Raw genomic sequence first — 57,671 nt, 5'->3', positions numbered from 1 at the left:
GTACCTTCTGATACTTATTATTAGTCTTTCCGTAAGTCAAAAAGCATATGCTACACACTCGCGGGCAGGTGAAATTACTGCGAAACGAGTCCCCGGCAATCCACTTGCCTATGATGTAACCTATACAGGATATTTTGATATCGCAACCGGTAAACCGGCAGCCGACCAACAGACTTTTGTTTTAATGTATTTTTATAATGGCCCAACGGATGGAGCTGCCGCCACACCTGTTCGTGTGGATAGAATATTAACCCGAGATATTGGAAACAGCACCACACAAAACGTCTACACTACCCGGCATGTTTTTCCATCGGCTGGCAACTGGAATATTTCTGTCACGATTGATAACAGGAATGACGGGATCCTAAATTTAACCCCGCTGCCTACTAATTCCCTGAATTTTTATGTCAATACTTCCATTGTGATCAATTCTTTTGTTGGCCTAAATCAAACGCCTGTTCTTCTAAATGCACCGATTGATCTTGCAGCAGTCGGACAACGATACATTCACAATCCCGGAGCTTTCGACGCAGACGGAGACAGTATTGCCTATCGCCTTTACCGGCCGCAACAAAGCACACGCAGAGGAGGATTAGGAGTTAATTTGGGATACACACAACCTAATCTTGCATTTCCTCCCGGTGCCACAGAGGCAGGTCAATCGCCCGCTACTTTTAGTATGAACCCTATAACCGGGGATTTGATCTGGGATGCACCCACTACAAAAGGATACTACAATGTTGCTTTTATAGTAGAAGAATGGAGAGATGGTGTAAAAATCGGCGAGATTGTCCGTGATATGCAAATCATTGTTGAGGATGCGAGAAATGACAGACCTGTTCTTGAACCGTTGCCTGACATTTGTGTTGAAGCAGGTACACTCATCAATCAAACGGTACGGGCAACTGACAAAAATGGAGACAGGTTAACGCTGACAAGTACAAGCGGCCTATATCAAAATGCTGCACTGATATCACCCGCTTATGCGACTTTCAATGTCCCGCAGCAGGGTGCGCAAAATACGGTCACCGGCCAGCTTACCTGGCAAACAGGTTGTAATCATATACGACTCGAACCTTACGACGTACTTTTTAAAGTCGAAGACGGCCCGGCGCCGGGAGCTCCGAATCCTACTCTGTTCAGGAAACTCGTCGATATGACAACGTTGAAGATCAGAGTTTACGGACCGCAGCCGGACAATCTCCGGGCTGTTCCGGTGACGGATGCTGCCGGAAAAGCTTTCAGAGTGACGTGGGATTCTTACAAATGTCAGATACCTGGTGCAAGAGTTGTGATTTATAGAAGAGAAGGATGTAGAGCTATCCCGACCGACGTTTGTATAACCGGTATCCCAGCGAGTTCGGGTTATGAAGAAATTGCCCGGGTGGGTATCGGAGAAACCTTTTATGTAGATAATAATAACAATACCGGACTTGAAGCTGGTGTCTCATACAGTTACAGAATTGTAGTTGAATTTCCAAGACCAGGTTCTGATATCAATGAACCTGGCTATTTGATTGGCGGTGGAGAAAGTATGGCTTCTGAACAGGTTTGTATCGAGGAACCTTTAATTATGCCTGTAATCACGAATGTGACAGTTGATTCAACAAGTGAAACAACGGGAGTGATTACAGTGAAATGGATGAAACCTACACTGCCTGCCGGCGCTTCAAATCCGGTTCAATACAGACTTTTCCGTGCAAGCGGGCTGAGTGGAACAGATTTTTCAAATATTGCTACAATTGATGGTACGATTAACCCTGGTTCAGATGAACTGGTAAGTTACATCGACAGAAACCTAAATACAGTTGCCAATGCCTATCGATATAAAATTGAATATTATTATACCCAAAATGGCAGTCTCGTAAAACTGGACGAAACTGAAATCGCAAGTAGTGTGAGATTATCCCAAGGACAGGCTGATCCGACAAGTATCCGCTTAAACTGGACGGCAAATGTGCCTTGGAGCAATGATAATCAGGTGCACAGAGTCTACAGGGAAGATAAATCCAGACCTGGTACTTTTAACCGGATTGCGGATGTTACGGTACAAGGTCCACAGAGTTATACCTTCACAGATGACGGAACGGACAAATATGCTGCGGATGGAACAGTGAATGTATCGATCGCGAGGGATTCTGTTTATTGTTATAAAGTTGAGACGGTTGGATCATACAACGATTCTCAAATTAAGGTTGACCCGCTCTACAATTTCTCGCAGATCATTTGCATATCGGCTTCCGATACGACAAAGCCTTGCGTTCCTGTGTTATCCATCGATGAGCTGAATTGTGCGGAAGTTAATCGAGATACGTATTGCGGACAGACTTCATTTACCAATAATCTGTCCTGGACTTATCCGCAAAATGATGAATGTGACCAGAATATTATTGCTTACCGTTTGTACTATACACGGTATGAAGGCGACACGCCTACTTTGCTGAAAGAAATTGCCGCGCCGGCTTCCACTTCTTTTGCACATGAAGGAATGACTTCTTTTGCGGGCTGTTACTACGTAACCGCTGTGAATAAATACGGAACAGAAAGTGCGCCAAGCAATACGGTTTGCAAGGACAACTGTCCGATCATTGAACTGCCAAACGTTATCACACCAAACGGTGACGGAAAAAACGATACTTTCAAACCGTTGGATTGTCCAAGTTTTGTTCAGGCAGTTGAATTTAAAATCTTTAATCGCTGGGGAGCAAAAGTATTTGAGACTAATGATGTAAACATCAATTGGGATGGAAAAAATAATTCCGGAAACGAGCTTGCTGCCGGACAATATTATTACGAACTGACTGTCTATTTCGAATCCGTTCAACGCGAAGGAAAACCAGCGCAATTTAAAGGATGGGTGCAGGTCTTACGATAATACCAGCGAACTGCGTTTTTTTTCTTTCATATTGAAGTCGTTAATTTGCAGCCCGATTCGCAAGAGTCGGGCTCAAATTTTGTTAAGACAATTTTAAAAAATCCAATAATCATGAAAGCAGCCTACGTATTTCCAGGCCAGGGTTCTCAGTTCAAAGGAATGGGTCTGGATCTTTACCAGAATTCCGACTCAGCAAAGGTAATGTTTGATCAGGCAAACGAAATTTTGGGCTTCGATATCACGAAGATCATGTTTGAGGGTACTGACGAAGAGCTTAAACAAACCAACGTTACGCAACCAGCCATTTTTATCCACTCGGTTATTCTTGCAAAAGTGAGTCCTGATTTTGCACCGGAAATGGTAGCAGGACATTCTCTAGGAGAATTTTCCGCCTTAGTTGCTGTCGGAGCTTTATCTTTCGAAGACGGGTTACGCCTTGTGGCAAAACGTGCTGATGCCATGCAAAAAGCTTGTCTGATACGCCCATCAACGATGGCAGCCATTCTTGGCCTAAACGATAAAACGATAGAAGATATCTGCGCAGGCATTACTGACGAAATCGTGGTTCCGGCAAACTATAACTGCCCTGGACAAGTTGTAATTTCAGGATCCATTGAAGGTGTGGAAAAGGCCTGCGAATTATTGAAGGCGGCTGGTGCAAAACGTGCACTGATACTTCCGGTTGGTGGCGCCTTCCACTCTCCCCTTATGGAACCTGCTCGCGAAGAATTGGCAGCTGCCATTAACAGTGCAGAATTCGAAGCTCCGATTTGCCCTGTTTATCAGAACGTCAATGCAAAACCAGCTACCGAAGTTTCTGTTATCAAAGAAAATCTGATTGCGCAACTTACCGCTCCGGTGAGATGGACGCAGTCTGTTGAACAAATGGTGGCTGATGGTGCTGGAATATTTATCGAATCCGGTCCCGGAAAAGTACTTCAGGGATTGATTAAAAAGATCTCAAACGGCGTTGAGTTGAAAAGCATCTGAAAAATATTTTAAAAATTTTTCCCAAAAAACTTGACAACTTAAAAATCTCATATTACTTTTGCACCCACTAACACGGTATTGGCCGATGGTGTAATGGTAACACTGGACATTTTGGTTGTCTCATTCAGGGTTCGAGTCCTTGTCGGCCAACAACTTTTTAGCAAAGAGCTCATTTTAAAATGAGCTCTTTTTTCTTTTTGCCCCAAATCCTGCACGTCGATTTAAAAAACTTCTACAAATTCAGGTCCGCCAAAATTTCAATTCGTGAGATTTATTTTCCGGTGAATAATTATTAGGCAACCAAAGAAGAAAAAAGGTTACATAACTTCTTGAAATATGATAAATATTTTCGGACGAAATGTTACATTTACTATGTATAACCTAAATGCCCCGTAAATGAAAATCGACACAAAAGTTAAAAAAAGAGACAGAGAACGAACCAAGGGAAAAATTCTCAAAGCCGTTGGCGAAGTTATTGAGCAGCATGGCACGGAAAAAGTTGGTGTAAACCTGATTGCTCGCACAGCCGGCGTAAACAAAGTACTGATTTACAGATACTTTGAAAGCGTAGACGGATTGATGGAACAATATGTTAAATCCGGAGAGTATACATCCACGATGGCCGATGAATATATCGACAACATGAACGTCGTTCCGCCCGAAGAACGCAGCCAGGTACTTTCAGATCTCATGCAGACATTCCTGACAGATTTACGCGAGCGTAAGGCGACAAGAGATTTGTTGCGCTGGGAAATCGGTACAGGTAAATCGATGCTCTCCGACGCGAGAAATCAAATTGCTACAAGGATTGTAGAAAAAGTTGGAGAACTGCCAAATTTTAAAGACACAAGTGCGCTGATGGCTTTTCTTACCGCTGGTATCTACTACATGACGATCGCAACGGATTATCGTGAGAAAATGATCGATGTGGACTTGCATTCGGACGAAGGATGGAAACGAATTGAAAACGTTATTCATAGGATCATCGCAACGATCGCGTAAAAATAAATCGATTCTTCTGAGTCCTTCCCAGATACGGGAAGGACTCTTTTTATTTTTGATACGAGTAAAAAGCAGTCACTTCGCGTATATTTGCAGGACGGAGATACAATCAAAATCATGCCAAATCTTAGATCTTCGTTGACAGGTCAGTAAATATGAGCAGCTTAAAGAAACTTGCCGGGGATACGGTAATGTACGGAGTGAGTACCATGTTGGGGAGAATGCTCAATTACCTGCTTGTCATTTTACATACAAAATTATTTTTACCGGAGCAGCTCGCCTCGCAGGTTCAGTTATATAGCTACGCAGGTCTTTCCCTTGTAATCTATACTTTCGGAATGGAAAGTGCTTATTTCTGGTTTGCGAGGAAAGAAGGTGACCGCCAGCAATATTTTAACCTGGTGCTGAGCGCCGTAATTCTGGTCAGTGTTTTCTTCTCGGGAAGCATTTTTCTGTTCGCAGAACAGGTTGCCAGTATAATTCACTACCCCGAAGAAGTCATGTTGGTTCGCTGGATGGCAGTCATTATGGCTATTGACGGAATTGTTTCCATTCCGTTTGCGAGATTAAGACTTGAAAAGAAGGCAAAAAAATTCGTCTCTGCCCGCGTTTTTAATATCCTGATGAATATTGCACTAAACTTCTTCTTTCTGATCGTCTGCAGGGATATTTACAATGAAAAATATCTTGGTGTCTTAAAGCCTGCTATCGATCTTTTCTATAATCCAAATGTCGCAGCAGGTTATATCGTTTTGGCAAACCTGGTCGCGAACCTTATGTTTTTTGCGTTTTTGTATCGTGAGTTTGCCGATTTCAGGTTTGTGTTTAATCCGACATTATTCAAACCAATGTGGGTTTATGCCTTTCCACTTTTCATCATGAATCTTGCAGGCGTAACAAATTTGCTTTTTGACAGGACATTTTTACAGTATCTTCTTCAGCCAAACTTCTATCCGAACCGGACAACCAAAGACGCAATCGGAATTTATGGGCAATGTTTCAAATTATCCATTTTCATGAACCTCGCCATTCAGGCTTTCAAATACGCGGCAGAGCCATTTTTTTATTCCAAAGCAGAAGACAAAAATGCGCCGTCTCTATTTGCAGAGGTAATGAAATGGTTCATTGTGATTTGTGCAACCATGTGGGTTGGGATTTGTCTGAACCTGCACTTACTGGCAGAATTATTTTTAAGAAAGAAAATTTATCACGAAGGTTTATCCGTTGTTCCGTGGCTTCTACTCGGTTTTCTGTTTCTGGGGATTTATTATAACCTGGCCACCTGGTTCAAACTTTCCAATAAAACGCAGTACGGCACTTATATCACGTTAACCGGCACAGGAATTACGATCCTGCTGAACTTAATTTTAGTACCTAAAATTGGGTATCTGGGCTGTGGATTTGCTTTTGCCTCCTCCGGACTAGTCATGATGATCCTTTGTTATTATTACGGACAAAAATATTATCCGATCCCTTATCATCTCAATTCGGCACTCGGCTACATTATCGGCGGTGGGGCTTTTATTTTACTTGATGCATACCTGATTCCATCAGGTTCCACAGTGAGCCTGGCTTATCACATGTTATTTTTCGTTGTATTCTGTGGAATCGTATTTTTTGTGGAGCGAAAAGCTTTGCCGGTAAGGTTTCAGCGGAAACTTGGTTTTAAATAATCATTTATTTTCGTTTTCCTTTGCTGCATCCCGTAAAAGTTTGTTCGCAAAAATAAACTCATTCAGCTCGGGCACTGTCGTTTTGGTAATATCCGTATTGATACCTTCCCAGAGTTTATCACCCTGATATAAAAACATCACGTTCTGACCAATTTCCATTACCGAATTCATATCGTGGGTGATGATAATGGTCGTGATTTTATATTCCTCAGTTATCTCTTTGATCAGTTCATCGATTTTAACTGATGTAAGCGGGTCCAGTCCGGAGTTAGGCTCATCACAAAAAAGATATTTCGGATTCATTACGATTGCTCTGGCAATACCTACACGTTTTTTCATACCACCACTGATCTCCGATGGCATTCTTTTTCCGGCAGCCTCGAGTCCGACGCGCTGGAGACAAAAATCAACACGTTCTTTCTTTTCGCTTGCTGAAAATTCTGTTAGCATGTCTAATGGAAAACGTACATTTTCCTCAACCGTCTGCGAGTCAAAAAGTGCGCCTCCCTGAAACAAAACGCCCATTTCTCTTCTGATCGCTTGCCGTGTTTCTTTATCCGAATTATAAAAATCTCGATCGTTATACAAAACACTTCCCTGATCGGGTTTGATCAAACCGATCATACATTTTAACAAAACGCTTTTTCCTGTTCCGCTACCACCAATAATAAGATTTATTTCACCCTCTTTAAATGTGCTCGATATACCTTTCAGTACGGTCTTACCATTAAATGCTTTGTTAATATCTTTTATTTCAATCATTTCAGGTTTGTAATTTATCTGAGATCAAAACAATCGTTGAGAAAGGATGATCAGAAATTCTAATTATAACAATAGCTGCGCTAACAAATAATCGGCTACCAGGATAGAAATACAGCTGTTTGTAACAGCCTGCGTACTGGATTTACCAACTTCCAGAGCTCCGCCCTGCGTGAAAAATCCCTGGTAAGAGGATATAGTAGCAATTAAAAAACCGAATACAAACGGTTTTACACACATAAAAAAGAGGTTGTAAGGCACGAATGAATCGCGAATACCGTACAGATAATCTCTTTCAGTAATAACACCTGTTAAAGTTCCGGCGAGATATCCACCAAAAATTCCCAGAAATGCGGCCATAACAACCAACATCGGAAAGGTAAACATCGCAGCCAGTACTTTCGGCAGAACCAGGTACGAGGAAGAATTAATCCCCATCACTTCCAGCGCATCAATTTGCTCAGTAATGCGCATCGTGCCCAGTTCGCTGGCAATATTTGACCCAACTTTTCCTGCTAAAACAATACATGTAATTGTCGGAGCAAGTTCCAGAATCTGCATATCACGCACGATAAGTGCAACAGTGGACACGGGTATAATAGGGCTGACGAGATTGTAAGCGGTTTGGATACAGGAAACTGCTCCAATAAAAGTAGAAACGATCGCTACGATAAAGATAGAGCTAACACCAATTCCGACACTCTCCTCCATAAAACGCCGCCAGTAGACCGACAATTTCTCACCTTTGCCAAAGAGGGAGCCTAAAAAAATAAAGTATTTTCCGATTACAGACATCATATCTTAATTGTATTCAATATTTTCGGGAAAATTAGACAAAAAAAGAGCCAAATAGAAAAATGAATCCATTAGTAGTAATAACCGGCGGGACAAAAGGTATTGGAAAAGCTTTGATTGAACGGTTTTTGGCTGCAAGTTTCGATGTTATTACCTGCGCAAGAAACGAAAACGATCTTTTTGAACTGAAAAAAGAGATGAAGGGGAAGTTTTTAAATGCAGAAGTTTTTTTCCAAAGAGCAGATCTTTCAATTCGGCCTGAATTGAATTCATTTATCGGTTTCATTAAATCACTTGAACGTCCTGTGGATGTTCTGATTAATAATACCGGTGTTTTTATTCCCGGGCAAGTCCATAACGAGGAAGAAGGAACGCTTGAAAAAACTATTGAAACAAATCTTTATAGCGCCTATCATCTAACAAGAGGCGTTGTTGATAAAATGATGACTGAAAAAAAAGGACATATTTTTACAATTTGTTCTACGGCCAGCATCACGGCATATCCAAACGGAGGTTCCTATTGTATTTCAAAGTTTGCTTTATACGGTATGACCAAAGTTTTACGAGAAGAAATGAAACCGCACGGCGTGAAAGTAACAGCAGTTTTACCAGGTGCGACACTCACAGACAGCTGGAAAGGCACCGATCTTCCTACTGAAAGATTTATAGATCCGAACGATGTTGCCGAAGCGATCTGGTCGGCCTACTCGCTCTCTTCCAGAGCAGTGCTCGAAGAAATTTTAATCAGACCACAGCTCGGAGATCTAGATTGATTAGTAAAGAATAAAGCATTTTTGCTAAATTGCCGCATTTTTAAAATTATTTATAAAACCCTTATTTCATTTCATGGAACAATACCTTGGTATAGACGTGGGCGGTACTAACGTAAAAATGGGGATCGTTGACGCTACAGACGGGAGAATTTCTAATTTTTATAGCCACGATACCGCTAGCTGGCGCAATTCAGGACATTTTATCGAAAGACTCGGCGACGCCATCGCTTTGCAGCTGGTTGAACATACAGAAGTTAAAAGAGTAGGAATAGGCGTTCCCGGCCTGATCTCACGTGATCGTACCACGTTACTGGAAATCACTGCGATTCCTGAAATTGACGGAATTGCGATTGTTCCCGATTTAAAAGCCCGTTTTCCTCAACATGATTTTTTTCTGGAAAATGATGCAAATGCAGCTGCGCTTGGAGAGTATTATTTCGGTGAAGACAAACTTCCTGAAGATTATATTTTCGTAACACTTGGAACCGGTATCGGCGGTGCTGCGATTATTGATAAAAAAGTTTTCAAAGGCGGAGGCGGAAATGCAATGGAGCCAGGACACGTTCCTTCAAAAGGTGGAAAAGTGCTTGAACGCAACATTGGAAAGAAGGAACTTTTGGATCTGGCGCATTCTATGAGAGCGTCTTACACCGGAAAAACGCAATTGCCCGACAATGGTACCATTTCTACAACTGGTTTGGTTGCAGCTGCCGGGGCCGGCGACGAATTGGCGAAGCAGATTTTCCAGGAAATGGGTTATCTTTTGGGAGAAGGACTGGTTTCCATGATCAGAATTCTGGATATCACTACGATTTTGATCGGCGGAGGTATTTCAGCATCCTTTGAATATATTTTGCCGGCGATTAATGAGAGGTTTAGTTACTGGCTCACTCCATACTATATGAAGACAATCAGCATCAAAAGAGCCACGCTTGCAAACGACGCTGGGTTATTGGGTGCTGCATCATTGTGTTTTGAATAACAAATTCTGTCTATCCGGCCTTTGATAATATTTTTTGTTTACCAATAAACCCCGCATGAAGTTATCCATAATTGTACCTGCTTACAACGAAGAAAAGACGATTTGGAATGTGTTGGACAAGTTAAAATCCATCGAGCTCATCGGAGGATTTCAACGCGAGATAGTGGTTGTAAATGACTGTTCTTCTGATAATACAGAAGGAATGGTGAAAAAATTTATTGCGGAGAATCCATTTGTTGAAATAAGTTACTTTCGTCACGAGTACAATCAGGGAAAGGGGGCGGCGCTGCATACCGGAATACATAAAGCGAGCGGGGATTATATTATTGTGCAGGATGCCGATCTGGAATACGACCCGCGGGAGTTTAATATTTTATTAAAACCTATAATAAACGGATTCGCAGACGTGGTATATGGCTCACGTTTCATGGGCGGAAAGCCGCACAGGATCCTGTTTTTCTGGCACACAATCGGAAATAAATTTCTGACGGCTTTAAGTAATATGTTTTCAAATCTGAATTTGACGGATATGGAAACCTGTTACAAGTTGTTCAGAGCAGATATTCTTAAAAACCTGACACTGGTAGAAAAACGATTCGGGTTTGAACCGGAGGTTACGGCAAAAATTGCCAAAGTTCCTAACATCCGCATCTATGAAGTCGGTGTTTCTTATTACGGCCGCACCTACGAAGAGGGCAAAAAAATAAACTGGAAGGATGGTTTTAGAGCAATCTATTGTATTCTTCGCTACGGACTGGGAAACTAGTCCGGCTATAAGCAACAAAAATAGTAAGTCCGGCTAGCCAGGCTTATTATTTTTTGTTACTTATTCACTAATTTATATTTCTGATCAGTTGATGCAAGGCTTCGCACTGCAATCATTTTCCTGAATAAATTTTTTTATGATGAATTTATTTCATCCCTGATAATACCAACTTCTTCGCGAACGAAGCAATATTCGATTGCTTCAATAATAGAATTTACCCGGAGAGATTCATAAACTCATCCATCCCTTCTGTAATATTTGTTTAAAAGAGTTAATTTCAACGCTTTAAAGAAATCGCACTAAAATCATCCGATCGCTCAGCGAATTAATACAGACGAGCCGCTATACATCTATGAAAAAAAATCTACTATTATCCTTTCTTTTTTTGCTCGCAATCGGTCTTTACCGGACTGATGCACAAACAATTGGCGTGGCCGCTTTTGATAAGCTTCCGGCAAACAAACAACTTTTCGCGAGAGACAAAAACAAGGAAGCAGATATCACGATTTCCGGTAAAATTCAATCCTCCGGCTATGCATATGTTTCTGTCGTTAAATACAGAAACAAAACGAAAATCGGATACCAGAAAGGCGCATTGGCGTATTCAGGATCAACCGCCCCGTTCAGCCTGACATCCAAAATTAAGGCAGAGCTGGCAGAATATGCTTTTGAAGTTTACGCATGTAAGTCATCTACGGATTCCGCCCTTATTGTTCGCCGGGATGATGTTGTAGCGGGAGATTTTTACATTATTTATGGTCAATCCAATGCTGTTGCCTGGGAAGTTGATTACATGTATCGCAACGAATTTTGCCGCACTTTTGGATCGCTGGGAAATGGAAATGGCTGGGACTTATCAAATGAGATCACACCACGCGTAGGAATTTTTGGCATTGAATTTCAACGTAGGGTCGCCGAAAAATACAAAATTCCTACCTGTGTTATCAACGGAGCTTTAGCAGGTGCTTCGATCCTCGACCTTACAAACCGAAACCCAAATAATCATGCAGATGCTTCTACGGGATATGGTATTCTACTGAATTACGCTCAGCAAACAGGTCTTTTACCAAACCTGAAAGGCATATTTTATTGGCAGGGAGAAGCCGAAGCGGCTTCTGACGATCCAAGCGTTTGGGCTCCGCGTTTTGACAAGCTCATGGCAAACTTGCAGGAAGACTATCCCATGATTGAAAAAATGTATGTTTTCCAATTGCCATTGTTTGGAGGAGGAGCTTACGACGACAGAATCGGCGCTTTCAGGGAACAGCAGAGACTCTTAAATAAAAAATATCCGATCATTCAGCCCTACGCCGCACTAGGTGCTCCTGACTGGAATGGCTTTCACTACGGCTTGAATGGTTATCTGCAGGTTGGCCGGGATCTTGCAGAAATGGCTGGATTCTATCATTATGGCGAAAAAGAAAAAGCAACGTCTCCTAGTTTTCAAAAAGCCTTTTACTCCACTCCTAATCGGGATGAGATCACGATGGTGTTTGAAGATTATCAGCAGATGGTTTATCCGAATGATACGCTTAATGCAAATATTGAAGGTAGTCAGGAACCATTTTCCACTTATTCTGTCAAGGATTTTTTCTACTTAAATAAAGAGTGGCAGAAATTAAAGGCGGGAAGGGCCGAAGCGAACCGTATTATTGTCTCACTTAAAACCGTCGGAAACGATACGTTAATAAAATACTTACCTTCAAAATATCATTACTCTGGTCTTGTCACAGCGCCCTGGGTATATATTGGTCCTTTTTTAAAGAACACGAGAGGTTTCCGGGCCTTTGCTTTCCATCATAACACGATCAATCCTTATTTTGACCTTGGAACGTTAACCCTTACCGGCTCTGAACCGAAAAATAACATTGTGCTGAATTGGAACAAACTCCCCAATGTTACGGGATATATTTTGGAAAGGCTGCACGGGAAAGATTCTCTGCAGACTCACGAAATTGTTTACTTATCGAAAGATCAGACTGAGTACACTGACCCTTCGGCAAAAAAAGGAGAAGAATACAGATATCAGATCAGAGGGTATACTGATAAATCGGAATCTCCAATTGCCTATTTAAAACTCATCAAAGGATCGGACGACGTAGTGGATGAAGCAATCGCTAAAATTAATGTGTATCCGAACCCAACGATTGATGTGATCAATATCGTTTCAGCCTCCGACAAGATTGATCAGGTTGATATTTTTTCTTCATCCGGAGTTAGAATGGAAACAAGAATCTATCCTGGAAATGAATGGGTGACGCTTCATACGAATAAACTAAGCACGGGTACTTACATCGTAAAAGTGCATTCCGGCGAAAAATCAACCACGCACCGGGTTTTGGTTGTGAAGTAATTTTTCGCTTTGATTATCACTGACCGAAAAAGGCCAGTGATAGTCAAACATGGCCAGAAACCATAATACCATTATCATCGGCAGAGAATATTTGTCCCACGACAATTGAGCCTTTCCTAAAAGCAGAATATTGATAACCACTACACAACCTGCAAGATTGAACCCAGGAGAAATAAAACGCATCAAAGTGATCAGCATCAGTAAGCCAAAAACAACCTGTTTGATAAAGCCTGTGATCCCGATCGTCATTAACAACTGATCAACGTAACCAAGATACGGCCAGGTAAAATAAGGATTATAAGCTTGTTTGGCGGGAAAAAGCGTTATCAACGCCGCAATCAGGACAAGAAACGTAATGAAAAATCCGGGATGGGTTTTAGGGTATTCAATAAAATACCGCAACTTCTTCGTGATTAAAATTTCCGGAATAACGTAATAAATCGCCAGGCAGGCAGATGAGTAAATCACATAACCGAAGTTATACTGAATAAGCTTATCAGAATCGTAATATTGGTCAGCCATTACCGCCGCCGGTGCCGGTCCTTTCCAAAGTAAAACCCAGGGAAGAATACTTAATACAGCCAGTGCGTAAGGAAGCCATGTCAGATCCTTGAACAAACCAGATATAAATTTCGGGATACTGAAATCTTTTTTCAGTAGTTCAAGAAATTCATAAGCAACAATTGCGGCAGGAAAAGCCAGCATGTATTGCCTGCTGCTGACCGCGGCAATGAAGAAAAGCATCCCCCACCAATGCGTCTTTCGCAAATAAGCGACCGTGCCAGCCAGGACTCCAAGCATGGCAAAAATATCTGTGTAGTAATAAACACTGCACAAATAATAATTCGGGAAAATCATCAATCCCGCGAGACACAGAAAAAAACGCTTCGAATTATCAGGACTTGACCATACAAAGGTCATTAGCAAAACAAAACTTACAGCATAAGTCAATAGACGCAGGCATTGAATATTTTCTCCAAAAACACTTACGGTCCAGCCACCAAGAATAAACGGAACCGGAGTGTTAAGCTCGTTATAACTTTTCAAAAGATCCAGTGACGGAACTGGTTCCTTACTAAAAAAAACAGCTGTCGGCAGATAATGATTTTCATCCTGATACAGTTCTCCCAAAAAATTCTGTTTCAGAAAAAATATTGTGACGAACAGGATAAGAATAACGATGGATGTGTAGAGCTTTCTGCTACTCATGATATTTATTTTAGATAAAATTCACCTCGGCGATCAAAGAAATACCAAATTTCTCTTCAACGGATTTTTGAATTTTTTGTGACAACAATTTAATTTCTTCTCCACTGCCGCCACCATAATTAACCAGGACAAGCGCTTGCCGGGTATGAACACCTATTGAACCATCGCGAAAGCCCTTCCATCCAGCCTGCTCGATCAGCCAGCCTGCCGGAACCTTAATGAATCCAGGACTCACCGGATAACCTGGTAATGCCGGATAATCTGTTTTAAGTTTATTAAATTGTTCTTCCGGGATTTCAGGATTTTTAAAAAAACTTCCTGCATTTCCGATTTCGGCCGGGTCCGGCAATTTGCTTTTCCGGATCTTGATCACCGCATCGCTGACAGCTTTTATAGAAAGTGATTCTATACCTGCTTCCTGCAATGTTTTTTGAATATCACCGTACTCGACATGATAGACAGGCTTTTTATTAAGACGAAAGGTAACGCCGGTAATAATGCATTTTCCTTTTAACTCATGTTTGAAAACACTTTCCCGGTATCCGAAATTACATTCTTCTTTTGAGAAAACTCTCGTTTCTGCCGAATCATAAAAAATTGCTTCCACGGTTTCAACTACATCTTTTATTTCAACACCATAGGCTCCGATATTCTGCATCGGCGCTGCACCGATCGTCCCCGGAATTAAAGATAAATTTTCAATACCCGCATATCCGTGCTCCACACAATACATTACGAAATCATGCCATTTTTCACCAGCGCCCGCATGAAGCCAAATGTGCTCATCATCTTCTTTAACTTTTTCAATACCGCCAATTGATATTTTTATTACCAAAGCATCGACATCCCGGGTAAGCAAAATATTGCTTCCACCCCCCAGAATGAACTTCGGTGTATTTTTCAGATCCGGATTTTTAAGGATTTCGGTAAGCTCTTCCACCGACTTTACCTCCTCAAAAGATTGCGCCTGTGATTCCAGACCGAAGGTATTCAGATTGCGCAGGGAAACATGGTGTTGCATTTGTATGGATTGTATTCAATTACCAAAGCAAAGTTAGGTATTAGATTCAAAATAGCACACCGGGATGGATTATCTCTCTAATTTTGGTTAAGTTTGTGAGTTCATCACGAATTGATTTATCCATGTCGCTGAAAAAAAAAATATTTTTGTTCGTTCTTCCTCTTGGCTTCCTCGCAATTTCCGGGTGTAGTAAAAAGAGTACAATGAGCGCTTCATCAGCAGATTATCGCGAAGACCTTTCTTCGGTAAGGCCACGTTTTGAATACGTAGAACCCAGTTTCGGAAAAAAGGCAGAATCAAAACCTACCGCAGTTGAAAATAATACCAAAGTTGCGAACGGAAAAACTTTAAATGTCAATAAAAGACTTCAGACAGTGTTGGACACCCTGTCTCAGCAGAATAAAGCGATCAAATTTATAAGCGGATTCAGAATACAGTTGTATGTGGGAAATGTGCGTCAGGAAGCTGATAATGCGAAAGCCTACATTTACCAGTTATTTCCTGATCTAAGTCCTTATGTAAGCTACTCCCAGCCCACCTACCGTGTGAAAGCAGGAGATTTTATGTACCGGAGTGATGCAGAACATTATCTTGAACAAATCCGCGGGCAATATTCCTCCGCAGTGATCCTGGCAGACCGCGTTGATATCAAGCGTAGTATGATGGTCCGCGCATCCGCAGAATAGGCGGAATTTCAAAGTTGACTAATAATTTTATCTTTGTATTTTATATACATACTAATTTACGATGAAGAAGGCATTAATTACAGGGATTACCGGGCAGGATGGTGCCTATTTGGCGGAATTGCTATTGAGCAAAGGTTATGAAGTGCACGGTATCAAACGCCGCAGCTCTTTGTTCAATACCCAAAGGATTGATCACATTTATGAAGATCCGCATGAAAAAAATGTTCGTTTCCACTTGCATTATGGTGATTTGAGTGATTCTACGAACATCATCAGAATAATTCAGGAAGTTCAGCCGGACGAGATATACAATCTTGGTGCGATGTCTCACGTTCAGGTGAGTTTTGAAGAACCAGAATATACTGCAAATGTTGACGGAATTGGAACACTTCGTATCCTTGAAGCTGTTCGTCTGCTTGGACTTACAAAAAAAACTAAGATTTATCAGGCTTCGACTTCGGAGTTATACGGTTTGGTGCAACAGGTTCCTCAATCTGAAACCACACCATTTTACCCTCGTTCTCCGTATGCTGTTGCAAAATTATACGGTTACTGGATTACGGTAAACTATCGCGAAGCATATGATATGTATGCGGTAAATGGTATACTTTTCAACCATGAATCTCCACTGCGCGGAGAAACTTTCGTTACACGTAAAATTACAAGAGCTGTTGCGAGAATTGCATTGGGCTTACAGGATAAAGTTTTCCTTGGAAATCTGGATGCACAGCGTGACTGGGGGCATGCCAAAGATTTCGTCGAAGCGATGTGGCTGATTTTGCAGCAGGAAGTTGCCGAAGATTTTGTTATTGCAACAGGTATTACAACGCGTATCCGTGATTTCGTTCGTATGGCTTTTGCTGAGGTTGGCGTAGAACTTGAATTTTCAGGCGAAGGTGCGGCAGAAACAGCAAAGGTAGTTAAATGTAACGATCCAAAATATCAAATCGAAATTGGCAAGGAAGTTGTCGCGGTTGATCCAAGATATTTCCGTCCGACAGAAGTTGAATTATTGATTGGTGATCCAACCAAATCAATGACGAAGCTTGGCTGGAAACCAAAATATGATTTGAAAGCACTTGTCAATGATATGGTTACCGCAGATTTAACGCTGTTCAAGAAAGATCAGTTGCTGGAAAACAGCGGTCACCGTGTGATGAACTATTACGAATAGAATTTTATAAGTCATTTATTGTCAGGTTTTATCATTTGTAGTCAGGAAATGCCTGAGCAATGATAAAGCCTGACATTTTTTATTTTAAACAAAAACAGGTATGGCCAACAAATGACCATACCTGACTCTCATTTCAACAAACCCTGAATTTTTCAGAACTTCCTGACAATAATTAAATTGCAGGAATAGCCTTACCGATACTAAGCAAAGTTTCAGGATTTTGATAGCCAATAACCTGTTTAACGATTTTTCCATCCGGATCGATGAAGAATAATGTCGGATAACCTTCCAAAGGATATTTTTTAGCAAGTTTCGGACCTTCACCACTTTCCATATCTACTTTCACGTTGATAAATTTCTGATTGAATAATGCTCCTACCTCTGGTTTTGTAAAAACATTTTTTTGCAAAAGCTTACAGGGCCCGCACCAGGTTGTATACGCATCAAGAAAAACAATTTTCTTTTCCGCTTTTGCTTTCTTTAAAATTGCAGCCCAATTTCCTTCCGAGAACTTAATTCCAACTGCTTTGGCGTCTTTCTTGTCGCCGTCATTAGCATATACCGTTGAAAAGGTAAGTGCTGCCACTAGCAACAGTGAAATCATTTTTTGAAAACCTTTCATTGCTTGGTTATATTATAGTTTGAACAAATAACGAAAATACCTGTACGGTTTATTTTATTACACCAATTCTATCCCAATAGGTTCAATTTCATTTTGTAAAATATGAAGCGAACTTACTTAATTTTCAGAACAAAAAAGCGCCCTTGCAATTACTATCTGCAAGGGCGCGAACTTGATTGGTCTTATTAAACTTCTAATGGCGCGAGAAGTCTTCCTTTTTCTATTTATTGATAACGACTTTGAAACTGTCCGTAGCTCCGTTTGTACGTGTTACGCTCACAGCGTACAATCCGGACGGCAGGTTTTTAACATCAATTCCATCAACAGGAGCCTTTGCTGAATTGAAAATAGCCTTTCCGTTAAGGTCAAATAGTTGGACCTTATTTATTTTTGTCCAGTCTGTAATTTTTAAATAAAGACGGTCAGCAACAGGATTAGGATAAACAACCACTCCTTCGCCAAGCTCGATGCTGACACTCCGGATTCCGCTATATGCAAAGGTTCCGTCAGCATCGATCATTTTCAACCTGTAAAGGTTCTCCCCGTCTGCGGGATTTGTGTCAATAAATGAGTATTTAATTTCTGCCGAGCTTTCTCCGGAAGCCAGAACATTTCCAACTTTCTGCCAGTTCTTTCCTGTCAAACTGTGTTCTACATCAAAACTTTCGCTGTTTGTCTCCATGGAAGTTGACCATTTCAACTGGGCCGATTCATTTTCTTTGCTTGCTGTAAAACTGATCAGAGTAACCGGAAGCGGCGTTGAACCTTCATAAATTCCGGCATCGTATGTCATATTATCACGTTTGGGGTTTCCTGCCGGATATGTTGTATCAATGGTAATCTCATCACTCGAGTTATTATCATCAGTATTTGCATCACTGTCTTTCTCCGCATCCACGCCTGATCTTTTGAATGATGTGAAGAAAGCTTTCCCACCGGTTGGCAATGTAAACTGAACTTTATATTTACCGGATGTTAATTCATCAAAAAGATATTTCCCGAATTTATCAGTGACAGCACTTACTTCTGACGTCCACACGCCCGAAACGAGTTTATACAACTGAACTTTCAAGCCTGTTGCAGGAAGTTCAGTATCATCCTGCTTGCCATCCTGATTTTTATCATACCATACATAATCTCCAATCGAGCCGAAAGCCTCTTCCTTAACACACGTTCTTTTCTCAACTTTATATACAGTAGTCGTTGTTGGATTATTATTTCTTTTTTCATCAAAATCATGTCCCGTAGTATTTTCGTCCCAGAAAAACATATTCGTTCCATTATATCCGCCATCGCTATTGATCACGCTTCTTCCATTTACTACGATGATCGACCCGTTATAACCTGATATTTTTTTGTCAATAGTAAGGTCTCCATTTGTAATCGTAATCGTTCCGTTGTTAAAAGCGGCACCACGAATATTCACATTTCCTGTGATATTCATACATCCATTATTTTCAAATTCTTTTCCTGCACCCTTATCACCGATTATAAACTCACAACCCGATGAGCCGAATTTCCCACAAAGCGTGTTGATTTCACCATCATTTAGAATTGATCCGTGGTTATAGAAATACCGGCTGATATTGATTACACCTGACGCTTCATTTTTGAAACGTTTTGCATCTGCATTTTCAAGACTTCCGAAATCCATCGTTCCGGCGTTGCAGATTGTAGTATTTGTGCCAAATTTTACCAAACCCGGCGCCGTTGCGATTAATTTAGCGTTAGGTCCCAAATTATAAAAAGAGAAAGAGTCGCGGAATTCAACAGTTCCCGTAGTAGTAAAAGTCGTAGTTCCCTGATTATTGATTAATAAGTTGCTGCCAATACCAGTTGTATTTGTGTTTAATGTTCCGCCTTCCTGTACATTCAGATACGAGGGAACATTTCCATTGAAATTATCGCTGCTGTTATAGTTGAAAGTCCCGTAAACATTAATACTTACAGAACCATTAAAATTCGTTTGTTTATTCTGTTCCCACGTTACGCCCGGAGCAACACAAATGATATTATCCCTGTTGCTGATTTCCAGCGTAAGATTTGTGACGTTGGAAGAAATGAGTAATGTTTTGTTTCCGTCAAGTTTGTAAGTTCCACCGGTTACTGCTGTAAAGTCTCCGGAAGGGCATTGTTGTGCGTAGATAGTATTTGTTAAAAACAATGTCAGCCCCAGAAGAAGCCATTTGTAAATAATCCCTTTCATAATAATTAATAATAGAGTTGAGTTAATAATGCTTGTTAGTGTAAATCCATATAAATCCCCGGCACCTTTTCAGAGCCAGCGATGTCAGTTATTTCTATCCTGATAATCCGCTATTCCTGTTTCGAAATATGGATTGGCATTTTGAACGTATTGTTCGACTTGTCTTTTTCCTTATAGATACCCGTCGGGTCGACTTCGATTTCAAGAATGTAATCGCCTGATTTTAATCCTTTTGGCAATGAAACTGATTGCCCTTCATACATCATTCCGTACGTATCGTAACCTCCGACACTGATGCCTTGTTTGAGAGATTTGCAATCCACATAATTACCCAGTCCGTAATTGGTCAGGTTTTGATCGCCATAAGTTTTTCCGTTCAGGACACAAAGGCTATCGTTATTGTTGCATATTCCGGAATCAAACAGACAGTAACTTACCTTGCTTCCTTTCGAAACCAGCTCCCTTTTAGTTACTTTGCCGCTCTTATTCTTGATTTCTTTTATCACTCTGAATTCAACCCAATCATCAACGTGATAGTGATTATGTCCGGGTTTATCATCGAAATAATTGGTTCCGGCAACACGGTCCTGCCATTCCATTTTATTTCCGTTTTTCTTATAAATACGCTGGTTTATCTGCTGTCTAGGATGTGTTTTATCCTTACAAATCACCGTCGAATCTTTAACTTCCTCGCTTCCGCAATACCACTTATTATTTCCGAAGGCTTCCATCGGACCATCCCCAATATTTGCAATAGAAGCTGCCAGCCTTAGTTGACCAGGGTAATACGGGTCGTTCCAGGGATATTCTTTAACCTGATCGAGTGTAAGTCTCGAAAGAATAACCAGATCCGGAAGCAGTTCACAATCGGCACTTCCATCGGCACATTTGCAGGCAGTTCCGTCTTCCAGTGAACAAGGGCTTACGTCCGTGTTTGGCGTAGGATTTTTACCAAATTCCAGTGTAACAAAGTTTAAAGCTCCTTTTTCTCCAGTTCGTAAATCTTGGACCATCAAATACCAGGTACCATTTGGATTCTGGCCATTGTTCAAAAAGGTCATCCTTCCATCCGGAATATATTCTCCGGTAAACGGAGCCTCTGCCTGATGTACATAACCGGAAAAGCCGTTAGAACGGAAGCATGTATTTGTGTAATGCCTGCCCTCATCCCTACCATTACGATTTGTTAGCCAGATACTTGTACCATCCGGACTAATCAATTCAATCTTCAGGTCCGATACTCTTGGATGGAGAATTGTAAAGCAAATCTTCGATAGTCCGAAATTCTCATCAATTTTCGAATCAAGCCCTTCAACTTTTATTGGAAACGAATCTATTTTAAAACCACCTCTAAAGTCGTGAATTGCTCCTCCGCCGGCGTAGAAACTTTGTGCTTCAGAAGCAAAGGCCATACCCGAAAGGAGCACGACCAAGGTAAAAAATTTAAAAAACTTAAAACAAGATAAAATTTGGGTTTTGCAATCACTCATTGTACTCTAATTCTGATAGAAAGGGCTTGTAGAGCTACTGAGTCACTAAAAATATCTCATATGTCTCACTTTTTCTACAAGCCCCGGGGTTTACGCGTGTCAATCTATTTATGGGTGCTGGGAATATCTTTTTCCTGACGAATAACCTGATACAAAGCTAATTGGCTCAATTAACTATATTGTAAGAAAGAATTGGAAATGTGCACGTATTTTTTACTTTCATTCGTAGAACTAATTTTAAAATATTGTCAGACATACTTTTCGAAAAAATGTAAAACCACTGTCCATATACGTAGACAGAAATAGTTGGAATTTATTAAAATTTCAGATTTTGTAGAATGCCATACAAACTACTTCTAAGACATATCTAATATTCTGTTAAAAAAGAAAACCGTACCTTTGTGCCTAAATTAACAACCAACCGTCATGAAGATTCAAGATGCCAGATATGTGATGAGCAATTCTGATTATGAGAAATGCCCAAAACCAGATTTGCCGGAATATGCATTTATCGGTCGGTCAAATGTGGGAAAATCTTCGCTGATCAATATGTTAACTGGGAAAAAGTCACTTGCAAAGACTTCCCAGCAACCAGGGAAGACTCAGCTCATCAATCATTATTTCATCAATGACAACTGGTACCTCGTCGATTTGCCCGGATATGGTTATGCCAAGGTAAGCAAAACGGAACGGGAAAAATGGGAGAAGATGATCGGAGATTATCTGCACAACCGCCCTAATCTGGTCTGCACTTTTGTTTTAATTGACATTCGACATGAAGCTCTGGCTGTTGACCTGGAATTTATGGAAGAGCTTGGACAAGGCGGAATTCCTTTTCATATCATTTTTACAAAGGCAGACAAACTGAAACCTTATCAGCAGGAGGTTCAGGTAACAAAATATAAAGAAAAACTGGGTGAAATCTGGGAAGAAATACCTCCTATGTTTGTTACTTCCGCAGAAAAAGGCGAAGGACGGGAAGGAATTCTTGAAACAATAGAATCTTATAATCACACGTTTGAGAAAACGAACATTGAATAAGGTTGCTTACCGACCAATCTTTCCGTTATTTTGCGGAAATTTTAAATTATCATAAATCGTTATCACGTAGTCATTTACTTTTTTGTGAACGCTCACTAAAATACAATCGACACGGAAGGATTTCATTCATGATATTAATCGACTTTAAATAAAGAGACCACTAATAGCACAAACAAAAGGATGAGCGAGAAAGTAGAATCAACAGGAATGGATTTGTTGAAAGAGATAGCAAACGTTTCAGGTAAGGGCGGACTGTTCCGTATTTTGAAACCAAGCCGCGCAGGTGTAATTGTAGAAAGCCTGGATGAAAAACGTGAAAAGTCATTGATCGGACCAACGGCACGTGTTTCTGTTTTGAAAGACGTTTCTATTTTCACTGAGGGAGAAGAAGAGTCTGTTCCATTGGCGGATGTTTTCCTAAAAATTAAAGAAGTACATGGCGAGCAGGTTGCTTTGCAGATCAAGAGTTCATCTGACAAAGATCTTATCGAGTTTTTGAATGAGATCCTTCCAGATTTCGATCGTTCGAGAGTGTATGGCTCAGATATCAAAAAAGTGATAACGTGGTATAATTTACTGGCAAAATATGTGCCCGAATTATTTGTTGCCGGTGAATCAGCCGGAGCAGAAGAAGTAGAAGAGGCAACAGTTGAAGCCGTTGAAACTCCTAAAACTGAAATCTGATTCAGGTAAATATATCTAAAGCAAAAACCCTGTCAATAGACGGGGTTTTTGCTTTATCTTTTCAATTGAATGCAAAATGACAGACCTCTCCCGCTATATAGACCATACCCTGCTTTCGCCAGCGGCCAGTGAAACAGATATTCGAAAATTGTGCGAAGAGGCCTGGGTTCACCAGTTTAAAGCTGTTTGTGTGGCACCATCCTATGTTGGGTATACCGTGGAAATGTTTGAATTCTGTCCCGTAAAAATTGAAATTGCGACCGTGGTCGGATTTCCTTTGGGATATTCAACTACGGAAACTAAAATTTTTGAAGCTCAGAATGCACTGGCAAACGGGGCGACAGAACTTGATGTGGTCATGAATGTTTCCCGATTCAAATCTATGGCTTATCTGAGTATCCGGGAAGAACTTAGGCAATTGGCTGAGATCGCACACAACGGGAATGCTTTGTTAAAAGTAATTATTGAAACGGCATATCTGGATTCATTTGAGCTTTATACCGCCTGTGAAATCTGCGCTGAATCCAAAATAGATTTTGTAAAAACTTCCACGGGATTTGGAGCCAAAGGAGCTGAAATTGAAACAGTGAAAAAGATGCGGTCCATACTTCCCCCTGAGATTAAAATCAAGGCATCGGGTGGTATAAAAACACGGCAGCAAGCCCTTGCCTTCATTGAAGCAGGTGCTGATAGAATCGGAACATCTTCCGGTGTGGCGATTTTAACGGAAGGATGAAACCAACAGTTTTGTTATTGAGCACAGTTCATCCGGCTACTGATCCACGAATTGTTTACAAGATCGCTCCGTCACTTGCTCCGTTTTATAACGTAATATGCGGGATATCAGGGAAAGCAGATCGCGCAAAAAATCAAAATATCCGGTTCGTAAGTTTACCGTTTTTTCGAAATTTGCTGGTTAGAATTTTATTTTGTCATCCTGTTCTTCTTTGGAAATGTTTACTTTTTCGTCCTTCGATTGTTCATATCTTTGTGCCGGAACTGATTCCCGCGGCATTTTTGTTCAAAATTCTGGGCGCGAAAGTGGTTTATGAAGTTCAGGAAAATCTCTATAAGAAATTCCCGATCAAGCGGTATAACAAGGCAATCATCTATCGCAGCTTATTCAAATTCTTTGATAAACTGGCACGCAAAAAATTTCATTGTGTATTTACGGAAGACGCTTATTTAAAGGAATATAAAAATTTGCCTTTGCCTCATGCAGTTATTCATAACTACGTTTCGTTACCCTTGATTGATGCCCATGCGGAAAGAGAAAGAGTTGTAAAATATCCTCCGGTATTTTTCTATTCCGGGGTGATATCGATGGAACGATCTTTTGATACGCTCATTGAAGCATTAGCTATTTTAAAAATAAAATATTCTGAATTTCATGTTCATTTATTTGGCAAGGTTCAATTTGACTGGGATGAAGCAAGAAGATTGCCTTATTTTGAGAATGTTGAACAACATCTGACATTTCATGGATATACCGATCTTCTGGAGGGAATAAGGTATTCGAGTGGCGCCACAGCCGGAATAGCTTTGCTGAAGCCGGTGGCTGATTACGCCGATTCTTATACCACAAAGCTGTTTGAGTATATGGCGTTAAATTTGCCGGTAATCACTTCCGATTTCCCCTTGTATCGGCAGGTGGTAGAAAGTTCGGCATGTGGGTTTTGCATTTCACCATATGATTCAGATGTCCTGGCGAAAACATTTGAATGGCTGATAGAGAACAAGGAGGCGGCGAAAACGATGGGACAGAAAGGAAGAATCGCAGCGGAAAATAACTATAACTGGGTAAGTGAGGAACGGATTTTGCTGCACTTTTATAAAAATTTATTTAAAATCCAAAAAAACAGAATTTTAACAACTTAAATTATTTGTATAATTTTATAAACTTATTATTGAATTGTTCAAATATTAAGTACTATGCTTTCTACGAAATATTTAACTTTCGGAATTAAACAGAATTGTAGATTGCGAAGTCAACTTCTCAACCATGTATATTAATACACTCAGTCATTATCTACCAAGTGAAGTAATTGGTAATGAATATTTTACAAATCTCAATAACCTGTCCAGTGAATGGATTGTTGAGCGCACGGGAATTTACGAACGCCGCAAAGCTGCACAAGGAGAGAATACTTCTACCATGGCTATTGAAGCCGTTAAGTTATTGCTGGAAGATAATATCCCTTTTAGTAAGAATGAAATTGACCTCATCGTAGGTGGTACTTATACGCCATATGATACCATAGTCACAGTTGCGCATGCAGTTCAGCATCATTTAGCTTTGCCTGACATTCCGGTTGTGACAATTTCTTCGGCCTGTTCATCCCTTTTGAACGCAATCGAAATTGTAGAAGGATACTTTGCGATGGGAAAAGCTTCGAAGGCATTGGTTGTTGTTTCAGATCATAATACAGCATACTACAATGAAAGCGATACTGTTTCCGGTCATTTGTGGGGAGACGGTGCTTCGGCCATTCTGATTTCAAAAGAAAGACAGTCTGACTCGGACATGCAGATTAAAAAACTGATTACGGGCGGTGCCGCGACAAGTGGAAAAGCAATTGAAGCCGTAGTGCTTCGGCCAAACGAACGCGGTGTGATTATGCCATTTGGTCGGGATGTGTTCCAAAATGCTTGTATCTATATGCCGAAGGTCAGCCAGCAGGTTTTGCAGGCTTGTGGTTTAACGATTAATGACCTGGATTATCTGATCCCGCATCAGGCCAATCACAGAATCAGTCTGAACGTAATCAACACACTTGGTATTCCGGCAGAAAAACTGATTTCAAATATTCAGTATCTTGGAAATACGGGTTGCGCAGGTTGCGCAATTGCACTTTCGGAAAACAGATCAAGATTTGTGAAGGGCCAAAATATTGTCATCACTGTTTTTGGTGGCGGATATTCGTACGGGGCAATGCTGATTACAATCTAATAAATCATCGGAACTGAATTAATACGACAAAGAAAAGCCTTGCAGATTTGATACTAATCAAATCTGCAAGGCTAATGTATTTCACGTCAGTCCTAGTTTGTCTCTGAAACTGAATACTTACCAGGTTTCCAGCTATTGTTTTGTGGATTGATATCCGGAAGCTGGTGATCAGGATCGATCGTTACGGATTTAAGCGGCTGTTGCGTATCCACTTTAAAAGTCCACTTTCCGCCACGCTGCCAAATTTCAACGGGCAATTCTACACGTGTTTTCTTGCCGCTCACTTCCTCTACATCAACTTTGGCAGGCATTGCGAATTGATCAAGATTTTCAATGGTTATGACTGATCCTTTTGAAGGGTTTTGTTCTATGTAAGCAACATCTTTTACACTTTGATCCAATTTATAATTCTCAAAGAACCAACCTTTCCAGAACCAGCCAAGATCTTCACCCGCTGCATCTTCCATGGTACGGAAAAAGTCATAAGGTGTTGGATGTTTGAATGCCCAGCGTTTTACATAAGCATGAAAAGCATAATCAAAACGGTCTTTTCCAAGAACTTGCTCGCGTAACATTTTCAAACCAATCGCTGGTTTATAATACGCTTCCCAGCCAAGATTCGCTGCCTGAACAACATCCGGAATCGTCATGATCGGATCGGCATTATCACGGAAAATAATCGGAGCTAAACGGTGCAGATCATTCATCTGGATATCTTTATACTCACCGTTATTGAAATTATCTCCTGAAAGAAAATTGATGAACGTATTAAATCCTTCGTCCATCCATGCATATTTACGTTCGTTGCTTCCAACGATCATCGGGAACCAGTTATGACCAAATTCGTGGTCTGTAACGCCCCACAAATCATCCTTGCGGCTTTTGCTGCTGCAGAAAACAATTCCGGGATACTCCATACCGCCAACAATTCCAGCAACGTTTGTCGCAACAGGATAGGTATACTCATGGATATAATTTGAGTAAAATTCAATACAACCCTTAACATATTCCGTCGAACGGCCCCAGCCATCTTTTCCTCCGTCTTCGGCAGGATAAGCTGATTGCGCCAAAGCTGTTTTTCCATTCGGAAGATTCATACGTGCAGCATCCCAGACAAAAGCCTTTGAGGTTGCCCAGGCTACGTCACGCGCCTGAAGACACTTAAATTTCCATGTCAGTGTTCCCGATTGTTTTGGGCGTGATGCAGGATTTGTAACTTCTTCAGCAGTACGGATCATTATCGTCTGATCACTTTTTGCAGCATCAGCCAGACGTTTTCTCTGCTCAGATGTAAGGACTTCGCCAGGATTCAATAATTCACCGGAACCTACAACGATATGATCCCACGGCACAGTAACAGCATATTCAAAATCTCCGTATTCAAGGTAAAACTCGCCGGCTCCAAGATAAGGAAGTACGTTCCAGCCTTCAATATCGTCGAAAACTGCTACACGTGGATACCACTGCGCCATTTCATAAACGATACCATTTTTCGTTTCAAGCGTTCCCATACGGTCTGAACCGTACTCAGGAATTTTGAAAGAATAAGTAATTTTGATTTTGATAATATCACCGTTCGGTTTCACTGGCGTCGCCAAACGAACCTGCATACGAGTATCCGTTATGATAAAGTTTGCATCCACGGCTTTGCCGCTTCCCTGCTGCACGGAAACAGCTTTGATCGCATCACCACCATTGAACCCGGTGTTTCCAAATCTTCCGCCTGTAATCGCAGTGGTTTTGCCCCCGCGCGAATCATTGTTAAATGCATTCTGATCCAGTTGAAGCCAGACAAATTCCAGTGCTTCGGGAGAATTATTCTTATAGGTAATTTCTACATCGCCAGATACCGTTTCTTCTTGTTCATTTAGAGCCACATTAATCTTATAATCAGCGCGGTTTTGCCAGTAACGGGGCCCGGGAGCACCACTGCCTGTACGATATTCACTACCTGGCTGAAAATTAAATAACGGGTGAAAAAGTACATGGGCATCGTACTTCGGTTTGTCCGCCTCCTGAGCGAAAACACTTACTGAACCCAGGCACCAAACTGCCATAAGCCATAAGCGATTTGATAAGATTTTCATTCGTATTGTTGAAAAGTAAAATATGTAATTGTAAACGAGCAATATACGGCTTTTCGCCTTTTTTAATATTAAAAAGTTTCATTTTTGCTATTCACCGGCGAATTTTATAAACTTCGTTTTTACATCAAAAACCGAGTTCATGCGCCAGCGCCTTACCGTCGATGCTTATACAGAAGGGATTCTTGCCGGCGACAGGATTATTCTCAGCCGCGCCATTACCCTTATCGAAAGCAGGCTAAAAAACGATCGGCAGATTGCTGGAAAAGTGTTGAAAAACATACTTCCAGCTACCGGAAGATCGCTTCGAATCGGAATCACAGGCGTTCCCGGCGTTGGAAAAAGTACATTTATCGAAGTTTTTGGGAAACACCTTACAAGCCTCAATAAAAAAATCACCGTCCTGACAATTGACCCCTCAAGCAAAAAATCAGGTGGAAGTATTCTTGCTGATAAGACAAGGATGGAAAACCTTGCACATGATCCACTCGCTTACATCCGGCCATCAGCAGCCGGATTATCGTTGGGAGGTGTCGCAAGAAATACGCGTGAGGCAATGTTGTTATGCGAAGCTGCAGGTTATGAAATCATCGTCATTGAAACTGTTGGCGTTGGACAATCCGAAACGTTAGTCCGCGGAATGACTGATTTTTTTCTCCTCCTTATGCTGGCAGGAGCAGGTGATGAATTGCAAGGTATAAAAAAAGGAATCATGGAAATGGCAGATGCTGTTGCCATTAATAAAGCGGACGGTAAAAATAAAACTGCCGCCCGGCAAGCGGTTGACGAATACCGGAATGCACTTCATTTATTTCCAAAATCAGACTCAGGATTTACTACTCGTGTGATAACCTGTTCTGCTTTGGAAGGAACCGGAATTCCCGAACTCTGGGAATTGATTGAGGATTATGAAAAACTAACCGCACATAATGGTTTTTTTAAACGAAACCGTCAGAGTCAGAATTTGGAATGGATGCACGATTATATCCGCCAGACGCTGGAAGATCAATTTTATGAAAATCCAACAATGAAAAAATCAGTAAAAGTTATTGAAAAATCGGTTTCAGAGGGTAAAGAACTACCGATAGCCGCCGCCCAAAAGCTGTTGAATGCTTTTTTGAAAACTAAAAACTAGGCGGTTTGTATTCAATATTTTAAGCGTAAAAGTCTTAATTTAATAATCGGTACAATTTTTACACTAAGTTTGAAGTTGAATATCATGTCAAGTCTTAATCAATAATCTCCTTCGCTATGAAAATTTTTAATCTGTTGAGCAAAACGGCTTTTTTGTCTTTCCTTCTTGTCGCATTTGTTTTTGTTTCCTGTAAAGACGATGATGATGAAACTCCTGGAACTGTCGACAATAATGAAATCGTTGGAAAGTGGCAATTGACCGCTGTTGAACCTGAAAATTCTTCAACAACTATACCTCAATTGTCTCTACTGCCAACACTTGCTCCATGTTATAAAGAATTAAAATTCACGTTTACGAATGATAATAAAGTAACGCTTTCTGATTGTGATGCAGCGGTTGCACTCATCGGTGCCTTTGTTAACATCGCTGCAGATACCAAATGGAAGGTTGAAACCGGAAAACTTACCTTAACAAACGGTTCAACAAGCAACACGTTCGGGCTGACTCAAAATCCGAATGACATGAAAATCGTTGTGAATACAAATACCACCGGGACAGGAACGCCCGTCAACGCAGTGATGAGCTTGAAAAGGCTGTAACGTAAGATATTATATATAAAATAGCCGGCTTGCATGATTGCAGGCCGGCTACTTTGTTTTCAGCTTAATTAAATTCCAGCAGATACTTAGCTTGAATGATCACAAATGATAAGCCACTTTCCTTTAATTTTTTTCCAGAGTAAAGTATAATGTCCTCCAATATCACCTTTTTCGGGACGCGTCAGGTTCCATTTCCCAACTAAAAACGCGGCATTTTTTGCTGGAAAAGTCAGATTGATGAATTCAAATTTCAGTGTTCCCATCGAAGCGCGGTCCGGATACCGTTTTAAATAGTTTTCATACGTTTGATTATAGCCATAAGTAACTCCGTTTTTTCCGACAAACATCAGAGAATCAGATTCCCAATAGCCTTTCATAAACGATTTAACGTCGCCTCGGTTCCAATCACCATTCTGACGATTGAGAATCCCATAAATTTCATCCTGATCCGCCTTCGACTGCGCTATGGCAAAGTAGCTTAATGATAATAGAAGTAAAGTCAAAACACAGTTTCTCATATTTTTTACGGATTTTTGTAGAAAGTTTCTTTCATTTAAAGATACAGGAAAGATTCATTTTCGAAATGATTTCTCCATAAATGTGTCAGAAAGTACTGTTTACAAATAACTGACTAGAATAATGAGCATGTTTGATGATATTTTTAAAAAGCTGGACCGCCAGAAATATCCATTTATTGATGGCCTGTACTATCTGTTTATTATCATTTTTATAGGCATCCTCTTTTTATTTTTCGCTTGATCCGTGGCTGATTCTTATTTATTTATAATTAACCCAAGCTCCGGTACTTCCATCGGACAGCATCCTGAAAAGATTTCCACAGCAATTGAAGACTTTGTGAAAATCAAAGGGGGAAAGGCACAGATATTTTTTACAGAAGGGCGCGGGCATGCGACAACGTTGGTCAGGGAAAATATTGACAAAGAAAAGTGGAAAGCAATCGTGGCTGTTGGCGGTGATGGGACGGTCAATGAAGTCGCAAAAGCATTAGTAAACCGCTCTACTCCGCTTGGGATTTTGGCATTAGGGTCAGGAAATGGACTTGCTCGCCATTTAGGTTTGCCATTAACACTCGACGCTGCACTGGAAAGACTCTTTTCAGGTTCGGTAAATACGATTGACTCGGCAGAACTTAACGGAATTCCTTTCTTTTGCACTGCCGGAATGGGATTTGATGCTTATGTAGGTGATTTGTTCAGTAAAGAAAATTCTCGCGGGCTTGCCACCTATCTGAGTGTTTCTCTGAAATCTTATTGGAATTATAAGCCTCAGTCATATAAACTCAACGGAAAGAAAATAGAAGTTTTTTCTCTCTCTTTTGCAAACGCCGGCCAATATGGCAACAATGCCTGGGTTGCGCCTCAGGCGAGTTTATTTGATGGGCAACTGGATATTTGCACAATCATTCCTTTTCCAAAATGGTATGGGTCAAACCTGACATACCGTCTGTTCACGAAGCAATTGAAACCTTCAAAATACATATCTTATCAACTTGCTCAGGATGCATTGGTCGAAGCTGACGAGCCGCCGATGATTCATTATGACGGCGAACCTTTGCAGCTTGATACCACTAAGATCGAAGTAAAAATCAAACCCAAAAGTCTACGGGTTATCGTTTAAACCGATTTGAAAAATTAAATTCTTAATCTTCTTATGTCTAAAAAGAACCGCTCCGGGATTATTTATTCAACCAATCCCGATTTCGAGTATTCTGATTCCAATCAGGACGAAGCAGAAACATTAGCACCAGCTCAACAGGATTTACGCATCTGGCTGGATCGCAAAGGCGGCGGAAAAGTAATAACGGTCGTCAAGGGATTTATAGGCACAAACATAGATCTGGAAGCTCTTGGCAAACAGGTAAAAGTATTATGCGGAAGCGGAGGCTCGGTAAAGGAAGGTGAAATCCTGATCCAGGGAGATCACAGAGAAAAAATAATTACCTGGCTGACCGGAAAGGGCTACAAAGCAAAAAAAGCAGGAGGCTGAAATAATTTTTGAATAACCAGGCTGCCAGAGCTGTGAATGATAGAATGAGTGAATAAGATGCCCAATCCGACATGCTATCATTCACTCATTCTATCGTTCAAATATTAAAGCACCTTGGTCGTATCAATCTCAGTCGGCTGCTCTGGCTGTACTTTTGGAAAATTGTTTGGATTTTGGGTTGCGCCTCCACTACCCGCCAATACTTCCACGTTCGTCACAAAGAATTTGGTATCTCCGTTCCAGGGAAGTGTAAAGAATTTTTCTTCGTAGGTAAGCGAAACACGGTGGCCGCTTGCAATCGCTTCTTCAAGTTTCGTAATAGCGTCTTTATTTTTTCCGCTAACGGAGAATGTCCATTCAGATGCGTTCAGGGAACCATCTCCTTCATATAGACCGCCCATTTTTAATTCTCCTTCGTAGGTTTTAAAAAGGTAACCTTTATTGCTCAGACGGGTGATAAACCCGCCGCGTTTTCCTTCACTGTAATAGCCAAAAGTCAGATAATATAGCACTCCAAAAACAACTGCCAGGAGAACAAGAATAATAACCCATTTACGCATGATTAGTTTGTCGGTTAAAAGTTTGTGTGATAATTAAAGCAACTTCGGAAAACAGAATGATTTTTCCTATCCTTATTTCGCCCGGATCGCGATAACGGGATCCATCCTGGCAGCTAACATGGCAGGAATAATGCCTGACAGAATACCAATGATACAGGAAACTCCAAGACCCAGGATAACATTTTTAGGTGTCAGAATAATCACCAGCGTGCCGAGCTGCATGAATGAAAGTAAGTATACAAGAAATATACCAACCAAACCTCCAACCAAACTTAACATCACCGCTTCAAATAAAAATTGGCAAAGAATTGAATAATTTTTTGCGCCGAGTGACTTCTGGATGCCAATCAGGTTGGTTCTTTCCTTAACCGAAACAAACATAATATTAGCAATACCAAACCCTCCAACAAGAATCGAAAAACTCCCTATTACCCATCCAGCAAGCGATAATACAGCAAATAAGCCCGAAACTGCCTGAGCTGCTGCCTCTGGTTTGTTGATTGAAAAATTGTTGTCATCTCTCGGTTTAATTCCACGTTTGGTTCGCATCAAGCCGATTACCTCAGCTTCCACTTCTTTCATACCTTCGTCACTTTCAAACGCTTTTACGACGATATCAGGATCAGGCCGGCCGGACTGGAACATTTTGGCAAAAGACCCATAGGTGATGATGCATTTCTTATCCGGATTTCCACCAAAATCGACCAGGCTCTCCCCTTTTTTTACCTGTACTCCGATGACGGTAAATTTATTTCCATTTAGCTTGAAAATTTTCCCTTCTGCCACCTGATTAGGAAAAAGCGCCTGCGCGATGTCGGCGCCGATAATTGCGACATTACGTGCATTAGTCGTTTCCATAGGCATAAAATAACGGCCGGTTGCCAGAGGTACCTCCGAAATTTCGCTGTATTCATACGAAACTCCCTGAATCAATGCATCAATACTGCTGGATCCATTTTTCAAGGTAATTCCACCTTTAAAATCCATTACGGCAACGGCACTTGCATTTTCAAGATTGTCGTACAAATATTTATATTCTGCGTTCGATGGACTTGGCCACTGAAAATATTTCCACCACTGATATTCTCCTCCAAAACCCCATGGCCATTTTTGTACATATAAAACCTTATCGCCAATCGCGCTCATACTATCGCGGATACTTTTTTCAAGCGAATCGACAATTGTAAAAACTGCAACGATGGCAAAAATCCCCACTGTAACCCCCAAAAGAGATAAAGTTGTGCGTGTAATATTGGATTGCAGCGCCTGCCAGGCAAAGCGGAAACTCTCGTATATCTGCCGTAAAAATTTCATAATAGCTTCATTGTCTAGATTTCTGACGCCTTGCTTTGAATTCCAAAAGTTAACGGGAAACTATCTTGCTCAAAAACAAATTAGTATAAAAGGTGTTTTGAGCGTTTGAGCAGCTGAATATGACGGAAAGCATACTAAAATCCCCTGAAATTATTTCAAATATCCAAGTTGATACAACTGCTCTTATTTACATTTACTAAATTACATTTAGAATCTATGAACACCAAGAAATGAATATACGCTACACTCTTATCCTGTCGTTTTCAATGATTTCCGGATTTTCAGCTGCCCAGCAGCAGGTTCAGGAATCCAAAGGTTTTTATCAGTTTTTAACGGATGATCCGAACCAAAAACCGTTTTACAATGATCGCCAAGGTGTTTTTGCCAAAAATGGTATGGTTGCAGCTGCACATCCCGAGGCTTCCAAAGTTGGTGTTGATATTTTAAAAGCTGGTGGAAACGCAATTGATGCCGCCATTGCAGTACAATTTGCTTTGGCTGTCGTTCACCCTTCTGCGGGAAATATTGGCGGCGGCGGTTTCATGGTCATTCGTGATAAAGACGGGAGAAGTTCAAGCATAGATTACCGTGAAAAAGGTCCCGCAAAAAGCGAGAAGGATATGTATCTTGACAAGGATGGAAATGTTATTCCCAAACTAAGTACGCTAGGACGGCTGGCTTCCGGTGTTCCCGGGTCGGTGGATGGTATGGTTGAAGCGCATACCCGATATGGAAAACTTCCCTGGAAAGATATTTTACAGCCTGCCATTGATTTGGCAAACAAAGGCGTGATACAAACCGAAAGAGAAGCACGCGGATTAAATGCGGTAAAAAAAGATTTGATAGCTCTCAATCCTGAAACTAAATATTTTCAGCGTGCAGACGGAAAAGAATGGTCTGCAGGAGACACATTGGTTCAGAAAGATCTGGGAAAGGTATTAAGCAGGATACAGAAAAAAGGCCGGAAAGGATTTTATTCCGGAAAAGTGGCCCGACTTCTTGCCAAAGAAATGAAGTACAAAAAAGAGGGGATTATTTCTAAAAAAGACCTCTCAGAGTATCATGCAAAATGGCGTGAAACAATTTCTGATCACTATAAAGGTTATAAAACCATAACGATGGCCCCTCCATCAAGTGGTGGAGTTGCTCTGATCCAGCTTTTAAAACTTACTGAGCCTTATCCTTTAAAAAAATGGGGATGGCATACGGATTCGACCGTTCAGGTAATGATAGAGGCAGAGAGACGTGTATATGCAGACCGTGCCAAATTTTTAGGAGATCCGGATTTTGTAAAAATTCCGACGGAAACATTGGTTAGCAAAGATTATCTGCAGCAGCGCTGGAAGGATTTTTCGTTTGATAAGGCGACGGACTCCAAAAATATAACCGGCGGTGTTTTTCCGGGATATGAAAGCACTGAAACGACACACTTTTCGGTGGTCGACAAAGACGGTAATGCAGTGTCGGTTACGACAACTTTAAACGGTGGATATGGAAGCAGAGTTGTCGTAAAGGGTGCAGGTTTTTTCATGAACAATGAAATGGACGATTTCAGCGTGAAAGCTGGCGCGCCTAACATGTATGGGTTAGTAGGAAATAAGGCAAACTCAATTGCACCCGGCAAACGTATGCTTTCTTCTATGACGCCAACGATTGTCGAAAAGGATGGAAAATTATTTATGGTTGTGGGAACACCAGGCGGCTCAACGATTATTACATCAGTTTACCAGACCATACTTAACGTACTGGAACATGGCATGACGATGCAGCAATCCGTTAACGCATTTAAGTTTCACCACCAGTGGCTGCCAGATAAAACAGTTTTTGAAGCAGGTGCTTTTACTGAAAATACAATTAACAAGCTGCAAGCCAGAAGTTATATCATTGAAAAACAACGCAATTCAATCGGTCGCATGGATTGTATCCTGGTCCTCCCGGATGGCTCGCTGGAAGGTGGGTCTGATCCGAGAGGAGATGATGTGAGCATTGGTTATTAAAATATCAGCGGGTCAGTTCTTCAATCAGCTTTAGATGCTGTGGAAAACTGGCCTGTAATGTTTCCCGGTCAGCCATTTCAAAATCTTCAAAATCGAATCCCGGAGCGACTGTACAACCCACCAGAGCATATTTACTGTCAGACGCAGGCCGCGAAGCAAACCAGGTATTGGCAGGAACAACGGCCTGAAATGTTTCACCCTTGTCAGGATTATCTCCAAGTCTGATAACATCGAGTTTACCCGAAACAGGATAGATCACAAAAATTTCCAATGTTTCTCCCTGATAAAAATGCCACATCTCATCAGACTTGATTTTGTGAAATGCTGAAAAATTATTCTTCTCTAAAAGAAAATAAATTCCTGTCGAAAATGACCGGTTTCCGGTAAAACCTGCTGGCAAAGCCGCCTGCGGAATATTCTCGAAAGACCTGTACGTTTCTGCATAAAAGCCTCCCTCAGGATGAGGAGCAAGATTATATTTTTCTACCCAATAAGTTGCCTTTTTCATAGTTTGTTGATTTGGTATTTAAAAAGTAATTACCCGAATACCGGCTTTTTCGATTTGTTCGGTTTCCTTTGTTTTCTTATTTGTTATCATCACATCCAGAGAATTTATCGGAGCAAACCTGAAATATTTATCTTTTCCAACTTTGGATGTATCGCAAAGCAGATAAGAAATTGCAGAATTTGCAAACATTGCCAGCGTTATTCCTGCCTCAATTTCACTAAAAGCGCTCAAACCATTTTCAACAGAAATCCCGTCGACGCCTATAAAAGCACGGTCCGCTTTGTAACGTCCGATGTGTTCTTCTGCAATTCGGCCATGCACTGCCTGTCTTTCCGGATCAATTTCTCCGCCTATCAGATTTATTTTCACTGACGAATTCAATAGTTCATAAACAACCGGGAGAGAATTTGTTATCACATGGATTTTCTTATTACGAATGAACTGACATAAGCGGAAAACCGTACTGCCGCAATCCATAAAAATGATATCACCTTCCTGAATTTCTTTCGCAGCCAGCCGGCAGATATTATCTTTCTCCTCTACATTGACTGCCGCCTTATTGGCAAAATGAAAAGGCGTTTTGGTCAGCTCAACTTTCATGATCCCGCCATGCGTACGGTAAACAAGCCCATCCGCAGTCAGAACAGTAAGATCACGCCGTACAGTAATTTCTGAAATAGCCAATTCATCAGCTAATTCTTTGACAGTCACTTCTCCCCGCTCTTCAAGGATATTTAAGATTATATTTTTTCTTTTTTGAAAATTCATAAATTTTTGTACATTTGATCAAATATAATCATTTTAAATCAAAAACGATCATTGGTCATGAATGAAAAAGTCAATCTTGTTTCCGAGGAAATCCTTTCAGACAACTGGTACACGCTGAGAAAATTTACCTTTGATTATCAGCTTGCCGATGGAAGTTGGGAGCGTCAGTCGCGGGAGGCCTATGACCGCGGAAATGGTGCCACCATCCTGTTGTACAATAGGGAAAAACAAACCGTTATTCTTACCAGACAATTTCGCCTGCCAACTTATACCAACGGAAACACAACCGGAATGCTGATCGAAGCATGTGCCGGATTGCTCGATAAAGATAATGCAGAAGATTGCATCAAAAGAGAAACCGAGGAAGAAACTGGCTATAAAATTAAATCTGTAAAAAAGATTTTTGAAGCCTATATGTCGCCGGGATCGGTCACTGAAATACTTTACTTCTTCGTCGCCGAATATTCAGCTGAGATGAAAGTAGGCGATGGCGGAGGATGTGAAACCGAACAGGAAAATATTGAAGTGATGGAAATTCCTTTCAATCAAGCCATTCAAATGATAAGTTCGGGAGAAATCAAAGATGGAAAAACCATTATGCTGCTTCAGTACGCACAGATAAATGATTTACTATCATAAAAAACGACAGAAGATATAAATCACTTCTGTCGTTTTTATATTTCCGATTTTATTGCGCTGATGGCGTCACAGCGGCTACATCGCCGTTTTCGGTAGATGTAGTACCTGTCGCACCAGCGCCTGTGAATTTATCGATCAAATCTTTTAAAAACTTTTCGGCATCCGGAAAATTGGATTTTATCGCTTCTGATCCTTTTGTTTTCAATTCCTGAAAATATTCCGGCGCTTTATCCACAGCTCCTTCAGCTTCTGCTTTTAAGTCGCTCGCTTTGGTTTTCAGATCTTCGAGAAGTTTCTCTCCTTCTTCGCTCTGAAGATACTTATGGGCTGCTACTCCGGCTGCTGCACCCAGAATAAATGTAGCCAAATGTTTTGCGTTAATGCTCATCGTTTTAAGTGGTTCGTTGATTGATAAGTGAATATACAATAAATAAGCAACTTACGGGTCAACAAATATTGTTCCACCTTACTTAATTTCGAAAGCAGCCTGCATGCGATAGCTTAACTTTATTTTCTGATACTGTACATCGCTATCTTGCACCATATCAGCAGATTCCATTGCACCCATCACGCGCATCGCAGCTTTCGCATACATTGGCTGCGGGTAGTTTACGTTATCTTCCACTTCTCTGATCTCCAAAACCGGTCCCAATTTCTGATCGACCGCTTCCAGCAGATAAGTCGCCTTTTCTTTCGCCGCTTTCAACGCGTTAATTTTAACCTGTTTCTTATATTCTTCTTTTTTAGAATGATCAACGCGTGCAACATTTGCATACTGCACACCACGGCTTTCGACTTTCGACAAAATTCCATCAAGCTTGTCGGCACGATCAACTTTCAGTTCATATTGTTTGCTTTCAAGGAATGTTGCAGGCTTTTTCTTCTTATCCGTATAATTCTGGTAACCACCTAACCCACTGATAGACAAAGCCTCCTTAGGTAACCCGGCATCTGCGACCGCTTTTATCAGCTGTTTTTCCAAAGTCGTAATGATGACTTTATCTTTTTGATTTTTTTCGTCATTAAAATATTCTCTCAGTGAAATACTAAAATATATTTCGTCAGGGATAACTTCTAACTCTGCGAAACCTGCTACTTCTATCTTTCTGGTTGGCGGTGTAACGGACACAGTGGCTGTTTGTGAAAATGAAGGATATAAAACGGCTCCCATTAAAAGCGAACTTAAAAGAATGACTTTTTTCATGGCCAAATTAAAATGATTAAATTAATAAAATAAATATCGTGTCTGTCAAAGTTTCAGCTTAACGGTGCAACCAAAAGCTTATTGCAGACACGATGTTTAGATATATAGATGCCTTTAAAGTTTAAAGGGTTGGAAAGGGATTCACACTTATTAACATGTTGATCAGGTAAAGTTGGCGTAAATCGAATCCATAATTCTCACAAAATGCTGATAATCTGCCTCATCCAGATCGCCCCAGCCTTTTCTCCGAATTTCAGCAACAATAGGAAATGCTTCACTATAAGTTGTCTGTCCTTTTTCTGTCAGGAAAAGATTGAACTTTCTTCGGTCGCCGGCAGCAAGTCCGCGTTCAACCAATCCTTTTTTTTCTAACAAATCAATGATACGTGTTACAGTAGGCGGATCCTTGAAAGTCAGTTCGGCCAGACCGTTCTGGCTGATTCCCTGTTCGCGGTAAATGTGATCAATAAGTACCCACTGATCAACCGTCAGATCGAAGCCTGCTTCAATCAATTGTTTTTGTAAAGCATTACGAATTTTTTTGATTGTTGTATCAATCTTAAAGAAATAGGCGCGGTGGTCAGAATGATGCGTCATGATAATGCTGGTATATGTCCAATACGAATAATTTATTTACTAACAGTAAGTCAGTCCAACTATTAGTCTACTAATAATTGAGGGGCAAATATTACTGAAATTTTAGTCTTTCTATCTAATGGTTGAAAATTCAATCAAAGATTTATCGCTTTCAAGTTGAAAATTATAATTCGAAGTGTTTTTTAAACCTCATTTATATCAAAAAGCCAGACAATTATTTATTGTCTGGCTTTTTGATATTTAAATTCTCTGGTTCAGCTGCTAGGCTGAATTTCTCGCCGCGTTAATAATTCCAAACATGGCCCGCATGATCAGCTGATTATAAGTTTCAACATCAACAGGCAACGTTTTTGGATCCTCTGCCAGCATTTGTAATGCATACTGCTGAATGGTGATTAGCGGCAATACAATGCGTTCGCGGATTTTGATCGAAACTTTCGTCACGTTATTGCTATCCAAAAGCTCTTTTTGTTCAGAAACTTCTAATAGTGAATCCAATGTCAGTTTAAACTCAGCATACATTTTATCCCAGAATTCCTTGTAATCTTCTTCGTCACGAAGATATTTGGTTGCCGGGAAAAATGCCTTCGAAAGTGACTGCATTGAGTTTTCTATTAATGTGCGGAAGAACAGCGATTTCTTATAAAGATTTTTTATTTCATCCCTTTTCCCATTTTTCGAAAGCTCCTGGATTGCAGTGCCGAATCCGTAAAAACCCGGCACATTTTGCTTCATTTGCGCCCACGACCCTACAAACGGAATAGCACGTAAATCTTCAAATTTCAATCCTTCATCACCATTTCCGCGTTTCGTAGGACGGCTTCCGATATTGGTTTGTCCATAAAAACGAAGCGGCGTTTTCTTATCCAGATATTTTACAAACATCGGATGATTTTTCAGGTCTAGATACGAATTGTAGGCAGCTTCCGCCATTTCCTCCAACAAATCCTTATCGTCAGGACTTAATTCTTCCTCTTTTCTATCTCCTCTGAAAAGGTGATTTTCAAGACCCGCTGTGAAAAGTCTTTCCAGATTATACATCGCTGTTGTAACAGTCCCGTAGTTAGAACTGATCGTCTGCCCTTGTACGGTCAACTGGATTTCTTTATCCTCAATATCTTTTCCAAGAGAAGAATAAAAGTTATGATTGTTTCCACCGCCACGTGCCGGAGGACCTCCACGGCCATCAAAGAACGTGACTTTAATCCCGAACTCTCGGGATACCTTTGTCAACTCCTCCTTGGCGCGATAAATCGACCAGTTTGCCCGCAGATAACCACCATCTTTTGTGCCATCCGAAAAACCAACCATAATCGTCTGGTGATTTTCACGTTTCGACAAATGATTTTTATAGTATTCATTGGTATAAAGCGTACGCATGATTTCCGGCGCATTCGCCAAATCGTCCACCGTTTCAAACAAAGGAACGACGTCGAGAGCAAGATAACCGCTTTCATCCGCAATCAGGTTTTTAGCCAAAGCAACTACCTGCATCACGTTTAATGCCGATGTATTGTTGCTGATTACGTAACGGTGAGCGCCTTGTTCGCCATTGATTCCCTGGATTGTTTTAATCGCCTTAATCGATCCAAGAATGTCTTTTGTCAATTCATCTTCGTAATCTTCAACTCGCAACGGAATATTAAGAGACAGAAGCAAATCTATCTTTTTGCTTTCCTCCCAATTTTCATAGTCGCTATATTTCAATAATGGGATTTTCTTTTCAAGTCTTTTCAGAATATCTTCCCATGCTTTGCCGTGTTTACGACTATCCTGACGAACGTCAAGACTTGCAAAGAAGAATCCGAACAGATTTAATTTCAGGATAAAATTGTCGAGAAGTTCAACAAATAATCCCTGATGTTTGTCTACCAGCACGACGCGGGCAAGCAAGAGTTCATCGATTAATTCCTGAGCATTGTTATATCCTTCTTCCGTAGGTCCAAAAATCGTGCTGTTCATTTTTCGTTCAGCCACCGAAATTGTATCTTCAACACCTTTGAAAGTCAATCGGCGTTTCAGATTGCGAATATCCCGGTAATAGCTGCGCAGCAACGTTTCACGCAGACGGTCGGCCACTGCTAAAGTGGTATCTGCATTCACAAACGGGTTACCGTCACGATCGCCGCCTGGCCAGAAACCAAGACGGAAAACATTCGGATATGGCCAGTCGTGCGCATTCATTCCCAAACCATTGATCAATTTGATAAGGATCGCAGGAATGGCATCATAATATACATTTTCAAGAAACCAGCATAAACTTACAGCCTCGTCGAAAGGCGTAGGTTTTTCATGATTGATAAACGCTGTCTTTCCAAGTTGAAGTAATAACTGATTTACTTCAGTAAAATCATTAACCTTGATCGAATCTTCAAGATCATTGATTATACCCAATACTTTTCCTGAATAGAACTGTGTGGGATGCGCTGTCAATACGATACGTACACTGAAATCTTCCAGTTTATTCAGAAGTTTTTGTCGCAGCGATTCATTATCCAAGCGGTCTGTCAAATAAGTGACAGACCCTTTACCATTCAATTCATGTGTTTGGTCGAATGCTGCATCCTCCACAGAATCAAACAGAACGACTTGTCTTTCAATGTATTGAATAAATGCAAAAAGAAGGTCGGTACGTTCTTTTGGCGTGGCTGTAACCAGCAACTCTTCAAAAAACAGCTCTATAATCTGTTTTGGCGATTTTCCTTCCTGAAACCCAACTTCACTATGCTGCGTTAATAACGGAAGTAATGAGCCAGTCTGGAAGATACCGCGGTACGGCAAACTTAAAAATAGGCTATTGAAAATATTGTACTTAGTAACAACTACGTCCTGGAAACTGTTATTCATAATAGCGTGACAAAATTTTATTTTGAGACCGGCAATACAAAACAAATATACCTGAAAAAAATCGGTATCAGGCCTTTGGATGCGCTTGTTGGTGTGTTTTTTTAAGTTTTTCTATGGAGTTATGTGTATAAATCTGAGTAGCAGCCAGATTTGCATGGCCCAGCAATTCCTTAATTGCATTCAGATCTGCACCCCGATTCAGTAAATGTGTTGCATACGTGTGCCTCAAAACGTGAGGACTTTTCTGCTGCAAGGTTGTTACTTCAGAGAGATACTTTTTGACCGTTCTTTGAATAAAAACCGGATAAGCCGGCTTTCCTGAATCCGTTAAAATCAGCGCTTGTGTAGGTTCCTCAGGCGACCGGTAAATAAGGTATTGTTTCAAAAAATCAACCAGCAGGCTTGATATTGGAATCAAGCGTTCTTTGCCACGCTTTCCCGTTACCCGTATAATGCGCGACTCGAGTTCTAAATTTCTTAGTTCAAGATCAATTAATTCGGAAAGACGAATGCCTGTTCCATATAATAGTTCCATAATTACTCGGTCGCGGCAGCCAGTGAAATCATCTGTAAATCCTTCCGAATCAAAAAGTGATTCCATAGCTTTTTCATCAACGAAAGCCGGTAGTTTTCTCCGCATTTTCATCGATGTCAAAATCCCGGAAGGATCTTTGGTAATAAATTTTCTTCGGCGCAGAAAGCTGTAATAGGATCGCAAGGAAGCCATTTTGCGATTAATTGATGTCGGATTTAATTTCTCCTCCATCAAACTGACAATCCATGAGCGCAACATTACAGAGCTCGCCGTTTCAGGCTTGTCAAGTTCATATTGGAACAGCAAATACTTTCTAAACTGGTCCAGATCAGTCCGGTATGAGATCACCGTATGTTCACTGGATCGTTTTTCAAATGCCAGGTATTCCAAAAAGGGCTCTATCATGGCCCTAACGTACAAAAAAGGGCTGTCTTATACAAGACAACCCTTTTTCACAATGTTATTGCATGGGATATAATTATCCCATCCTACTTTTCAACAGAAAAACAATTCAAAAAGAACTAGTCTTCCAGGTGACCGTAAGTTTTTTCTTTGTATACCGCACGCAAAACTTCGAAACGACGCTTTACAGATGGTTTTTCGAATGCGGTACGAGAACGAAGCTGACGCATTGTGCCAGTTCTTTCAAATTTCTTTTTGTAACGCTTCAAAGCGCGATCGATCGATTCGTTGTCCTTAATGTTAATAATAAGCATGCTTATAAGATATAATGTTCTTTGAACTGGTTTTCTGAAATTGGACTGCAAAGAAAAGACTTATTAAACAGAAAATCAAGAAATAACTCATTAAAAATTAGGTATTTTTTGCAACTTGCCCATTATAATGAAGGGATTAACCGACTAACCACCGCCTATGAGCTCCCGATTGGGTATTATTGATTTAGGAACAAACACATTTCATCTGCTGATTGTTGAAAAAAATGGCGAAAATATTGCTACGCTTTTTCATAAAAGCCAGCCAACCCAGATTGGACTGGGTGGAATCAACAAAAAACTCATTACAGATGAAGCGACGGAGCGCGCGCTGAAAGTGCTTCATTTTTTCAGGGAACAGCTTGATATTTTCGGAGTTTCAAAGGAAAATACTTTCGCGTTTGGAACAAGCGCCATAAGAAATGCAGAGAACCGCGATCTCTTTTGTGAGAAAATTCTGAAAGAAACCGGTATCACAATAACTGTTATTGATGGAAATCAGGAGGCTGAATATATTTACAACGGCGTCCGGACAGGAGTAAATTTAGGAAAAGAACCTTCGCTCATCATGGACATTGGTGGCGGCAGCGTTGAGTTTATTATCGGAAACGAAAAGCAGATATTCTGGAAACAAAGTTTCGAGATTGGCGGACAACGTCTGATGGAAAAATTCATGAAAAACGATCCGATTTCTGAAAGCGATAAAAAACGCTTATACAATTATTTCGATGAAAATTTGATTCCGCTCGCCAATGCAGTGCACCAGTATGCTCCCGTAAAACTGGTCGGATCTTCCGGAACATTCGATACACTTGTGGACATTGATTATCAATACCGTACAGGAGAATGGCCTTCACGGACTCAAACTGATTTCGTAATATCTCTTGACGAATTTTATCGGGCATACGCACTGATTCTTTCCGGGAATCATGATGAACGCATGGCGATTCCTGGTATGATTGCGCTTCGCGTTGATATGATCGTTGTCGCAGTTTGCCTAGTTGATTATGTATTAAAAAGCCATAAAATCTCCAAGATACAAGTTTCCAGCCATGCGTTGAAAGAAGGCGTTCTGGCAAAATTGCTCGATCTCTGAAATTCCGCGCAACTTATTTTTCGAAAATCCCTCTTTCAACGGCACACGAAAATCGTTGGCGGTGAAAGGGGGATTGCCATACCATCCAAATTATTATTTTTGTTTACTCAATCATTAAAAATACGTTCTCAATCTTCATGAAATTAAAAAAACTTCTTCTATTATTTTCCCTCATCTTAACGACGGTTTCTTTTGCACAAGCGCAGAAGAAAAAAGATAAAAAGGAAGACCAGAAAAAAGTCGATAAGGCAGTCGACGCCGTTGCAGATGCTGTAAAAGACAAGTTGAAAGACGAAAAAAAGAAGTCTCCAAAAGCATTCAAAGATTTTATTGACGATTCTGCGGTGAGTCAAAAGGGAATGATTTCCGTTCACAGAATGTCTGATAAATGGTATTTTGAGATTCCCGATTCGCTTTTAAACCGTGACATCATGGCGGTCACACGTTATTCGAAAGCTGCTGCAGGCGGAAATGTTTATGGCGGACAGGAAGTTAAACGTCAAATGATTCGTTGGGAAAAAGGTTTTGACAATAGTCTTTTATTAAGATCAGTTACGGTTGTCATGGCAAGTCCTGATAGTACAAAACCGATATCTCAGGCCGTAAAAAATTCTAACTCAGACCCTATCATAGGTGTCTTTGATATAAAGGCTCAGAAAAGCGAAGATTCGGAAAAATCCTCTGTGATTGATGTCACAGAGTTTTTTAACGGAGACAATCAAACCTTTTCTCTCTCTCCTATTTTAAAACAATATCACAAACTGGCTGCTTTTAAAAAGGAGTCATCTTTCATTCAGAAGATCAATTCTTATACTAACAATACCGAAATACGTACAATAAAGACCTTCGCAGTAGTAACTCCTACCGTTACTGCCACTCCGACGCCAAGCATCGGACAATATTATCCATCTGGATATGACGCCGGAGTTGTTACTATGGAACTAAATACCTCTCTTGTTCTGCTCCCAAAAGTGCCGATGAAAAAACGAATATTTGATAACCGTGTTGGTTATTTTGCAAATCAATATGCTGTATTTGGAGAAGAATCTCAAAAATCTGACTATGAAATCTTCGCTGTAAGGTGGAGATTAGAGCCAAAAACTGAAGAAGATTTAAAACGGCAAAAGAATGGAGAGCTGATAGAACCGAAAAAACCGATTGTTTTTTACATTGATCCGGCTACTCCCGATAAATGGCGTAAATTCTTAAAAGCTGGTGTAGATGATTGGCAAATTGCTTTTGAAAAAGCAGGTTGGAAAAACGCAATTCGCGGAGAATACTGGCCTGAAAAAGATACAACGATGAGCTTGGAAGATGCCCGGTTCTCTGTAATTCGCTATCTCGCGTCGGATGTTCAAAATGCGTCTGGCCCAAATGTACATGATCCCCGAAGTGGTGAAATACTTGAAAGCCATATAAGCTGGTATCACAACGTTATGCGGTTGGTTCGTAACTGGTATATCATTCAAGGCGCTGCAGTCGATTCAGCAGCTCGCACAAAGACATTTGACGATGAATTAATGGGCCAGCTTGTTCGTTTCGTTTCCTCGCATGAGGTAGGGCATACGCTTGGTCTGAGACATAATATGGGTGCAAGTTCCGCTACACCCGTTGAAAAGCTTCGCGATAAAGTTTGGATTCAGAAAAATGGCCACACTTCTTCCATCATGGATTATGCGAGATTTAACTACGTGGCACAGCCCGAAGACGGTATTACCAACCTTTTCCCGAGAATCGGAGATTACGATGAATGGGCAATAAAGTGGGGTTATAGTTATTTCCCAGACAAAAGCGAAAAGGAGATAAAAACTATTCTAAACAATTGGACCAAAGAAGCTTATAAAAACTCGCGTCTACATTATGGCACCGAAAATAGCCCTTATGATCCGCGGTACCAAACCGAAGATTTAGGTGATAATGCTATGAAAGCTTCTGAATATGGTATCAAAAACCTGCAAAGAATTTTACCAAATCTTGTGAAATGGAGTACGGAAGATGGAGAAAGCTACAAAGAGCTTGATGAACTATATAATAATGTCATTACTCAATATCGCCGTTATTTAGGGCATGTCATAAAAAATATCGGCGGCGTTTATGATACACCAACCACCTATGACATGGATAATGTCGTTTTTGCTACCGTACCTAAAAGTACACAGAGAGAAGCAGTTAAATTTCTCAACACGCAACTTTTTACAACGCCAACCTGGTTACTGGATCAAAATATACTTCGTAAAATAAAACCGGAAACGGGTGTTGAGGCCATAAAATCTTTACAAGAATATGCCTTAACTTCTTTATTTTCAGGAGATAGAGCCGCCAGATTAATGGAGACCGGAATATCATCCAAGTTTTATACAGAAGATGATCTTTTTACTGATCTGGAAAGTAATATCTGGACAGGAATTAAAAGTGGTCAACCCCTTGACATTTATCAAAGAAACTTACAGAAGGTATATATAGAGAAAATGATAAATTTACTGAAGCCGGGAAAGGCAAACGTTCAGTCGATCCCGCCCGGAACTGTATATGCCTCCTCTACACGCGTCGTTGAGTTAGAAAAAACAGATCTCCCATCCATTGCACGAGGACATTTGGAAATTCTAAAATCCTCAATTCAAAAAGCGATACCAGTTCAGACCGACAAGATCACCAGGTATCATTTAAAAGATGTTTTACAAAGAATCACTTTGGTTCTGAATCCAAACAACTAAGACAAGAAATCAGTTTTTAAATGTCTGGTAGCAATTGTAATTGGAAAAATTGATTTTAATGAAATCACTATCCGAAATTCTTCGAGATTATCCTCACTTCGAAAAGGTTATTTCAAGCAAAAAACCTTTTCGAAAACTTGATTTTTCTGAAAACAATAAAGATTTGTTAAGTCGTGACTTAACTGAGACTTCGGTATTTTCCAAATATGTTTTTGGCGAAATGTTGTCCCAAAATCAATATGTTGGAATTGGAGGATATGACGAAGATCGTGTAATTTATCGCCAACGAGAACATTTCACGAATCAGGAAAATGCCAGGAGCATCCATCTCGGAGTTGATATCTGGGCTGATGCCGGTGAGCCGGTTTATGCGCCGATCGCCGGAGAAATACATAGTTTTGCATTTAATAATCATTTCGGAGATTATGGTCCCACGATTATTTTAAAACATGTACTGGAAGGTCTGCCTTTTTTTACTTTGTACGGCCACCTTTCTTTGCAATCACTGGATGAATTATATATTGGAAAACTACTAATGCCGGCGGAACAAATTGCCACGATTGGATCATTTCCTGAAAATGGCGATTGGCCTCCGCATCTACATTTTCAGATAATAAGTGAAATTGGCGAAAACAATGGGGATTTTCCCGGAGTAAGTAGCCTTTCTGACCGAGAATATTTCCTAAACCTTTGTCCTGATCCAGATTTAATCTTGCGAATATACGGTTAAACGCAGAGGTAAAGGAATACAAAAGGAGTTTCGCAGAGAATAATGAAAAACTCTGCGAAACTCCTTTTTTAACTTCCGAGACTCTGCGTTTAAACTTTCTTCCGCTCCAAATTCGGCAGAAATCCTGTTAATAATCCAATTAATGGCAGGAACGAGCATACCCAGAATACGTACTCGATACTCGTGCTGTCTGCCAGCTTACCTAAAATAGCGGAGCCTATTCCTGCAATCCCGAATGCAAATCCGAAGAATAAACCAGCAACCATTCCAACCTTACCTGGAATCAATTCCTGAGCGTAAACAAGAATTGCGGAAAATGCTGATGATAGTACTAAACCAATTATTACAGTTAGTGCTCCCGTCCAAAAAAGATTGCAATAAGGGAGTAATAATGCAAACGGCGCCACACCCAAAATAGATATCCAGATCACGTATTTTCTTCCTATTTTATCCCCTACCGGACCGCCGGCAAATGTTCCTGCAGCGACAGAAAACAAGAAGACAAAAAGATGTATTTGAGAACTTTGTACCGAAACTCCAAATTTATTGATCAGGTAAAACGTATAGTAACTCGTTAAGCTCGCCATGTAAATGTACTTGGAGAATATAAGAAGCAAAAGAATACCAATTGAAAAGGCAACTTTACCTTTTGAAAGATTCATAGACTGATCGTTTCCTGAGGATGCACCGGATTTTTTGAGGTTCAAATGCATATTTTTCTTATACCATCCGCCCACTTTCGACAAGATAATTATTGCTATTAAGGCAACCAGCGAAAACCAGATAATCTGGAACCGGCCAAATGGTAAAATAATTAGTGCTGCCAACAAAGGCCCAAGTGAGCTGCCCGCATTTCCTCCAACCTGAAAAAGCGACTGCGCCATTCCATGTCTTCCTCCCGAGGCCATACGCGCAATACGAGAGGCTTCCGGATGGAAAACTGCTGATCCTATACCAATTAAAGCCACAGAAAGAAGAATGATTTCAAAACTTGGTGCCATGGAAAGGGAAATTAATCCAAGCATGGTAAAACACATCCCAATCGCTAATGCAAAAGGTTGTGGTTTTTTATCCGTGTATAAGCCAACAAGTGGCTGAAAAACGGAAGCGCTTAATTGAAATGTAAACGTAATTAATCCAATCTGGGAGAATGTTAAATGAAAAGAATCCTTAACCATCGGGTAAATAGACGGGATAAGTGATTGCAAAGTATCATTCAAAAGATGGGAAAAACTTAGCGCTAATAAAATGGGAAAAACGGCCTGTTCTGCACTTACTGCTGGCGCCTGATATGCGCCGGAGGGATTTTCTTCAATCGTTTTCATAACTTATTTTCTTCTTGAACTAATATTAAACAGGCTGGCCCGTGATTTTTGCAGCACATTCCCAGGCCTTCTGTGGATTTTGATCGGTTATGCTCTGTAGAAGTTCTTCGTGCAGTATCTGCGTTTGAACAAAACTTTCAGTATCGATAAACAGTTCTGAAAAATATTCTTTCAGATTCCTTGCGACGGTTTTGTATAAATCAAGGAGTATCTCGCTTTGCGATGCTCTTGCAATGCTGAGGTGAAAATTGATATCCGCTTCGATACAGGCCGCGGGAATATTGGCAGCGGCCATTTCCCTACGTTCTGCCAGATACTTTTTCATTTCAACAATGTCTTTATCTGTCCGGTGCAAGGCTGCTTTTTCAGCTACTTTTAATTCGAAAAGTTGCCGGATTTCGTTTAATTCACGCCCTTTTGCTCTCAAAAAGCGTTCGGACATAGATTCTGAGTCGGCCTGCTGCTTTTCAACGAAAGTTCCTAACCCTTGCTGCACTCTGACCAAACCTGTATTGGAAAGATTTCTGACCGCCTCTCTGATGGTGGATCTGCCTACGCCGAAAACTGCCATCAATTCCGGTTCAGTAGGTAGTTTTGTTCCCACAGCAAACTCTCCTTTCGAGATTTTCTGTTGTAATCTGCTGGCCACATCATCTGCCAGACTCATCCTCTTTATTATGTTCTCTTTATTCATCATATCATCTGATGTTTCAAAAGTACAAAAATATTTAATTGCAAAAAAGGAATTGCTCCTCGAGGCCAAATTTTAGTTTGGACTGGAAGAGCAATTTAATATTTGAACGAGGTTATTATTTTCGATAAATCGTAGTGGCGGCAGATTGCGCAGCAGCGAGAATTGTTACATCAGCAATCGTTACTCTTGCTGGTGCGTTGACGGCATATAAAATCATGTCGGCAATATCACTCGCCTGCAAAGGATCGAAGCCTTGGTAAACCTTTTCCGCCTTTTCCTCATCGCCTTTGAAACGCACCAGAGAAAATTCGGTTTCCACAGCACCAGGAGCAACATTGGTAACTTTTATTCCGTGTTGTGTTAATTCCAGACGCATCCCTTCGCTCAGCACTTCGACCGCTGCTTTTGAAGCACAGTAAACAGCGCCGTTAATGTAAGTTTGTTTACCAGCGACCGAGCTGATATTCACGATATGGCCTTTTCCGTTTGCTATCAGGGTGGGAATTATTGCTTTTGACACATACAAGAGGCCTTTAACATTTCCATCAATCATAGAATCCCAGTCTTCGGTATCGCCTTCATCCAAAGTTCCAAGTCCATGCGCATTACCGGCATTATTGACCAGAATATCAATATTTTTCCATTCTTCCGGAAGCGACGATATGGCGTCGAATACTGCCTTTTTATTTCTTACATCGAAAAGCAATGTTGTAAGCTTCACCTTATCTGATAATTCTGCAACAACACTTTCCAGTTTTTCCTGGCGACGGCCGCAAAGTATCAGATCAATTCCTGCCTCAGCAAACGCTTCTGCTGTGGCTTTACCTATACCGGATGTCGCTCCGGTTATTAATGCAATACGAGACATTATCAACTCTATTTAAAGTTCCGGTCTGCAAACCCGGAAACTTATTATTTATCAATTTTTTTTGTATTTAAACTGCTGAAATTTCCGTTTTCCAACTCAGAAGCTTTACTAAAAAGTTTCAACGCATTTTGATAAACATTATCCATCGGATTCAGTACCTCATATACTTCGTTATTCAGGCCATTTTTATGTTTTCTACCCCAAACGTAACGTCCGATAATTGCCTTGGTCTGCGATTGAACAATAGGTTTCGAACGGTTTAATTCCTTTTCATTCAGCTTAATCCCGGACTTCGTTGCATCTTTTACCAGCTCTGAAATCATGGCATCTGAAACTTCAAATGTTTTCAGATATTCGTCAAATGTTTGTTTTTCCAGTCTTTTCGAATTGTCGTTTGCATAACGCAAAGCATATTCCCGGATGATATTTTTGGCGTATAGTTCAAACAGATATTTGCTGTTCATCAGCGTATCACGCGGTACAAAAACATCCGGCATAATACCTCCGCCCCCATAAACTGTTCGCCCGCCGTCCGTTTTATATGCCTTCGTTTTGTCAAATTTGATACTGTCCGCATTGAAAAATTCGCCGCTGTCATAACGGTGTGTCAGATCCTGGTTATAGTCTTCACCTTTCCCCATCTCATACGGCTTCTGAATACTCCGCCCGCTTGGCGTATAATATCTTGAAATCGTCAAACGCAATTCCGCTCCATCAGAAAGTTTGATCGGCATTTGAACAAGCCCTTTTCCATAGGAACGACGGCCAACGATCAGCGCGCGGTCGTGATCCTGCAACGCGCCGGCCAAAATTTCTGACGCAGACGCACTTCCTTCGTCCACCAAAACGATAACCGCTCCCTGCTCAAAGCCACCCTCAACATGTGAACGGGTTTTCCTGTCGAAGCGACTATCTTTCCCTTCGGTGTAGACTAAAAGCTTATCTCCGGAAATAAATTCATCGGCAATGCTGGTGGCCCGTTCCATATAACCTCCCGGATTTCCACGGAGATCCAGCACTAATTTTTTCAAACCGTCAGCCTTCAGCGTACTCAATGCGGATTTAAATTCATCAAACGTAGTTTCAGAAAAACGGCTTACTTTGATATAACCAATTTCCTTATCGACCATATATGCAGCATCCACCGAATAGGTAGGAATCCGATTGCGGACGACCTCAAAATTCATGTTGTCCTTCAATCCAAGACGCTCGATGGTCAGGGTAACTTTCGTTCCACGTTTTCCACGAAGCAATTTGTAAACCTGCCCGTTCGTAACCCCGGGTGCAGAAAGTACTTCCTTGTTGACTTTAAGAATCCTGTCGCCACTCTGAATTCCAACAGCTTCTGACGGTCCACCGCTCAATGGTGTCACGACATAAACCGTATCATTATAAATATTAAATTCAACGCCAATACCATCAAATCCTGAATCAAGCTGCGACCTGGCCGCAGTTGCTTCTTCTGTATTAAAATAGGCCGTATGCGGGTCAAGTTTTTCCAACATTTTGGAAATGGAATAATCAACAAGCTCTTCCGTGTTGACAGAATCGACATAATTATTTTCTACCAGAAGCAAAACTTCACGGAATTTGGCGTAACCCTTCGCCACGTCGGTCAGCTTTTTGCCTCCGCTAAAAAAAGTACTGCCCAGTAACATACCGGCAGCCAGCGTGATGCTGATAATAATGGGTAAACGGATGACAGATTTTGAATTGCTGACCGGCTTTTCCTGATTTTCGTGACTCATTTATAAATTACTTTTAATAAGTAAAGTTAAAAATTTTTATTTAGGCAATAACGGATAGGCTACAACGAACGGCTAACCAAAAACCTTGTGCTGGTTTTAAATATACGGAAAGAATGGGGTATCTCAAAAAGGATTATTCCACTTCTGTAAATTGAAAAAAGCTGTGCAATTTTTTAGCATATGAACGAAGACAGTATATGCGATATTTGATTAAAACAGGCGGTTTATAGTGATTATTTGTCGTTTTTAATTAAATACTTTTATGTGACGGTATGAAAATCTTTTGAATAAGCACAATGCCAGTTATCTTGGCATAACGCCTACTCATCTTTCTCGCATTCGAAGAGAAATTGCCCGGAAAATTATCAATGTAGCAACATGAATCAACCTATGTTGAGAAAGCTCTTTGCCATTGACAGACTGCTTTTTCAGCTTTACGTTTACAATGAGCGCTATACTTCAACTTACATTATGGATGTTAGCTTTCTAGTCAACTTACGCAACATGTTTTATACCCGTTCCAGCAGAATTTCGGACGAAAAACGTTTTGGCTACAAATTGTCGATGTCTGCAATGATTTTGCCATGTTACTTTGCAATCCTATCTATTTTAAAAGTAGTGATCAAAAGTTCTGATGATTGTTGGGTGCTCAGGAGAGATCATGGAGATAGCCTTTTCGAGAAATTGATTAAGTCTGTCATTTTTTTCCTCCCTCTGGTTGTGGTTATGTTTTCTCAATTTAAATTACTCGACAAGTATGAAAAGGTGATATTAAATAAAACTGAGGAAAATAAATGGCTTCTGATTGCATCGGTTATTTTTTTTGGTGGGATCATTATTCTATTTACTATTCCCAGATTTCTTATTCAATTTTTGTCGAAAAACTAAGTCCAGCACTTTGAAAAGTCCATTGAACTAGTGTCATGACATTAATGATTGATTTTACCTTGCTTTGTAATGAAAATCTTGAACTGATAAAAAGTATGTATTGAAAGATGTCAAGTAACATAACCTGATTTAGTTTTTAAGTCAGGTTATGCCTAACCCCTACTTTATGTGATCATTCATTTTTATTTTGCTTCTTTCAACATCATAATCATTTCATGATCAACCGGTTAATGTCAACTTAATGAATACGCAAGTCTAATGGCGGATTTAGTAAACTCCGTTGGAGAAAAAAGGCATAGATGGACTTTAACAAAAATGAAAGTAGGTAAGAAAAATAACTATTAGGGAAATTATAATTCCAGTCATCCTATTTCTGGCAATTACATCTTGCTCAACCCGTAGTACAACAAGTGAAGATATTGATAGTGCCAGCGTAATAGAAACAGGTATTGAATATGTTTTCGAGACACAAAAATTCAATCCAAATTATTACATAGTTCCTATTAAAATTATCAAATCAGCCTACATTCCTGATAAGGCCAAATTTTCGATCAATGGGAAACAATGCGAAGTTATAGATAAGCTTCCCGATTCCCTTCACAAAAATATATTTAAGCCCTTACCATTTATCGAAATCAGCGAATTCAAACTGAATCAGGATAAGACAATAGAGCTGGGTTTAATTTTTCGTGCGACGGGTCACTGGTTTAAAATAAAAATGAAACCAAAACAAGAAAAGTCATGGCAAGTAGAAAAAATATCTGAAGATACTATTTAATATTCGAGAAACGTTGAGCACCAGAACCGACATAGAATTCTAACCCATGAGAATCTGCATTCTTTTTTTAGTCATGATTGTATTTTCCACATGTAACAATAAAAAATCATGGCAACACACAGTTTTACCTGGAACTTGTTATGCAGACGCTTTTTTTATTCAGCCGGATTTTAAGCCTAATGGTTATATTATGAAAGTAACAGGGGAATTGAATCAGGATGTGACGTTGACAATTTTAGGAACTCAACCGGTTTCTGAATATTCTAAAAAGAGGCGTGTGGGTTACAATCATCATATAAAGCTGAGTAAAGGAGCGGTTTCATTTTCATACAATGCTGAACTTTACGTAGATGAGTTAAAGGTTGTCGTTTCGGGTTCCGACTTCGCTTTGTATCCGAACCCTGACAGCAAGGGAACATTACGTTGCGCATCGCTTGGAAATATTAAGATCGTGCTTACACTAGATTAAAGAATGGCAGCACCTTACTGCAATTTCTTTTTTAGCAAAGTTTTAATATTTAATAACTTTCAAACAAACCCATCCAAAGCCTCCGGATTCCGCATGGTATCCTTACTAACCGCCTTGGTGGGATCCATTCCCATCAGTATTTTCTTAACCGGTGCTTCCATCTTTTTTCCATTGATCGTATATGGAATGGCAGCAACAGCTTCGATAGTATCAGGTACATGCCGTGGACTGTATTGCGTTCTTAATGCATGCTTGATCTCCTCTTTCAGAGTTTCCGTCAGCTTTTTATTTTCTTCCAAAACAACAAACAAAGGCATAAATCCGCCTCCATCTTCCTTTTCCAGATAAACAACCAAACTATCCTTAATTTCCGGAAGACTTTCAACCGCACTATAAACTTCCGAAGTTCCGATACGAATTCCGTCACGGTTTAAGGTGGCATCTGATCTTCCGTAAATAATTACAGAACCTCTCGATGTGATTTTGATCCAGTCGCCGTGGCGCCAGACGTTTGGATAGGTTTCAAAATAGCTGCTTTCATAACGCTCATTATCTTCATCATTCCAGAAATAAATCGGCATAGAAGGCATCGGTTGGGTAATTACCATTTCTCCCAATTCTTCAATAACGGAATTTCCATTTTCATCAAATGCTTCAACTTTGGCACCCAAAGCACGACTTTGAATTTCTCCCGGATAAACGGGTTCCATCGGATTTCCCCCGACAAAAGCACTGCAAATATCTGTTCCGCCGCTCAGCGAAATTAGCCATACTTCTTTTTTCACATGCTGATAAATCCATTCATAAACGTCCGGCGGAAGCGGAGAACCTGTTGAACCGATAGTTTCCAGATGTGAAAGTTTTTCAGCAGGAATATTCGTGCCGCTTTTCATACAATTGATAAAATAAGCTGCCCCACTTCCAAAATGGGTAATTTTCGCACGTTCTGCCAGTGTCCATAATACCTGCGTGCTAGGAAAAGCCGGAGAACCATCATACAGCACCAGCGTTGCTCCGCATAACATGGAGCCCAAGGCAAAATTCCACATCATCCAGCCGGTAGTAGAATACCAGAAATAGCGGTCGCCGGGTTTTACGTTCTGGTGAATTGCTAATATTTTCAAATGTTCCAGCAAACATCCGCCCACACTATGCGTTATCGCTTTCGGTTTTCCGGTGGTTCCGGAAGAATATAAAACCCAGATCGGATGTTCGAAGGGAACAGCTTCAAAATCAATTCCAAAGTTTGGTAAGTGTAAAATGTCTTCCCAGGACCTTATCCCTTCGGGTTTTGACCGGGAGTCAATATTGGAAATCATGACGATATCTTTTACTGACGGCAGAGAAGATCCAAGTTCCATCGTTGTCGCCGTAGTGTCGAAGGTTTTTCCGTTGTAATGATAGCCGTCGGTAACGAATAATACTTTGGGTTCAATTTGAGAGAACCGCTCTACAATTCCCGCTCTTCCAAAATCTGGTGAACAACTGGACCAGACTGCCCCGATTGCATTCACAGCCAAAAAAGCTACAACCGCCTGAAGGATATTGGGCAAAACCGCCGCTACCCTGTCTCCCGGCCGAACGCCCCGCTGACGGAGCCATGTTGAAACAGCCGCTACCTGCAATTCGAGTTCTTCCCAGGAAATCTTCGTTAATCCTTGTGTTTCAGATTGAAAAAGTATAGCAGGATGATCCTTTGTCTTATTTCTGAAAATGTGTTCGGCATAATTAAGGCTTGATCTTCTAAACCATTGTGTACCAATCATTCCCTTTTTTGGTCTGCGCAAAACTTCAAGGTAAATATCGTGCGATTTGATATGAAAATACTGCCAGAGACTTTCCCAGAAATCTTCCAGATCCGTCACCGACCATTCCCACAAATCATGATATCCACGGAAATAAAGTCCCTTTTTTACAAAAAGCCAATCCATATATTTTTTGAGATTGGACTGTTCCGTTAGTTTTTTCCCTGGTTTCCACAGAGGTTGTAATTGTATATCGGTAGGCATAGAAGTCCGTTTATTGAATGAAATTACAAGGTGTTATACATGTTCATCTTCATATCAATCCTCATTTTATTCCGCTTACACCGGAACTCTTATTCACGTTTTGGATGTTGACCGTGAGCAAGATTTATATAACGATTATTACTAACGTCGCAATGACACTTTTCGGATAAAAGAAACGAAAATATTTACTAATAAAAATTAGTGTATCTTTGCATTTCAAAATATAAATAACACATAGTACTCTGAACATCAGATACGTTTGTAAATGCGTTTTAGTGGATTCTGTTATGACAACGGTCATCGCCCACTAACCGAAGTAGCGACAAGTTTGTAGAGAGGAAACAAAAATCCAGTAGTGATACTGCATTCCTAATGAGAAAAAGAATAACAAAATCGAGTGATGCGAGCTCTTCGCGTCCTCCGGGGAGAAGTGGTGATGCCTCAGGCCGCCCATTTGGTAAAAAACGTCCGGAAGCAGAAAGTCGCTTCAGCAAGCCAAGTATTAAAAAATCCAGTCTTAGAGTAGCAAGTCCCAGCGCTGAATCATCAAGATCTTCTAACGGCAGACCAAGCGGTGATAAACCTCGCTTTGATTCAGAACGCCCACGTTACGACAAACCAAATTTCGGCAAACCGGGCTTTTCAAAGCCAGGATTTGACAAACCTCGTTTTGACAGATCCGGTTCGGATAGACCATCCTTTGACAAACCACGTTCGTCGGACCGTGATGGTGATTCCCGCGGTTTTAAACCCAGAGGTGAATTTGCGCCCGGTCAGGACAGACCAAGAGAAAG

Annotated in this window: 50 protein-coding genes and 1 pseudogene (1 of these 51 running past the window's edge); 27 read left to right on the top strand and 24 right to left on the bottom strand. The window is 40.6% G+C overall.

From position 1 onward, the window contains the following. The 4 genes from BMY70_RS16435 to BMY70_RS16415 all read left to right on the top strand — a co-directional run. Positions 1-2,875, top strand: partial view of a T9SS type B sorting domain-containing protein gene (locus BMY70_RS16435; RefSeq protein ID WP_090336975.1) — the 3' portion only. The gene continues 23 nt to the left of window position 1, outside the view; the window shows 2,875 of its 2,898 coding nt (coding positions 24-2,898); the start codon falls outside the window, past its left edge; it ends in the stop codon at positions 2,873-2,875. Positions 2,876-2,986: 111 nt separating this feature from the next. Continuing rightward, entirely contained in the window at positions 2,987-3,865 is an 879-nt protein-coding gene (gene fabD, locus BMY70_RS16430) for an ACP S-malonyltransferase (RefSeq protein ID WP_090336973.1), read from the top strand. Positions 3,866-4,261: 396 nt separating this feature from the next. Then, positions 4,262-4,867, top strand: coding sequence for a TetR/AcrR family transcriptional regulator (locus BMY70_RS16420; protein WP_090336970.1), 606 nt, complete (start codon positions 4,262-4,264; stop codon positions 4,865-4,867). 155 nt (positions 4,868-5,022) lie between these two features. Next, entirely contained in the window at positions 5,023-6,540 is a 1,518-nt protein-coding gene (locus tag BMY70_RS16415; protein ID WP_090336968.1) for an oligosaccharide flippase family protein, read from the top strand. Here BMY70_RS16415 and BMY70_RS16410 read toward each other — a convergent pair whose 3' ends face one another. Beyond that, positions 6,541-7,302, bottom strand: a complete 762-nt coding sequence (locus BMY70_RS16410) for an ABC transporter ATP-binding protein (RefSeq protein WP_090336967.1) — start codon at positions 7,300-7,302, stop codon at positions 6,541-6,543. A 63-nt stretch (positions 7,303-7,365) separates the two neighbouring features. Beyond that, the gene (locus tag BMY70_RS16405; RefSeq protein WP_090336965.1) at positions 7,366-8,094 is read right to left on the bottom strand and encodes an MlaE family ABC transporter permease; all 729 of its coding nucleotides are present in this window, start codon (positions 8,092-8,094) and stop codon (positions 7,366-7,368) included. Positions 8,095-8,156: 62 nt separating this feature from the next. Between BMY70_RS16405 and BMY70_RS16400 the strand changes: the two genes are divergently transcribed. The 4 genes from BMY70_RS16400 to BMY70_RS16385 all read left to right on the top strand — a co-directional run bounded on the left by BMY70_RS16400 (position 8,157) and on the right by BMY70_RS16385 (position 12,968). Then, positions 8,157-8,867: an SDR family oxidoreductase gene (locus tag BMY70_RS16400; protein WP_090336963.1), complete on the top strand. Its 711-nt coding sequence runs from the start codon at positions 8,157-8,159 to the stop codon at positions 8,865-8,867. A gap of 73 nt (positions 8,868-8,940) precedes the next feature. After that, a complete protein-coding gene (locus BMY70_RS16395) occupies positions 8,941-9,849 on the top strand; it encodes an ROK family protein (RefSeq protein WP_090336961.1) in 909 nt (302 codons plus the stop codon). A gap of 55 nt (positions 9,850-9,904) precedes the next feature. Next, complete coding sequence (locus BMY70_RS16390) at positions 9,905-10,615, top strand: glycosyltransferase family 2 protein (protein WP_090336959.1); 711 nt, start codon at positions 9,905-9,907, stop codon at positions 10,613-10,615. 352 nt (positions 10,616-10,967) lie between these two features. Beyond that, positions 10,968-12,968 carry a T9SS type A sorting domain-containing protein gene (locus BMY70_RS16385; RefSeq protein WP_090336957.1) on the top strand — a complete coding sequence of 667 codons (2,001 nt, stop codon included), beginning with the start codon at positions 10,968-10,970 and terminating at the stop codon, positions 12,966-12,968. Here the strand turns inward: BMY70_RS16385 and BMY70_RS16380 are convergent. Both BMY70_RS16380 and murB read right to left on the bottom strand, forming a co-directional pair. Beyond that, positions 12,936-14,177: a hypothetical protein gene (locus BMY70_RS16380; RefSeq protein ID WP_090336955.1), complete on the bottom strand. Its 1,242-nt coding sequence runs from the start codon at positions 14,175-14,177 to the stop codon at positions 12,936-12,938. The genes BMY70_RS16385 and BMY70_RS16380 overlap by 33 nt on opposite strands. A gap of 10 nt (positions 14,178-14,187) precedes the next feature. Then, a complete protein-coding gene (gene murB, locus BMY70_RS16375; protein ID WP_177197047.1) occupies positions 14,188-15,198 on the bottom strand; it encodes a UDP-N-acetylmuramate dehydrogenase in 1,011 nt (336 codons plus the stop codon). A 203-nt stretch (positions 15,199-15,401) separates the two neighbouring features. On the opposite strand from murB, the gene BMY70_RS16370 reads away from it, so the two are divergent. Both BMY70_RS16370 and gmd read left to right on the top strand, forming a co-directional pair. Then, positions 15,402-15,884, top strand: a complete 483-nt coding sequence (locus tag BMY70_RS16370; RefSeq protein ID WP_229209650.1) for an SPOR domain-containing protein — start codon at positions 15,402-15,404, stop codon at positions 15,882-15,884. 61 nt (positions 15,885-15,945) lie between these two features. Continuing rightward, entirely contained in the window at positions 15,946-17,058 is a 1,113-nt protein-coding gene (gmd, locus tag BMY70_RS16365; protein WP_090336948.1) for a GDP-mannose 4,6-dehydratase, read from the top strand. Positions 17,059-17,230: 172 nt separating this feature from the next. On the opposite strand, the gene BMY70_RS16360 is transcribed toward gmd, so the two are convergent. The 3 genes from BMY70_RS16360 to BMY70_RS16350 form a co-directional block, all read right to left on the bottom strand. Continuing rightward, complete coding sequence (locus BMY70_RS16360; protein ID WP_229209649.1) at positions 17,231-17,662, bottom strand: thioredoxin family protein; 432 nt, start codon at positions 17,660-17,662, stop codon at positions 17,231-17,233. A 238-nt stretch (positions 17,663-17,900) separates the two neighbouring features. Beyond that, complete coding sequence (locus tag BMY70_RS16355; protein ID WP_090336944.1) at positions 17,901-19,886, bottom strand: SdrD B-like domain-containing protein; 1,986 nt, start codon at positions 19,884-19,886, stop codon at positions 17,901-17,903. 110 nt (positions 19,887-19,996) lie between these two features. Then, positions 19,997-21,313: a proprotein convertase P-domain-containing protein gene (locus tag BMY70_RS16350; RefSeq protein WP_229209679.1), complete on the bottom strand. Its 1,317-nt coding sequence runs from the start codon at positions 21,311-21,313 to the stop codon at positions 19,997-19,999. 489 nt (positions 21,314-21,802) lie between these two features. Between BMY70_RS16350 and yihA the strand changes: the two genes are divergently transcribed. The 5 genes from yihA (at position 21,803) to BMY70_RS16325 (ending at position 26,051) form a co-directional block, all read left to right on the top strand. After that, positions 21,803-22,417, top strand: coding sequence for a ribosome biogenesis GTP-binding protein YihA/YsxC (gene yihA, locus BMY70_RS16345; protein WP_090336940.1), 615 nt, complete (start codon positions 21,803-21,805; stop codon positions 22,415-22,417). 180 nt (positions 22,418-22,597) lie between these two features. Beyond that, positions 22,598-23,101: a DUF5606 family protein gene (locus tag BMY70_RS16340; RefSeq protein ID WP_090336938.1), complete on the top strand. Its 504-nt coding sequence runs from the start codon at positions 22,598-22,600 to the stop codon at positions 23,099-23,101. 76 nt (positions 23,102-23,177) lie between these two features. After that, a complete protein-coding gene (gene deoC, locus BMY70_RS16335) occupies positions 23,178-23,837 on the top strand; it encodes a deoxyribose-phosphate aldolase (protein ID WP_090336935.1) in 660 nt (219 codons plus the stop codon). Then, complete coding sequence (locus BMY70_RS16330; RefSeq protein WP_090336932.1) at positions 23,834-24,979, top strand: glycosyltransferase; 1,146 nt, start codon at positions 23,834-23,836, stop codon at positions 24,977-24,979. The genes deoC and BMY70_RS16330 overlap by 4 nt, the downstream gene beginning before the upstream one ends. A gap of 124 nt (positions 24,980-25,103) precedes the next feature. Then, complete coding sequence (locus BMY70_RS16325; RefSeq protein WP_090336930.1) at positions 25,104-26,051, top strand: 3-oxoacyl-ACP synthase III family protein; 948 nt, start codon at positions 25,104-25,106, stop codon at positions 26,049-26,051. 92 nt (positions 26,052-26,143) lie between these two features. On the opposite strand, the gene BMY70_RS16320 is transcribed toward BMY70_RS16325, so the two are convergent. Beyond that, positions 26,144-28,138: a M1 family metallopeptidase gene (locus BMY70_RS16320; RefSeq protein WP_090336928.1), complete on the bottom strand. Its 1,995-nt coding sequence runs from the start codon at positions 28,136-28,138 to the stop codon at positions 26,144-26,146. Between the two features lie 139 nt (positions 28,139-28,277). Here BMY70_RS16320 and meaB point away from each other — a divergent pair, with 139 nt between their 5' ends. Together meaB and BMY70_RS16310 are read left to right on the top strand one after the other, a co-directional pair. After that, positions 28,278-29,270: a methylmalonyl Co-A mutase-associated GTPase MeaB gene (gene meaB, locus BMY70_RS16315; RefSeq protein WP_090336925.1), complete on the top strand. Its 993-nt coding sequence runs from the start codon at positions 28,278-28,280 to the stop codon at positions 29,268-29,270. A gap of 116 nt (positions 29,271-29,386) precedes the next feature. After that, complete coding sequence (locus BMY70_RS16310; protein WP_090336923.1) at positions 29,387-29,869, top strand: lipocalin-like domain-containing protein; 483 nt, start codon at positions 29,387-29,389, stop codon at positions 29,867-29,869. An 86-nt stretch (positions 29,870-29,955) separates the two neighbouring features. On the opposite strand, the gene BMY70_RS16305 is transcribed toward BMY70_RS16310, so the two are convergent. Continuing rightward, entirely contained in the window at positions 29,956-30,387 is a 432-nt protein-coding gene (locus BMY70_RS16305) for a YybH family protein (protein ID WP_090336921.1), read from the bottom strand. Positions 30,388-30,631: 244 nt separating this feature from the next. Between BMY70_RS16305 and BMY70_RS16300 the strand changes: the two genes are divergently transcribed. After that, a complete protein-coding gene (locus BMY70_RS16300) occupies positions 30,632-31,507 on the top strand; it encodes a diacylglycerol/lipid kinase family protein (RefSeq protein WP_090336919.1) in 876 nt (291 codons plus the stop codon). A 33-nt stretch (positions 31,508-31,540) separates the two neighbouring features. Continuing rightward, positions 31,541-31,876, top strand: coding sequence for a translation initiation factor (locus BMY70_RS16295; RefSeq protein ID WP_090336918.1), 336 nt, complete (start codon positions 31,541-31,543; stop codon positions 31,874-31,876). Between the two features lie 104 nt (positions 31,877-31,980). On the opposite strand, the gene BMY70_RS16290 is transcribed toward BMY70_RS16295, so the two are convergent. Both BMY70_RS16290 and BMY70_RS16285 read right to left on the bottom strand, forming a co-directional pair. Further along, positions 31,981-32,436 (bottom strand): DUF8785 domain-containing protein, encoded by a 456-nt coding sequence (locus tag BMY70_RS16290; protein WP_229209648.1) that lies wholly within the window; start codon positions 32,434-32,436, stop codon positions 31,981-31,983. A 72-nt stretch (positions 32,437-32,508) separates the two neighbouring features. Further along, on the bottom strand, positions 32,509-33,750 hold the full coding sequence (locus BMY70_RS16285; RefSeq protein ID WP_177197046.1) for an ABC transporter permease: 1,242 nt from the start codon (positions 33,748-33,750) through the stop codon (positions 32,509-32,511). 230 nt (positions 33,751-33,980) lie between these two features. Here BMY70_RS16285 and ggt point away from each other — a divergent pair, with 230 nt between their 5' ends. Further along, positions 33,981-35,747, top strand: coding sequence for a gamma-glutamyltransferase (gene ggt / locus BMY70_RS16280; RefSeq protein ID WP_090336913.1), 1,767 nt, complete (start codon positions 33,981-33,983; stop codon positions 35,745-35,747). Positions 35,748-35,751: 4 nt separating this feature from the next. Here the strand turns inward: ggt and BMY70_RS16275 are convergent, their stop codons facing one another. After that, positions 35,752-36,255, bottom strand: a complete 504-nt coding sequence (locus BMY70_RS16275) for a cupin domain-containing protein (RefSeq protein WP_090336910.1) — start codon at positions 36,253-36,255, stop codon at positions 35,752-35,754. Positions 36,256-36,273: 18 nt separating this feature from the next. Then, positions 36,274-37,023 (bottom strand): DeoR/GlpR family DNA-binding transcription regulator, encoded by a 750-nt coding sequence (locus BMY70_RS16270; RefSeq protein ID WP_090336908.1) that lies wholly within the window; start codon positions 37,021-37,023, stop codon positions 36,274-36,276. 57 nt (positions 37,024-37,080) lie between these two features. Here BMY70_RS16270 and nudK point away from each other — a divergent pair, with 57 nt between their 5' ends. Further along, positions 37,081-37,662 carry a GDP-mannose pyrophosphatase NudK gene (gene nudK / locus BMY70_RS16265; RefSeq protein WP_090336905.1) on the top strand — a complete coding sequence of 194 codons (582 nt, stop codon included), beginning with the start codon at positions 37,081-37,083 and terminating at the stop codon, positions 37,660-37,662. 49 nt (positions 37,663-37,711) lie between these two features. On the opposite strand, the gene BMY70_RS16260 is transcribed toward nudK, so the two are convergent. The 6 genes from BMY70_RS16260 to rpsU form a co-directional block, all read right to left on the bottom strand. After that, complete coding sequence (locus tag BMY70_RS16260) at positions 37,712-38,050, bottom strand: YtxH domain-containing protein (RefSeq protein ID WP_229209647.1); 339 nt, start codon at positions 38,048-38,050, stop codon at positions 37,712-37,714. Between the two features lie 78 nt (positions 38,051-38,128). After that, positions 38,129-38,866, bottom strand: a complete 738-nt coding sequence (locus BMY70_RS16255; RefSeq protein ID WP_090336903.1) for an SIMPL domain-containing protein — start codon at positions 38,864-38,866, stop codon at positions 38,129-38,131. Between the two features lie 162 nt (positions 38,867-39,028). Further along, positions 39,029-39,463: a MarR family winged helix-turn-helix transcriptional regulator gene (locus BMY70_RS16250; RefSeq protein WP_090336901.1), complete on the bottom strand. Its 435-nt coding sequence runs from the start codon at positions 39,461-39,463 to the stop codon at positions 39,029-39,031. Positions 39,464-39,724: 261 nt separating this feature from the next. Then, positions 39,725-42,310 carry a phosphoenolpyruvate carboxylase gene (locus tag BMY70_RS16245; protein WP_090336899.1) on the bottom strand — a complete coding sequence of 862 codons (2,586 nt, stop codon included), beginning with the start codon at positions 42,308-42,310 and terminating at the stop codon, positions 39,725-39,727. 67 nt (positions 42,311-42,377) lie between these two features. Further along, positions 42,378-43,250, bottom strand: coding sequence for a tyrosine-type recombinase/integrase (locus BMY70_RS16240; protein ID WP_090336897.1), 873 nt, complete (start codon positions 43,248-43,250; stop codon positions 42,378-42,380). Between the two features lie 116 nt (positions 43,251-43,366). Next, entirely contained in the window at positions 43,367-43,561 is a 195-nt protein-coding gene (rpsU, locus tag BMY70_RS16235) for a 30S ribosomal protein S21 (RefSeq protein WP_090336895.1), read from the bottom strand. 157 nt (positions 43,562-43,718) lie between these two features. On the opposite strand from rpsU, the gene BMY70_RS16230 reads away from it, so the two are divergent. The 3 genes from BMY70_RS16230 to BMY70_RS16220 all read left to right on the top strand — a co-directional run bounded on the left by BMY70_RS16230 (position 43,719) and on the right by BMY70_RS16220 (position 48,098). After that, entirely contained in the window at positions 43,719-44,654 is a 936-nt protein-coding gene (locus BMY70_RS16230; RefSeq protein WP_090336893.1) for a Ppx/GppA phosphatase family protein, read from the top strand. Between the two features lie 137 nt (positions 44,655-44,791). Then, positions 44,792-47,368 carry a zinc-dependent metalloprotease gene (locus BMY70_RS16225; protein WP_090336891.1) on the top strand — a complete coding sequence of 859 codons (2,577 nt, stop codon included), beginning with the start codon at positions 44,792-44,794 and terminating at the stop codon, positions 47,366-47,368. Between the two features lie 58 nt (positions 47,369-47,426). Beyond that, the gene (locus BMY70_RS16220; protein WP_090337819.1) at positions 47,427-48,098 is read left to right on the top strand and encodes a peptidoglycan DD-metalloendopeptidase family protein; all 672 of its coding nucleotides are present in this window, start codon (positions 47,427-47,429) and stop codon (positions 48,096-48,098) included. An 89-nt stretch (positions 48,099-48,187) separates the two neighbouring features. Here BMY70_RS16220 and BMY70_RS16215 read toward each other — a convergent pair whose 3' ends face one another. The 4 genes from BMY70_RS16215 to BMY70_RS16200 all read right to left on the bottom strand — a co-directional run bounded on the left by BMY70_RS16215 (position 48,188) and on the right by BMY70_RS16200 (position 52,733). Then, complete coding sequence (locus tag BMY70_RS16215) at positions 48,188-49,423, bottom strand: MFS transporter (RefSeq protein ID WP_090336889.1); 1,236 nt, start codon at positions 49,421-49,423, stop codon at positions 48,188-48,190. Positions 49,424-49,448: 25 nt separating this feature from the next. Continuing rightward, positions 49,449-50,120: a FadR/GntR family transcriptional regulator gene (locus BMY70_RS16210; protein WP_090336888.1), complete on the bottom strand. Its 672-nt coding sequence runs from the start codon at positions 50,118-50,120 to the stop codon at positions 49,449-49,451. Positions 50,121-50,232: 112 nt separating this feature from the next. After that, on the bottom strand, positions 50,233-50,985 hold the full coding sequence (locus tag BMY70_RS16205) for an SDR family NAD(P)-dependent oxidoreductase (RefSeq protein WP_090336886.1): 753 nt from the start codon (positions 50,983-50,985) through the stop codon (positions 50,233-50,235). A 44-nt stretch (positions 50,986-51,029) separates the two neighbouring features. Then, positions 51,030-52,733, bottom strand: coding sequence for a S41 family peptidase (locus BMY70_RS16200; protein ID WP_090336885.1), 1,704 nt, complete (start codon positions 52,731-52,733; stop codon positions 51,030-51,032). 390 nt (positions 52,734-53,123) lie between these two features. On the opposite strand from BMY70_RS16200, the gene BMY70_RS16195 reads away from it, so the two are divergent. Both BMY70_RS16195 and BMY70_RS16190 read left to right on the top strand, forming a co-directional pair. Continuing rightward, a complete protein-coding gene (locus tag BMY70_RS16195; RefSeq protein ID WP_090336883.1) occupies positions 53,124-53,621 on the top strand; it encodes a hypothetical protein in 498 nt (165 codons plus the stop codon). Positions 53,622-54,445: 824 nt separating this feature from the next. Next, entirely contained in the window at positions 54,446-54,868 is a 423-nt protein-coding gene (locus BMY70_RS16190; protein WP_143072110.1) for a hypothetical protein, read from the top strand. A 59-nt stretch (positions 54,869-54,927) separates the two neighbouring features. Here BMY70_RS16190 and BMY70_RS16185 read toward each other — a convergent pair whose 3' ends face one another. Further along, entirely contained in the window at positions 54,928-56,877 is a 1,950-nt protein-coding gene (locus tag BMY70_RS16185) for an acetoacetate--CoA ligase (RefSeq protein ID WP_090336879.1), read from the bottom strand. Positions 56,878-57,249: 372 nt separating this feature from the next. Here BMY70_RS16185 and BMY70_RS30935 point away from each other — a divergent pair. Next, positions 57,250-57,671: pseudogene (locus BMY70_RS30935) on the top strand (pseudouridine synthase); the annotation flags it as partial.

It is taken from the genome of Dyadobacter koreensis, assembly GCF_900108855.1.
Classification (GTDB): Bacteria; Bacteroidota; Bacteroidia; order Cytophagales; family Spirosomataceae; genus Dyadobacter; species Dyadobacter koreensis.
The sequence above is the reverse complement of the archived record's forward strand: the minus strand, read 5'-3'. Positions and strand labels throughout refer to the sequence as shown.

Coding starts and splice junctions, on each gene's coding strand:
- fabD (WP_090336973.1), top strand. CDS start 2,987: ATGAAAGCAGCCTACGTATTTCCAGGCCAGGGTTCTCAGTTCAAAGGA.
- BMY70_RS16420 (WP_090336970.1), top strand. CDS start 4,262: ATGAAAATCGACACAAAAGTTAAAAAAAGAGACAGAGAACGAACCAAG.
- BMY70_RS16415 (WP_090336968.1), top strand. CDS start 5,023: ATGAGCAGCTTAAAGAAACTTGCCGGGGATACGGTAATGTACGGAGTG.
- BMY70_RS16410 (WP_090336967.1), bottom strand. CDS start 7,302: ATGATTGAAATAAAAGATATTAACAAAGCATTTAATGGTAAGACCGTA.
- BMY70_RS16405 (WP_090336965.1), bottom strand. CDS start 8,094: ATGTCTGTAATCGGAAAATACTTTATTTTTTTAGGCTCCCTCTTTGGC.
- BMY70_RS16400 (WP_090336963.1), top strand. CDS start 8,157: ATGAATCCATTAGTAGTAATAACCGGCGGGACAAAAGGTATTGGAAAA.
- BMY70_RS16395 (WP_090336961.1), top strand. CDS start 8,941: ATGGAACAATACCTTGGTATAGACGTGGGCGGTACTAACGTAAAAATG.
- BMY70_RS16390 (WP_090336959.1), top strand. CDS start 9,905: ATGAAGTTATCCATAATTGTACCTGCTTACAACGAAGAAAAGACGATT.
- BMY70_RS16385 (WP_090336957.1), top strand. CDS start 10,968: ATGAAAAAAAATCTACTATTATCCTTTCTTTTTTTGCTCGCAATCGGT.
- BMY70_RS16380 (WP_090336955.1), bottom strand. CDS start 14,177: ATGAGTAGCAGAAAGCTCTACACATCCATCGTTATTCTTATCCTGTTC.
- murB (WP_177197047.1), bottom strand. CDS start 15,198: ATGCAACACCATGTTTCCCTGCGCAATCTGAATACCTTCGGTCTGGAA.
- BMY70_RS16370 (WP_229209650.1), top strand. CDS start 15,402: ATGAGCGCTTCATCAGCAGATTATCGCGAAGACCTTTCTTCGGTAAGG.
- gmd (WP_090336948.1), top strand. CDS start 15,946: ATGAAGAAGGCATTAATTACAGGGATTACCGGGCAGGATGGTGCCTAT.
- BMY70_RS16360 (WP_229209649.1), bottom strand. CDS start 17,662: ATGATTTCACTGTTGCTAGTGGCAGCACTTACCTTTTCAACGGTATAT.
- BMY70_RS16355 (WP_090336944.1), bottom strand. CDS start 19,886: ATGAAAGGGATTATTTACAAATGGCTTCTTCTGGGGCTGACATTGTTT.
- yihA (WP_090336940.1), top strand. CDS start 21,803: ATGAAGATTCAAGATGCCAGATATGTGATGAGCAATTCTGATTATGAG.
- BMY70_RS16340 (WP_090336938.1), top strand. CDS start 22,598: ATGAGCGAGAAAGTAGAATCAACAGGAATGGATTTGTTGAAAGAGATA.
- deoC (WP_090336935.1), top strand. CDS start 23,178: ATGACAGACCTCTCCCGCTATATAGACCATACCCTGCTTTCGCCAGCG.
- BMY70_RS16330 (WP_090336932.1), top strand. CDS start 23,834: ATGAAACCAACAGTTTTGTTATTGAGCACAGTTCATCCGGCTACTGAT.
- BMY70_RS16325 (WP_090336930.1), top strand. CDS start 25,104: ATGTATATTAATACACTCAGTCATTATCTACCAAGTGAAGTAATTGGT.
- BMY70_RS16320 (WP_090336928.1), bottom strand. CDS start 28,138: ATGAAAATCTTATCAAATCGCTTATGGCTTATGGCAGTTTGGTGCCTG.
- meaB (WP_090336925.1), top strand. CDS start 28,278: ATGCGCCAGCGCCTTACCGTCGATGCTTATACAGAAGGGATTCTTGCC.
- BMY70_RS16310 (WP_090336923.1), top strand. CDS start 29,387: ATGAAAATTTTTAATCTGTTGAGCAAAACGGCTTTTTTGTCTTTCCTT.
- BMY70_RS16305 (WP_090336921.1), bottom strand. CDS start 30,387: ATGAGAAACTGTGTTTTGACTTTACTTCTATTATCATTAAGCTACTTT.
- BMY70_RS16295 (WP_090336918.1), top strand. CDS start 31,541: ATGTCTAAAAAGAACCGCTCCGGGATTATTTATTCAACCAATCCCGAT.
- BMY70_RS16290 (WP_229209648.1), bottom strand. CDS start 32,436: ATGCGTAAATGGGTTATTATTCTTGTTCTCCTGGCAGTTGTTTTTGGA.
- BMY70_RS16285 (WP_177197046.1), bottom strand. CDS start 33,750: ATGAAATTTTTACGGCAGATATACGAGAGTTTCCGCTTTGCCTGGCAG.
- ggt (WP_090336913.1), top strand. CDS start 33,981: ATGAATATACGCTACACTCTTATCCTGTCGTTTTCAATGATTTCCGGA.
- BMY70_RS16275 (WP_090336910.1), bottom strand. CDS start 36,255: ATGAAAAAGGCAACTTATTGGGTAGAAAAATATAATCTTGCTCCTCAT.
- BMY70_RS16270 (WP_090336908.1), bottom strand. CDS start 37,023: ATGAATTTTCAAAAAAGAAAAAATATAATCTTAAATATCCTTGAAGAG.
- nudK (WP_090336905.1), top strand. CDS start 37,081: ATGAATGAAAAAGTCAATCTTGTTTCCGAGGAAATCCTTTCAGACAAC.
- BMY70_RS16260 (WP_229209647.1), bottom strand. CDS start 38,050: ATGAGCATTAACGCAAAACATTTGGCTACATTTATTCTGGGTGCAGCA.
- BMY70_RS16255 (WP_090336903.1), bottom strand. CDS start 38,866: ATGAAAAAAGTCATTCTTTTAAGTTCGCTTTTAATGGGAGCCGTTTTA.
- BMY70_RS16250 (WP_090336901.1), bottom strand. CDS start 39,463: ATGACGCATCATTCTGACCACCGCGCCTATTTCTTTAAGATTGATACA.
- BMY70_RS16245 (WP_090336899.1), bottom strand. CDS start 42,310: ATGAATAACAGTTTCCAGGACGTAGTTGTTACTAAGTACAATATTTTC.
- BMY70_RS16240 (WP_090336897.1), bottom strand. CDS start 43,250: ATGATAGAGCCCTTTTTGGAATACCTGGCATTTGAAAAACGATCCAGT.
- rpsU (WP_090336895.1), bottom strand. CDS start 43,561: ATGCTTATTATTAACATTAAGGACAACGAATCGATCGATCGCGCTTTG.
- BMY70_RS16230 (WP_090336893.1), top strand. CDS start 43,719: ATGAGCTCCCGATTGGGTATTATTGATTTAGGAACAAACACATTTCAT.
- BMY70_RS16225 (WP_090336891.1), top strand. CDS start 44,792: ATGAAATTAAAAAAACTTCTTCTATTATTTTCCCTCATCTTAACGACG.
- BMY70_RS16220 (WP_090337819.1), top strand. CDS start 47,427: ATGAAATCACTATCCGAAATTCTTCGAGATTATCCTCACTTCGAAAAG.
- BMY70_RS16215 (WP_090336889.1), bottom strand. CDS start 49,423: ATGAAAACGATTGAAGAAAATCCCTCCGGCGCATATCAGGCGCCAGCA.
- BMY70_RS16210 (WP_090336888.1), bottom strand. CDS start 50,120: ATGATGAATAAAGAGAACATAATAAAGAGGATGAGTCTGGCAGATGAT.
- BMY70_RS16205 (WP_090336886.1), bottom strand. CDS start 50,985: ATGTCTCGTATTGCATTAATAACCGGAGCGACATCCGGTATAGGTAAA.
- BMY70_RS16200 (WP_090336885.1), bottom strand. CDS start 52,733: ATGAGTCACGAAAATCAGGAAAAGCCGGTCAGCAATTCAAAATCTGTC.
- BMY70_RS16195 (WP_090336883.1), top strand. CDS start 53,124: ATGTTGAGAAAGCTCTTTGCCATTGACAGACTGCTTTTTCAGCTTTAC.
- BMY70_RS16190 (WP_143072110.1), top strand. CDS start 54,446: ATGAGAATCTGCATTCTTTTTTTAGTCATGATTGTATTTTCCACATGT.
- BMY70_RS16185 (WP_090336879.1), bottom strand. CDS start 56,877: ATGCCTACCGATATACAATTACAACCTCTGTGGAAACCAGGGAAAAAA.